The sequence below is a fragment of the Streptomyces sp. NPDC091377 genome (assembly GCF_044757045.1).
In the GTDB taxonomy this organism is placed as follows: Bacteria; Actinomycetota; Actinomycetes; order Streptomycetales; family Streptomycetaceae; genus Streptomyces.
In genome coordinates this window covers 56,608-105,978 of sequence record NZ_JBIVUE010000021.1, presented here as the reverse complement: position 1 = coordinate 105,978, position 49,371 = coordinate 56,608, and the positions used below count along the sequence as shown (strand labels likewise).

The 49,371-nt window shown below is 72.8% G+C and carries 40 protein-coding genes and 2 pseudogenes (1 of these 42 only partly in view); 17 read left to right on the top strand and 25 right to left on the bottom strand.

Annotation, left to right across the window (positions count from 1 at the left end):
• Positions 1-521 precede the first annotated feature (521 nt).
• Positions 522-1,466: a Ppx/GppA family phosphatase gene (locus ACIQNG_RS33180; protein WP_401433574.1), complete on the bottom strand. Its 945-nt coding sequence runs from the start codon at positions 1,464-1,466 to the stop codon at positions 522-524.
• A 184-nt stretch (positions 1,467-1,650) separates the two neighbouring features.
• Here ACIQNG_RS33180 and ACIQNG_RS33175 point away from each other — a divergent pair, with 184 nt between their 5' ends.
• The gene (locus tag ACIQNG_RS33175; RefSeq protein ID WP_401490209.1) at positions 1,651-2,520 is read left to right on the top strand and encodes a hypothetical protein; all 870 of its coding nucleotides are present in this window, start codon (positions 1,651-1,653) and stop codon (positions 2,518-2,520) included.
• Positions 2,521-2,773: 253 nt separating this feature from the next.
• On the opposite strand, the gene ACIQNG_RS33170 is transcribed toward ACIQNG_RS33175, so the two are convergent.
• Positions 2,774-4,498, bottom strand: coding sequence for a hypothetical protein (locus ACIQNG_RS33170; RefSeq protein ID WP_401490163.1), 1,725 nt, complete (start codon positions 4,496-4,498; stop codon positions 2,774-2,776).
• A gap of 215 nt (positions 4,499-4,713) precedes the next feature.
• On the opposite strand from ACIQNG_RS33170, the gene radA reads away from it, so the two are divergent.
• Positions 4,714-6,123: a DNA repair protein RadA gene (gene radA / locus ACIQNG_RS33165; RefSeq protein ID WP_401433580.1), complete on the top strand. Its 1,410-nt coding sequence runs from the start codon at positions 4,714-4,716 to the stop codon at positions 6,121-6,123.
• A gap of 80 nt (positions 6,124-6,203) precedes the next feature.
• Entirely contained in the window at positions 6,204-7,328 is a 1,125-nt protein-coding gene (disA, locus tag ACIQNG_RS33160; protein WP_401433583.1) for a DNA integrity scanning diadenylate cyclase DisA, read from the top strand.
• Between the two features lie 288 nt (positions 7,329-7,616).
• Here the strand turns inward: disA and ACIQNG_RS33155 are convergent, their stop codons facing one another.
• The 3 genes from ACIQNG_RS33155 to ACIQNG_RS33145 all read right to left on the bottom strand — a co-directional run bounded on the left by ACIQNG_RS33155 (position 7,617) and on the right by ACIQNG_RS33145 (position 11,285).
• Positions 7,617-8,480, bottom strand: a complete 864-nt coding sequence (locus ACIQNG_RS33155) for a hypothetical protein (protein ID WP_401490161.1) — start codon at positions 8,478-8,480, stop codon at positions 7,617-7,619.
• 241 nt (positions 8,481-8,721) lie between these two features.
• Positions 8,722-9,456: a response regulator gene (locus ACIQNG_RS33150; RefSeq protein ID WP_401490158.1), complete on the bottom strand. Its 735-nt coding sequence runs from the start codon at positions 9,454-9,456 to the stop codon at positions 8,722-8,724.
• The gene (locus ACIQNG_RS33145) at positions 9,453-11,285 is read right to left on the bottom strand and encodes a sensor histidine kinase (protein WP_401490156.1); all 1,833 of its coding nucleotides are present in this window, start codon (positions 11,283-11,285) and stop codon (positions 9,453-9,455) included. Before ACIQNG_RS33145 ends, ACIQNG_RS33150 begins: the two co-directional genes overlap by 4 nt.
• Positions 11,286-11,447: 162 nt before the next feature.
• On the opposite strand from ACIQNG_RS33145, the gene ACIQNG_RS33140 reads away from it, so the two are divergent.
• The 5 genes from ACIQNG_RS33140 (at position 11,448) to cseC (ending at position 16,379) form a co-directional block, all read left to right on the top strand.
• Complete coding sequence (locus tag ACIQNG_RS33140) at positions 11,448-12,440, top strand: A/G-specific adenine glycosylase (RefSeq protein ID WP_401433595.1); 993 nt, start codon at positions 11,448-11,450, stop codon at positions 12,438-12,440.
• A gap of 453 nt (positions 12,441-12,893) precedes the next feature.
• The gene (locus tag ACIQNG_RS33135) at positions 12,894-13,433 is read left to right on the top strand and encodes a SigE family RNA polymerase sigma factor (RefSeq protein WP_401433598.1); all 540 of its coding nucleotides are present in this window, start codon (positions 12,894-12,896) and stop codon (positions 13,431-13,433) included.
• Positions 13,434-13,543: 110 nt separating this feature from the next.
• Complete coding sequence (locus tag ACIQNG_RS33130) at positions 13,544-14,143, top strand: hypothetical protein (RefSeq protein WP_401490154.1); 600 nt, start codon at positions 13,544-13,546, stop codon at positions 14,141-14,143.
• 164 nt (positions 14,144-14,307) lie between these two features.
• Positions 14,308-15,015, top strand: coding sequence for a two-component system response regulator CseB (gene cseB, locus ACIQNG_RS33125; RefSeq protein ID WP_401433604.1), 708 nt, complete (start codon positions 14,308-14,310; stop codon positions 15,013-15,015).
• Between the two features lie 17 nt (positions 15,016-15,032).
• Positions 15,033-16,379 (top strand): two-component system sensor histidine kinase CseC, encoded by a 1,347-nt coding sequence (gene cseC, locus ACIQNG_RS33120; RefSeq protein ID WP_401433607.1) that lies wholly within the window; start codon positions 15,033-15,035, stop codon positions 16,377-16,379.
• Positions 16,380-16,497: 118 nt separating this feature from the next.
• Here cseC and ACIQNG_RS33115 read toward each other — a convergent pair whose 3' ends face one another.
• The 3 genes from ACIQNG_RS33115 to ACIQNG_RS33105 form a co-directional block, all read right to left on the bottom strand.
• Positions 16,498-16,941 carry a VOC family protein gene (locus tag ACIQNG_RS33115; RefSeq protein WP_401490152.1) on the bottom strand — a complete coding sequence of 148 codons (444 nt, stop codon included), beginning with the start codon at positions 16,939-16,941 and terminating at the stop codon, positions 16,498-16,500.
• Between the two features lie 246 nt (positions 16,942-17,187).
• Positions 17,188-17,601: a helix-turn-helix transcriptional regulator gene (locus tag ACIQNG_RS33110; RefSeq protein WP_401490150.1), complete on the bottom strand. Its 414-nt coding sequence runs from the start codon at positions 17,599-17,601 to the stop codon at positions 17,188-17,190.
• Between the two features lie 152 nt (positions 17,602-17,753).
• Positions 17,754-18,362: a M23 family metallopeptidase gene (locus ACIQNG_RS33105; RefSeq protein ID WP_401433615.1), complete on the bottom strand. Its 609-nt coding sequence runs from the start codon at positions 18,360-18,362 to the stop codon at positions 17,754-17,756.
• A gap of 594 nt (positions 18,363-18,956) precedes the next feature.
• On the opposite strand from ACIQNG_RS33105, the pseudogene ACIQNG_RS33100 reads away from it, so the two are divergent.
• Together ACIQNG_RS33100 and ACIQNG_RS33095 are read left to right on the top strand one after the other, a co-directional pair.
• A pseudogene (locus ACIQNG_RS33100) lies at positions 18,957-19,061 on the top strand (hydrolase); the annotation flags it as partial.
• Positions 19,062-19,180: 119 nt separating this feature from the next.
• Positions 19,181-22,324 carry an NACHT domain-containing protein gene (locus tag ACIQNG_RS33095; RefSeq protein WP_401490146.1) on the top strand — a complete coding sequence of 1,048 codons (3,144 nt, stop codon included), beginning with the start codon at positions 19,181-19,183 and terminating at the stop codon, positions 22,322-22,324.
• A 64-nt stretch (positions 22,325-22,388) separates the two neighbouring features.
• Here ACIQNG_RS33095 and ACIQNG_RS33090 read toward each other — a convergent pair whose 3' ends face one another.
• The 11 genes from ACIQNG_RS33090 to ACIQNG_RS33040 form a co-directional block, all read right to left on the bottom strand.
• The gene (locus ACIQNG_RS33090; RefSeq protein WP_401433620.1) at positions 22,389-24,914 is read right to left on the bottom strand and encodes an ATP-dependent Clp protease ATP-binding subunit; all 2,526 of its coding nucleotides are present in this window, start codon (positions 24,912-24,914) and stop codon (positions 22,389-22,391) included.
• Positions 24,915-25,785: 871 nt separating this feature from the next.
• The gene (locus ACIQNG_RS33085) at positions 25,786-26,121 is read right to left on the bottom strand and encodes an Lsr2 family protein (RefSeq protein ID WP_401433623.1); all 336 of its coding nucleotides are present in this window, start codon (positions 26,119-26,121) and stop codon (positions 25,786-25,788) included.
• A 223-nt stretch (positions 26,122-26,344) separates the two neighbouring features.
• A complete protein-coding gene (locus ACIQNG_RS33080; RefSeq protein ID WP_401433626.1) occupies positions 26,345-26,887 on the bottom strand; it encodes an amino-acid N-acetyltransferase in 543 nt (180 codons plus the stop codon).
• Positions 26,888-26,896: 9 nt separating this feature from the next.
• A complete protein-coding gene (locus ACIQNG_RS33075; RefSeq protein WP_401490206.1) occupies positions 26,897-27,403 on the bottom strand; it encodes a BlaI/MecI/CopY family transcriptional regulator in 507 nt (168 codons plus the stop codon).
• A gap of 209 nt (positions 27,404-27,612) precedes the next feature.
• Complete coding sequence (locus tag ACIQNG_RS33070) at positions 27,613-27,807, bottom strand: hypothetical protein (RefSeq protein ID WP_401490144.1); 195 nt, start codon at positions 27,805-27,807, stop codon at positions 27,613-27,615.
• Positions 27,808-27,853: 46 nt separating this feature from the next.
• Entirely contained in the window at positions 27,854-28,504 is a 651-nt protein-coding gene (locus tag ACIQNG_RS33065) for a hypothetical protein (RefSeq protein ID WP_401490204.1), read from the bottom strand.
• A gap of 342 nt (positions 28,505-28,846) precedes the next feature.
• Positions 28,847-29,644 (bottom strand): type III pantothenate kinase, encoded by a 798-nt coding sequence (locus ACIQNG_RS33060; RefSeq protein WP_401433634.1) that lies wholly within the window; start codon positions 29,642-29,644, stop codon positions 28,847-28,849.
• A gap of 14 nt (positions 29,645-29,658) precedes the next feature.
• On the bottom strand, positions 29,659-30,630 hold the full coding sequence (gene nadC / locus ACIQNG_RS33055; protein WP_401490202.1) for a carboxylating nicotinate-nucleotide diphosphorylase: 972 nt from the start codon (positions 30,628-30,630) through the stop codon (positions 29,659-29,661).
• A gap of 5 nt (positions 30,631-30,635) precedes the next feature.
• Positions 30,636-32,381 carry an L-aspartate oxidase gene (locus ACIQNG_RS33050; protein ID WP_401490200.1) on the bottom strand — a complete coding sequence of 582 codons (1,746 nt, stop codon included), beginning with the start codon at positions 32,379-32,381 and terminating at the stop codon, positions 30,636-30,638.
• Between the two features lie 98 nt (positions 32,382-32,479).
• On the bottom strand, positions 32,480-33,490 hold the full coding sequence (gene panC / locus ACIQNG_RS33045) for a pantoate--beta-alanine ligase (RefSeq protein ID WP_401433636.1): 1,011 nt from the start codon (positions 33,488-33,490) through the stop codon (positions 32,480-32,482).
• Positions 33,487-34,416 carry a Rossmann-like and DUF2520 domain-containing protein gene (locus ACIQNG_RS33040; RefSeq protein WP_401433638.1) on the bottom strand — a complete coding sequence of 310 codons (930 nt, stop codon included), beginning with the start codon at positions 34,414-34,416 and terminating at the stop codon, positions 33,487-33,489. The genes panC and ACIQNG_RS33040 overlap by 4 nt, the downstream gene beginning before the upstream one ends.
• 207 nt (positions 34,417-34,623) lie before the next feature.
• Here ACIQNG_RS33040 and ACIQNG_RS33035 point away from each other — a divergent pair, with 207 nt between their 5' ends.
• Positions 34,624-36,024 carry a threonine aldolase family protein gene (locus ACIQNG_RS33035; RefSeq protein WP_401490141.1) on the top strand — a complete coding sequence of 467 codons (1,401 nt, stop codon included), beginning with the start codon at positions 34,624-34,626 and terminating at the stop codon, positions 36,022-36,024.
• Positions 36,025-36,096: 72 nt separating this feature from the next.
• Here the strand turns inward: ACIQNG_RS33035 and ACIQNG_RS33030 are convergent, their stop codons facing one another.
• The gene (locus tag ACIQNG_RS33030; protein ID WP_401433643.1) at positions 36,097-36,369 is read right to left on the bottom strand and encodes a hypothetical protein; all 273 of its coding nucleotides are present in this window, start codon (positions 36,367-36,369) and stop codon (positions 36,097-36,099) included.
• A gap of 234 nt (positions 36,370-36,603) precedes the next feature.
• Between ACIQNG_RS33030 and ACIQNG_RS33025 the strand changes: the two genes are divergently transcribed.
• A complete protein-coding gene (locus ACIQNG_RS33025) occupies positions 36,604-37,704 on the top strand; it encodes a DUF5937 family protein (RefSeq protein ID WP_401490138.1) in 1,101 nt (366 codons plus the stop codon).
• A 160-nt stretch (positions 37,705-37,864) separates the two neighbouring features.
• On the opposite strand, the gene ACIQNG_RS33020 is transcribed toward ACIQNG_RS33025, so the two are convergent.
• The 3 genes from ACIQNG_RS33020 to ACIQNG_RS33010 all read right to left on the bottom strand — a co-directional run bounded on the left by ACIQNG_RS33020 (position 37,865) and on the right by ACIQNG_RS33010 (position 40,692).
• Positions 37,865-38,497 (bottom strand): AAA family ATPase, encoded by a 633-nt coding sequence (locus tag ACIQNG_RS33020; RefSeq protein WP_401433648.1) that lies wholly within the window; start codon positions 38,495-38,497, stop codon positions 37,865-37,867.
• Positions 38,498-38,679: 182 nt separating this feature from the next.
• The gene (locus tag ACIQNG_RS33015) at positions 38,680-39,351 is read right to left on the bottom strand and encodes a response regulator (protein WP_401433650.1); all 672 of its coding nucleotides are present in this window, start codon (positions 39,349-39,351) and stop codon (positions 38,680-38,682) included.
• Between the two features lie 138 nt (positions 39,352-39,489).
• On the bottom strand, positions 39,490-40,692 hold the full coding sequence (locus ACIQNG_RS33010) for a sensor histidine kinase (protein WP_401490135.1): 1,203 nt from the start codon (positions 40,690-40,692) through the stop codon (positions 39,490-39,492).
• A gap of 301 nt (positions 40,693-40,993) precedes the next feature.
• On the opposite strand from ACIQNG_RS33010, the gene ACIQNG_RS33005 reads away from it, so the two are divergent.
• Positions 40,994-42,061, top strand: a complete 1,068-nt coding sequence (locus tag ACIQNG_RS33005; protein ID WP_401490197.1) for an SAM-dependent methyltransferase — start codon at positions 40,994-40,996, stop codon at positions 42,059-42,061.
• Positions 42,062-42,128: 67 nt separating this feature from the next.
• Here the strand turns inward: ACIQNG_RS33005 and ACIQNG_RS33000 are convergent, their stop codons facing one another.
• Entirely contained in the window at positions 42,129-43,280 is a 1,152-nt protein-coding gene (locus tag ACIQNG_RS33000; RefSeq protein WP_401433656.1) for an NADH-quinone oxidoreductase subunit D, read from the bottom strand.
• A 31-nt stretch (positions 43,281-43,311) separates the two neighbouring features.
• Between ACIQNG_RS33000 and ACIQNG_RS32995 the strand changes: the two genes are divergently transcribed.
• On the top strand, positions 43,312-43,818 hold the full coding sequence (locus tag ACIQNG_RS32995) for a PH domain-containing protein (RefSeq protein ID WP_401490133.1): 507 nt from the start codon (positions 43,312-43,314) through the stop codon (positions 43,816-43,818).
• Between the two features lie 260 nt (positions 43,819-44,078).
• Complete coding sequence (locus tag ACIQNG_RS32990; RefSeq protein ID WP_401490195.1) at positions 44,079-45,368, top strand: PH domain-containing protein; 1,290 nt, start codon at positions 44,079-44,081, stop codon at positions 45,366-45,368.
• 74 nt (positions 45,369-45,442) lie between these two features.
• Here ACIQNG_RS32990 and ACIQNG_RS32985 read toward each other — a convergent pair whose 3' ends face one another.
• Positions 45,443-46,888 carry a hypothetical protein gene (locus tag ACIQNG_RS32985; protein WP_401490130.1) on the bottom strand — a complete coding sequence of 482 codons (1,446 nt, stop codon included), beginning with the start codon at positions 46,886-46,888 and terminating at the stop codon, positions 45,443-45,445.
• 607 nt (positions 46,889-47,495) lie between these two features.
• On the opposite strand from ACIQNG_RS32985, the pseudogene ACIQNG_RS32980 reads away from it, so the two are divergent.
• Both ACIQNG_RS32980 and folP read left to right on the top strand, forming a co-directional pair.
• A pseudogene (locus tag ACIQNG_RS32980) lies at positions 47,496-48,650 on the top strand (phosphatidylglycerol lysyltransferase domain-containing protein); the annotation flags it as partial.
• Positions 48,651-49,031: 381 nt separating this feature from the next.
• Positions 49,032-49,371, top strand: partial view of a dihydropteroate synthase gene (gene folP, locus ACIQNG_RS32975; protein WP_401433665.1) — the 5' portion only. 569 nt of this gene lie beyond the right edge of the window; 340 of the gene's 909 nt are visible here — the first part of the coding sequence; the start codon lies at positions 49,032-49,034; the stop codon falls past the right edge of the window.

Genomic DNA, 49,371 nt, shown 5'->3' with positions numbered 1-49,371 from the left:
TCGTGGAGGGCTGGTCGCGCAGTTCCCCGCGCCCCTAACGGCGACGCCATGGCCGTCGGCCGGATCGGGCGGGCGTACGCGGGGGGTGCGGGGGCGAGTGCGCGTCGTGGAGGGCTGGTCGCGCAGTTCCCCGCGCCCCTAACGGCGACGCCATGGCCGTCGGCCGGATCGGGCGGGCGTACGCGGAGGGTGCGGGGGCGGGTGCGGGTCGTGGAGGGCTGGTCGCGCAGTTCCCCGCGCCCCTAACGGCGACGCCATGGCCGTCGGCCGGATCGGGCGGGTGGACGTGTCGGCGGGCGTCCGCGCCTCGCCGAGAAGGGGCGCGGGGAACTGCGCGAAGAGCGACCACGACCCGCAGCCTGCCCACCACGCCTCCCCACGCCCGCCACCAAGGGGCGCGGGGAACTGCGCGACAAGCGACCACGACCCGCAGCCTGCCCACCACGCCCGCCCGGGAGGGGCGCGGGGAACTGCGCGACAAGCGACCACAACCCGCAGCCTGCCCGCCGTGCCCCGGGGCTTCAGTCCGTGCCCACCGTCGTTCCCATGTGGTCCAGTTCACGCAGGATGATGCCCTCACGCAGGGCCCACGGGCAGACCTCCACCGTTTCCACGCCGAAGAGGTCCATCGCCCCCTCGGCGACCAGCGCGCCCGCGAGGAGCTGGGCGGCGCGGCCCTCGGAGACGCCGGGGAGTTCGGCGCGCTCGGCGGTGGTCATACCGGCGAGGCGGGGGACCCACGCCTCCAGGGACTGGCGCTTGAGGTCGCGCTGGACGTACAGCCCCTCCCCGGTGCGGGCGGCGCCGCCGATCCGGGCGAGCTGCTTGAACGTCTTGGACGTGGCGACCACATGGTCGGGGGCGCCGAACCGGCTGAACTCCCCCACCGTACGGGCGATCTGGGCCCGCACATGCCGCCGCAGAGCCCTTATCGCCTCCGGCTCGGGCGGGTCGCCCGGCAGCCACGCGGCGGTGAGCCGCCCCGCGCCGAGCGGCAGGGAGACCGCGGCGTCGGGTTCCTCGTCGATACCGAAGGCGATCTCCAGGGAGCCCCCGCCGATGTCCAGGACCAGCAGCTTCCCGGCCGACCAGCCGAACCAGCGGCGTACGGCGAGAAACGTCAGCCGGGCCTCCTCCTCGCCCGACAGGACACTCAGCTCGACCCCCGTCTCCTCCCGTACGCGCGCGAGGACCGCATCGGCGTTGGTGGCCTCGCGCACGGCGGAGGTGGCGAACGGCAGGATCTCCTCGACCCCCTTGTCCTCCGCGGCCTGGAGGGCCGCGTGGACGATGCCGATCAGCTGGTCGACGCCGTCGGGGCCGATGGATCCGTCCTCGGCGAGAAGTTGAGCGAGGCGGAGATCAGCCTTGTGCGAATGTGCGGGGAGAGGGCGTGCGCCGGGGTGCGCGTCCACCACCAGCAGATGCACCGTATTGCTTCCCACGTCGAGGACACCGAGTCTCATACACGGCACGCTACTGCCCGCCGCGCCGTGCTCCGCCCCCGAGGCGGGGACGGTCCGGATCCGGACAGCGCGCAGACGGTGCCGCGAAGGGGCCTCCGCGTCTTACCCTGGACCCGTGCCAAAGACGAACAAGGCGAAGAACATCAAGAACGGCAAGAGCCTCAAGAACGGCAAGGCCGACAAGATGGACAAGACCGATAGGGTCGACAAGGTCCGCAAGGTCGGCAAGAAGGACAGCGCCGTCACGGGTTCTTCGCCGGCGACAGCACCGAGGGCACCCAAGGGCGGCGCCCCGGCCCCGGCGGACGACGAGAAGGGGCTGGACTTCGCGCGCGCGTGGGTCGAGTTCCCGGACCCCGCCGACGACGAGCAGGTCTTCCGCTGCGATCTGACCTGGCTGACCTCCCGCTGGAACTGTGTCTTCGGCAGCGGCTGCCAGGGCATCCAGGAGGGCCGCGCGGACGACGGCTGCTGCACGCTGGGCGCGCACTTCTCCGACGAGGACGACGAGAAGCGGGTCGCCGGGTACGTGGCCCGGCTCACGCCGGAGATCTGGCAGCACCACGACGAGGGCGCCCGGCACGGCTGGGTCTCCGAGGACGAGGACGGCGACCGGCAGACCCGCCCCTTCCAGGGCTCGTGCATCTTCCAGAACCGGCCCGGTTTCGCCGGGGGCGCGGGCTGCTCGCTGCACATCCTGGCAGTGCGGGAGGGCCGCGAGCCGCTGGAGACCAAGCCGGACGTGTGCTGGCAGCTGCCGATCCGGCGCACCTTCGACTGGATCGACCGGCCCGACGACACACGGGTGCTCCAGGTGTCGATCGGTGAGTACGACCGCCGGGGCTGGGGTCCGGGCGGCCATGATCTGCACTGGTGGTGCACCTCGGCCACGTCGGCGCACGGCGCGGGTGATCCGGTCTACGTCTCCTACCGTGCCGAGCTGACCGAGCTGATGGGCAAGGCGGGGTACGACCGGCTGGTCGAGCTGTGCGAGGAGCGGCTGGCCTCACGGCTGCCGCTGCTGGCCCCGCATCCGGCGGACCCCGCGCGCTGACAGACCCCCTACGAGGAGTCCCCGGCTACCAGAAGTCCCCGGCTACGAGGAGTCCCCCGCTACCAGGAGCCCCCGGCTACCAGGAGTCCCCCGCTACCAGGAGCCCCTGGCTACGAGGCGTCCCCGGCTACGAGGCGTCCCGGTACCCCCGGCACAGCACCAGGGCCCGCCCTACGACACCCCCGGCCCCCGGCACAGCACCAGGGCCCGCCCTACGACACCCCCGGCCCCCGGCACAACACCAGGGCCCGCCCTACGGAGTCCCCGGTCCCCCGCTGCCACCCGGTGGCGGGGTGGATCCCGGGTCCGTCGGGGACGGCTCGGTCGGGGTGGGCTCCGGGTCGGTCGGGGAGGGCGGCGGGCTGCTGGGCGGCTCGGTCGGGGCGGGGGTCGTCGGGGTCGGCTCGGGGTCGGAGGGGCCCGGGTCGGTCGGGGGCGGCCCGGCGGGCCGGGTGGGGCGTGGCCGGTCGGGGCCGGGCGCGGTGCCGTAGCCCGCGATGGTGACGACCGCGCCGGCGGGAGCGATCGCCACCCGCGCGGTCCAGTGCCCGGAGGGCTCCCGCAGCGGGTCGACGTACACCTTGACCGTCAACGACTCGCCGGGCCGCAGCGTTCCCGAGGAGCGGCTGAGGTAGAGCCAGGGGGCGCCGGTGGACGCGGACCAGCGCACCGGGGTCTCGCCGGTCGCGGTGAGGGTGACGAGCGTGGTGTCGCCGCTGATGGCGGCCGTCACGTCCAGCTGTCCGGCGCTCCGGCCGCCCGCGCCGGCGACACTGACGACCTCGACGGACACATCGGTGCGCTCGCCCGGTCCGGGGCCGGGCCGGTCGTCGGCGTTGCCCGCGTTCTGGTAGCCCGCGTCCTTGCCGCCCAGGCCGCCCTCGCCGTCCTCGCGGGTGGCGGTCGCGCCGGGGCCGCCCTCGCCGTCGACCGAGGGGGCGCCCCGGTAGGCCGACCACAGGGCGATCACCGGTGCGGCGACGACCGTGGCGACGACGGTGGTGGTGACGGCACGCGCGCGCAGCCGGTCCCTGCGGGCCGCGCGGTCCTTGGGATCCATGGGGAAGCCACGCCGGTCGTAGCGCGGTACGGCGGCGCCCCGCGCGCGTACGTGGTGGGCGAGCGCCATGTGCAGGGCCGCGCGCGGCGCCTCCAGGACCGGCAGTTCGGCGGGGGTGACGGTGGCGCCGGGCCAGCGGCCGGGCACCGCGCGCTGGGCGGTGCGACGGCAGCGCGGGCAGTCGTCCACATGGCGGATCAGCTCGCGGCGCAGGGTGCTGCTGAGCACCAGCTGGTGGTCCCCGGTGAGCCGGGCGACACCGGGGCAGCCGCCCGCCTCGACCACGGCGAGCGCGGCGCGGGTGCGTTCCACCTCGCAGGCGGCGGAGGCGAGCAGGTCGCGCGCGCCCGCGAGGTCCAGGCCGAGCACGGCGGCGACCTCGTGGGCGGCCAGGTGGTGGCGGACGGCGAGTTCGAGCGCCTCGCGCTGCTCCGGGCTGGTCCCGGCGGCCTCGGGCCAGGCGAGCAGGGCCAGTTCGCGCCGCCGCAGCCGCTGGACGTCCTCGGCGACGGGCGGCTCGGAGGCCGTCGGCCCGGAGGCGGGCCGCGCGGGAGCGGGCCGGGCGGGGGCGTGGCGGCCCGCCGCGTGGGTGCCCTGACGTTTCTGCTTGGCCTCGGCCAGGGTGCGCAGACAGGTCCAGCGGGTCAGCGCGTACAGCCAGGCGCGTCGGTCGCCCGTGGCCTCGGGGGCGCGTGCGCCCCGGCGCTCGGCCAGGGCGAGTGCATCACCCAGGGCGGCGGTGGCGGTGTCGTGGTCGCAGAGCACGGACAGGCAGTAGGTGAACAGGCCGTCCAGATAGGGCTCGTAGCGCGCGGGCGGGCGCTGCGCCAGCGTGCGCGCCGCAGCACGGTCACGCGCCTCCCTGCGCGCCCGGTGTGCGCCGGTGGTGCGGGTCGGGGTCTGCTGGCTGCTGGTCATCACTCGTGGACCGTAGGGGGCATAAGACGACCGCTTCTCCCACCTTGAGCAGTTTTAATCCGTACGGGTGAAACGATCCCTCAATGGGGGACAGGAACGATTGATTCCGTGGCTGATTCTGGACGGTGTGGCCGATTTCAACGGGTGACGGGCGGCGACACCGCCGGACGTGAGACGAAAACCCCACTGTCAGACCCACCGGTTAGGGTCACCGCATGGCTGCCCGTACCAAATCCGCGAAGGACCGCCCGTCCTACCGTTGCACCGAATGCGGCTGGCAGACGGCCAAGTGGCTCGGCCGCTGCCCCGAGTGCCAGGCATGGGGCACCATCGAGGAGTACGGCGCCCCCGCGGTCCGTACGACGGCACCGGGCCGCGTCACCACCTCCGCGGTCCCCATCGGCCAGGTCGACGGCCGCCAGGCCACCGCCCGACCCACGGGCGTGCCCGAGCTGGACCGGGTGCTCGGCGGCGGCCTCGTGCCCGGCGCGGTCGTGCTGCTGGCGGGCGAGCCCGGCGTCGGCAAGTCGACGCTGCTGCTCGATGTCGCGGCCAAGTCGGCCAGTGACGAGCACCGCACGCTCTATGTCACCGGCGAGGAGTCCGCGAGCCAGGTCCGGCTGCGCGCCGACCGCATCAAGGCCATCGACGACCACCTCTACCTCGCCGCGGAGACCGACCTGGCGGCGGTGCTCGGCCACTTGGACGCGGTCAAGCCCTCCCTGCTGATCGTGGACTCGGTGCAGACGATCGCGTCCCCGGAGATCGACGGGGCGCCGGGCGGCATGGCCCAGGTCCGCGAGGTGGCGGGCGCCCTGATCCGCGCCTCCAAGGAACGCGGCATGTCCACCCTCCTTGTCGGCCATGTCACCAAGGACGGCGCCATCGCGGGCCCGCGTCTGCTGGAGCACCTGGTGGACGTCGTCCTGTCCTTCGAGGGCGACCGCCACGCGCGCCTGCGCCTCGTGCGGGGCGTCAAGAACCGCTACGGCACCACCGACGAGGTCGGCTGCTTCGAACTGCACGACGAGGGCATCACGGGCCTGGCCGACCCGAGCGGTCTGTTCCTGACCCGCCGCGCCGAACCGGTGCCGGGCACCTGTCTGACCGTCACGCTGGAGGGCCGCCGCCCGCTGGTCGCCGAGGTGCAGGCGCTCACGGTCGACTCGCAGATCCCCTCCCCGCGCCGGACCACGTCCGGCCTGGAGACCTCGCGGGTGTCGATGATGCTGGCGGTGCTGGAGCAGCGCGGCCGGATCAGCGCGCTGGGCAAGCGGGACATCTACTCCGCGACGGTCGGCGGGGTGCGGCTCTCCGAGCCCGCCGCGGACCTCGCCGTGGCCCTCGCGCTGGCCAGCGCCGCCAGCGACACCCCGCTGCCGAAGAACCTGGTCGCGATCGGCGAGGTCGGCCTCGCGGGCGAGGTCAGACGGGTCACGGGGGTGCAGCGCAGACTCGCCGAGGCCCACCGGCTGGGCTTCACCCACGCACTCGTACCGAGCGATCCCGGCAGGGTCCCGGCGGGCATGAAGGTCCTGGAAGTCGCGGACATAGGGGCCGCGCTCGGGGTCCTCCCACGCTCCCGTCGCCGAGAGGCCCCTCGGGACGAGGAGGAGCGCCGGTAGACTTTGCCCTGGTCTCGCCCGTCCGTACGAACAGAGTGCGCGATACGGGACGCCAGAGAACCTGCGACCGGAGGAGTGCAGTGGCAGCCAACGACCGGGCATCGGCTCCCGGAAAGACCGGTGGGAGCGCCGGTTCCGATGGCATGATGCGCGCCTCGCTGAGCGCCGTGGCTCCGGGCACGGCGCTGCGTGACGGCCTGGAGCGCGTGCTCCGCGGCAACACCGGCGGCCTCATCGTGCTGGGTTCGGACAAGACCGTGGAGACGATGTGCACGGGCGGTTTCGTGCTCGATGTCGAGTTCACGGCCACGCGCCTGCGTGAGCTGTGCAAGCTGGACGGCGGCATCGTGATCTCCTCCGACCTGTCGAAGATCCTGCGCGCGGGCGTCCAGCTCGTGCCCGACCCGACCATCCCGACGGAGGAGACCGGCACCCGGCACCGCACGGCGGACCGGGTCTCCAAGCAGGTCGGCTTCCCGGTGGTCTCCGTCTCCCAGTCCATGCGGCTGATCGCCCTCTACGTCGACGGCCAGCGCCGGGTCCTGGAGGACTCGGCGGCGATCCTGTCCCGCGCCAACCAGGCCCTCGCCACCCTGGAGCGCTACAAACTCCGCCTGGACGAGGTGGCGGGCACGCTCTCCGCGCTGGAGATCGAGGACCTGGTGACGGTCCGGGACGTGTCCGCGGTCGCGCAGCGGCTGGAGATGGTCCGCCGGATCGCCACCGAGATCGCGGAGTACGTGGTCGAACTGGGCACGGACGGCCGACTGCTGGCCCTCCAGCTCGACGAGCTGATCGCGGGTGTCGAGCCCGAGCGCGAGCTGGTCGTCCGGGACTACGTCCCCGAGCCCACCGCCAAGCGCTCCCGCACCGTCGACGAGGCGCTCGCCGAACTCGACGCGCTCACCCACGCCGAGCTGCTCGAACTGCCCACCGTCGCCCGCGCGCTGGGGTACGGGGGCTCGCCCGAGACCATCGACTCGGCGGTCTCCCCGCGCGGCTTCCGGCTGCTCGCCAAGGTGCCCCGGCTGCCCGGCGCCATCATCGACCGCCTGGTGGAGCACTTCGGCGGGCTCCAGAAGCTCCTCGCCGCCAGCGTGGACGACCTCCAGACGGTCGACGGCGTCGGCGAGGCACGGGCGCGCAGCGTCCGGGAGGGACTGTCGCGACTGGCGGAGTCGTCCATCCTGGAGCGCTACGTCTGATCTGGCGGGCCACGAGGGTACGACGGTCCGACCTGGCGGGGCGTGGCGGGGCGCTACGTCTGCCCTGACAGGGGGCATTACGTCTGCACCCGGCGGGGCGCCTGACGTCTGACCCTACGGGGCGCCTGACCCCGTAGGGCGACGGCTCCCTGACGGCGACCGGCTCGACGGCCCCGGGCCGGTCACCGCCGGTGAGCTGTCGCGGTCGGTGAGCCGTCACCGCCGGTGAGCTGGGGCGGTCGGTGAGCTGTCGCGGTCGGTGAGCCGGGGCGGTCGGTAAGCCGGGGCTCAGTCGGCCGTGAGCACGAACGACGCCTGCACCTTGGCGAACGCCGCGGCCTTGGCCTCCAGCAGATAGGTCCCGGCCGCGGCCGACCCCGGCGGCGGTGTCGCACAGCGCGCGGCGCTGCGGTCCCGGTCCCACTGCACGGTGTACGTGATGCTGCTCTCGGCCGGCACCCGGTACAGCAGGTTCCCCGCGCCCTTGGGGCAGTCCGCCGAGGACCAGAAGGTGTCGTCCTCCCCGGCCTGGGTAATCGTCAGCACCGCGCCCTTGGGGCCGAGGTCGACCTTGCAGTCGTTGGCGGAGGAGTTCCGCGCGATGAGCTGGAACGAGGGCTTCTGGTCCGGCGAGTAGGAGTTGCGGACACTGCGCAGGGTCAGACTCACGGACCCGGGCGCGCAGTTGGGCAGCGACGAACCGGCGGGCAACGCGTCCCCGCTGCTCACCCCGCCACCGCCCGAGGCTCCACCGCCCGAACCGGCCCCGGCGGAACCCCCGGTTCCGGCCCCGGACCCGCCCTCGGAACCGCCTGAGCCCCCCGAGCCCTCCGCGCCGTCGCCGTCACCGTCTCCATCACCGGCCCCGGACCCGCCGCCCGAACCGCCGCCGGTCTCCTCGTCGCCCGACTCGTCACGCCCACCGGGCGCTTGACTGATCGCGGGTCCCGAACCGGACGGCCCCGGAGTGATGGACGGGGCGGGGTTCTTGCCGTTGGTCCCGTCGGCGCCGTCCTTACCGTCGCCGCCGCTCGCCACCACGATCCAGGTGATCAGCAACGCCAGCACGGCGAACACGGACAGCAAGATCACCCTCCGTCGCCAGTAGATGGAGGAGGGAAGCGGCCCGATCGGATTGCGCAGAGATCCCACGCCCAAACCTTACGAGAGAACCATGCTCTCGCTCGCCCCACCCGCCGCCTGAAGCGCAACTTTTCCGGATCATCATCCCGGAGCACGCCCGCGGAGCCGACGCGGACGCGAACGGGTCACCGCACCGTCACTCCGCGCGACCGGACATCGGCGTCCGTCACCGATCCCCCTGTCCCGTAAGCCAATTGACGATGAGTCAGCAAGGAGAGGGAGCCGGGAGATCCCCTCCCGCCGGGGTCGCTCACATCCCGACCAACCCCGCCTCGTACGCCACGATCGCCGCCTGCACCCGGTTGCGCACCCCCAGCCGGTCGAGCACCGAGCTGACGTACGCCTTGACCGTGCCCTCGACCAGGTGCAGCCGCTCGGCGATCTCACGGTTGGAGAACCCCTGACCGACCAGTCCCAGCACCTCCCGCTCGCGCGGCGACAACTGCGCGACCCGGGCCCGCGCGGCGGCCTGCCGCCCGAGCCGCCCCCCACCACCACCGCCGGGACCGAAACCGGAAACGCCACCGGAACCGGAAACGCCACCGGCACCAGCGCTGCCGCCTCCGCCTCCGCCAAGGTCGTCGATGACATCACGGGCGACCTTCGGCGACAGGAACGCCGCCCCGTCCGCGACCGCCCGCACCCCGGCGATCAGCTCATAGGGATCCCCGGACTTCAGCAGGAACCCGGTCGCGCCGCCGCCCAGCGCGCGGGCCACATAGTCGCGTTCGCTGAACGTCGTCAGCATCGCCACCGCCGTGTCCGGCAGCGTCCGTACGATCTCCTCGGCGGCGGCCAGCCCGTCCATGCGCGGCATCCTGATGTCGAGGAGTGCCACGTCGGGGCGGTGGGCCTGGGCCAGTTCGACCGCCGCGCGGCCGTCCCCCGCCTCGGCGACCACCTCGGTCCGGCCGCTGCTGTCGAGGATGGCCCGCACCCCCGCCCGGACCATCGCCTCGTCGTCGGCCAGCAGTACCCGGATCATCCGGCGGTCCCTTTCCTCTCCTGCCGTCCGGCGCCCGGAACCACGTCCTTGGCGATCAGTCGGTCCGTGTCGTCGTAGCAGAGCCTGAAGTGGTCGACGGAGACGAGGAGTTCTCCGCTGGAGCGGTAGTAATGGCAGGCGGCGCCCGGCGGCGGGGCGGGCGCGCGGTCGGCGGGCGGGTCGGCCACCGAACGGTCCGGCAGCAGCGGTTCGATGTCGGACGCCGCCGTGCCGAGGCGCAGTTGGGTGTAGGTGTCGGGCCTGAGCACCGAGTGGGTCTCGGTGTACGCGTACCAGCCGAAGGCCCCGCCGACCAGGACGACTCCGGCACAGGCGGCGACCCAGAGCGCGTGCGCGGCCTTGCGACGGGCACGGACGGCGGGTTCGGAGACGGAGAGCCGGTCGGCGGTCGGGGCCGGGGCCCGGTCGGCGGTCGGGGCGGGGGCCCAGTCGGCGGTCGGGCTCGCGGGGTGGTTCACGGGGTGGTTCACGGGGTGACCCGCGGGGTGGATCCCACCGACCCGCTGCCCCGGCCGATGATCCGGCACTCGTCCCGGCACTCGGTCCGGCACTCGGTCCGGCGCCCGGTCCGGCACTCGGTCCGGCGCCCGGTCCGGCATCCACGCCCGCACCCGGAACCCGCCCTCGTACGGCGCCGAATCGCACGGTCCGGCCGTGAAGGAGCCGCCCACGGCGGTGACGGCGGCGCGCAGTCCGAGCAGACCGGAACCTCCCCCGGAGGATCGGGAACTCCGCTGGGTGGCCGGCCCGTTGGACACAATGACGGTCGTACCCGGCACACCACCGGCCGCCCTTGCCCTCTCGGTCACCTCAGCGGCCTCCCCCGTCACCGCCACCACGACCGTCGCGCCCGGCGCATGCCGTGCCGCGTTGGTGAGCGCCTCCCTCACCACCCGGTGCAGCAGCCGGTCGGTGACTCCGCCCGGCTCCGGGGCGGGTCGGCGCCCGGCCCCGGCCCGGTCCGTGTGCTCCCACCGCACGGGGAGCCCGGAATCGGCCGCGCGGGCGACGAGCTGCTCCACGCTCTCGCCCGCCGGGGAGAGCGGCGCGGGTTCGTCGTCGTCCTCACGCAGGACGCCGATGACGCGGTGCAGTCGGTCGGTGGCGTCGGCGGCGGCCACGCGCAGATCGGCCGCGGCGGCCCGATGGTGGGCGGGCAGGTCGGCGGCGACCTGGAGAGCGCCCGCCCGCAGCGCGATCAGGCTGAGTTCATGGCCCAGGGAGTCATGCATGTCCTGGGCGATACGGGCCCGCTCCCGCGTCCGGGCGCGTTCCTCGGCGTAGCGCTGCTCGTCCTCCAGGCGGGCGGCGCGCAGCCAGCCGGCCTCGGCCAGCTCCCGGCCCTGGCGCCGGTGTCCGCCGACGAGCCAGGGAAAGACACAGCAGAAGAGGAGGGTGCACATCAGGACCAGCCATTCCGGCGCCGGGTCGGCCCCGAGGAGGGCGATCCGTACGGTGCCGACGCAGCCGACCGCAGCGAAGCACAGGGCGGCCGGGCGCATCCGGTCGGCCCGCAGACCGAGCAGCAGGGCGAGGACGGCGAGAGCGGGAGCGTAGGAGAGGCTGAACAGGGCGGGGGCGGTGGCCAGGCCCAGTACGGCCGCCAGCGCGAACGCCCCGAGCGGGGTGCGCCGGGCCACGGTGACCGCCGCGGCGAGCACGACGGCGCCGACGCACTGCTGCCACAGGGGGCGGTTCTCGTTCAGCCCGAGCAGATCCGCGCCTAGCGCCGGTGCCGCGAGCCCGGCCCACAGCAGCAGGTCCCGGCAGCGCCGCCCCGCCGAGCCGGGTTTCCGCAGGGCCGCCATCCCGAGCACCCCCTCCTGATGAATCGATTCCTCCCTTGTCCTGCCTGAGCACGCTACAAGTCGGCCCGGTCCCTCCCCAGCTGTCGATCGTCAGGTGCTCTCCTCCTCCGGGGTGGCGGTTCCCCGGTGTGGCGGGCTTGGCATGGCAGGATCGGAATCGCCATGACTGCTCCCACGAAGTTCCCGCACAGCACCCTCGACGACACGGCCGCCGAAAACACCCTGCGCGGCGGCGCCCCCTCACCGCGGACCGGGGCCCCTCTGGAAGAGCACGGCTCACGGGGACGGGACCTGCACGCCCCCGTCATCGACTGGTTCGACGAGCACGCGCGTGACCTGCCCTGGCGGCGCCCCGAGGCGGGGCCGTGGGGGGTGATGGTCAGCGAGTTCATGCTTCAGCAGACGCCGGTCAACCGCGTCCTGCCTGTCTACGAACAGTGGCTGGCCCGCTGGCCGCGCCCCGCCGACCTGGCCGCCGAGGCGCCCGGCGAGGCGGTGCGCGCCTGGGGCCGGCTCGGCTATCCGCGGCGCGCGCTGCGGCTGCACGGCGCGGCCGTCGCCATAACGGAACGGCACGGAGGGGACGTACCCACGGATCACGGTCAGCTGCTCGCGCTGCCCGGGATCGGGGAGTACACGGCGGCGGCCGTGGCGTCCTTCGCCTACGGGCAGCGGCACGCGGTGCTGGACACCAATGTGCGCCGGGTGTTCGCGCGGGCCGTGGCCGGAGTGCAGTACCCGCCGAACGCGACCACCGCCGCCGAGCGGAAGCTGGCCCGTGCGCTGCTGCCGGACGAGGAGGGCACGGCCGCGCGCTGGGCCGCCGCGTCGATGGAACTGGGCGCGCTGGTGTGCACGGCCAAGGGCGAGCAGTGCCAGCGCTGTCCGATCGCCGGGCAGTGCGCGTGGCGGCTCGCGGGCAAGCCGGAGCACAGCGGTCCGCCGCGGCGGGGGCAGACGTACGCCGGTACGGACCGTCAGGTGCGCGGGAAGCTGCTCGCCGTGCTGCGCGAGGCGCACGCTCCGGTGCCGCAGACGGTGCTGGACCGGGTGTGGCACGAGCCGGTGCAGCGGGCGCGGGCGCTGGACGGTCTGGTGTCGGACGGCCTGGTGGAGCCGCTGCCGGGCGGCCTGTACCGCCTGCCCCAGACGTGAGCCGCGCCCGTCCCCTTACCTGTGCTTGAGTCCCTTGCCTGTACCTGCGCTTGAGACCCGTGCCTGTACCTGCGCTTGAGTCCCTTTCCCGCACCTGCGCTGGAGACCCGTGCCCGTGCCCGTACCCCCGGCTGGGTCCGCCCCCAAGCATGGCCGTGCGTAACAGTCGTCCCGTCGGCCCCAGCGCCGCAACCCGGCGAAACGCCCCATAGACACCCCAAGACACCCCATCCGACCAGGCTCTCTGCCCGTTTCCTCCCTTCGTTACACAACCGACGGACAGCCGAGCGCTGTCCGCCGTCTGCCCCGCACAGTGCCGTGACAACGCCTCCGTAGCTTTCTTGCCATGCCCCGCAGGACGGGGCGACTACGGATCACAGGTGACTGGGATCACACACAGGGGGCCGGCCGTCGGGGCGGGCCGGTGCACGGGGACGGGAAGGCGGTCTGGTCATGGCGCAGGGCGAGGTGTTGGAGTTCGAGGAGTACGTCCGTACTCGGCAGGACGCGCTGTTGCGCAGCGCCCGTCGGCTGGTCCCGGACCCGGTCGACGCCCAGGACCTGCTCCAGACCGCGCTGGCCCGGACGTACGGCCGCTGGGACGGCATAGCGGACAAGCGACTGGCCGACGCCTATCTGCGCCGGGTGATGATCAATACGCGGACCGAGTGGTGGCGGGCCCGCAAACTGGAGGAAGTGCCGACCGAGCAGCTTCCCGACGCCTGTGTGGACGACACCACCGAGCAGCACGCGGACCGCGCCCTTCTGATGGACGCCATGAAGGTTCTCGCCCCGAAGCAGCGCAGCGTGGTAGTGCTGCGACACTGGGAGCAGATGTCCACGGAGGAGACCGCCGCCGCCCTCGGTATGTCGGCCGGTACGGTCAAGAGCACGCTGCACCGGGCGCTCGCCCGGCTCCGCGAGGAGCTGGAGGCGCGTGACCTGGACGCGCGCGCGCTGGAGCGTGAGGAGCGGGAGCGTTGCGCGGCCTGACCGGCGAGGGGTCCCCCCGGACCCCCGGCCTGACCGGCGAAGGGTCCCCCCGACCCCCCGGCCCGGCCGGCGAAGGGTCCCCCCGGACCCGGCACCCCCTGCGGGCGGCGATGACGGCGACGGCCGTGCTCGCCGCCCTCGGTCTGCTGGTCTCGGCCTGCGCCACCGGTGGCACCGGCACCCGGGACGAGGGCCCGGCCCACGCGGACGCGGTCGCGGACGCCACCGCCACGCCCAGCGCCCCCGCCTCCACGACGCCGACCCCCGAGGACGCCGTCCTGCTGGTGAAGGGGGATCCCGATGTCTCCCCCGCCGTCAAGCGCGGCCTCCAGCCCTGTGTGGCGGACGAGTACCCGGTCGACGTCTCCTACGGCGACCTCACCGGCGGTACCGTCGACGATGTCCTGGTCAACGTGCTGACCTGCGGTGACGCCGTGGGCGTCGGCTCGTATGTGTACCGGGACGAGGGCGGGACGTACGAGAATGTGTTCCAGACCGAGGAACCGCCCGTCTACGCCGAGATAGACCGGGGCGATCTGATCGTCACCAAGCAGGTGTACGAGGGGGGTGACCCGGTCTCCAACCCGTCCGGGGAGAACGTGATCACCTATCGCTGGACGGCCGGCAAGTTCGCCGAGAAGTACCGCACCCACAACGACTACGGCGACACCACCGTCAACGAGCCCGCCCCCGCCCCCGAGGTGGACTGACCCACCGGCCCCCGCTCCGGCCCCGCCGCCTCGCCACCGGCGGGCCGCACCCACCCGACCACCCGCCACACCCACCCGACGACACCCACCCGCCAGACCCACCCGACGGCACCGACCCAACGGCACTCACCCGACCGCCCCCGAAACCAGACAGAGAGCACCGGATGGCAGAACAGACCCACGTCCTGTTCGTGGAGGACGACGATGTCATCCGCGAGGCCACCCAGCTCGCCCTGGAGCGGGACGGCTTCGCGGTCACCGCGATGCCCGACGGGCTGGCGGGCCTGGAGGCGTTCCGCGGCGACCGGCCGGACATCGCGCTGCTCGATGTGATGCTGCCGGGGCTGGACGGGGTGAGCCTGTGCCGCCGGATCCGCGACGAGTCCACCGTCCCGGTCATCATGCTCTCGGCGCGGGCCGACTCCATCGACGTGGTGCTGGGCCTGGAGGCGGGCGCGGACGACTATGTGACCAAGCCGTTCGACGGGGCGGTGCTGGTCGCGCGGATCCGGGCGGTGCTGCGCCGCTTCGGCCACGCGAGCGGGGCCGCCGGGCAGTCGGACGAGTCCGGCGGCGCCGCCGACGGCGGGGTGCTGACCTTCGGTGAGCTGGTGATCGACACCGAGGGCATGGAGGTGCTCCGGGCGGGCCGGACGGTGGCGCTGACGCCGACCGAGATGCGGCTGCTGCTGGAGTTCTCCTCCGCGCCGGGCACCGTGCTCTCGCGGGACAAGCTCCTTGAGCGGGTGTGGGAGTACGGCTGGGGTGGCGACACCCGGGTCGTCGATGTCCATGTGCAGCGGCTGCGGGCGAAGATCGGTCAGGACCGTATCGAGACGGTCCGCGGCTTCGGCTACAAGCTGCGGGCCTAGGCGGGGCGGGACGGATCATGCGGGGGAGGCTCCGCCGTATCGCGCTGCTGCGGAAGGATCGCAGCGCGCTCCGTACGGGACTCAGATGGAAGCTCAGTGCCGCGATCGCGCTGGTCGGCGCGCTGGTGGCGGTGGCGCTCAGCCTGGTGGTGCACAACGCCGCCCGGGTGTCGATGCTGGACAACGCGCGCGATCTGGCCGATGAGCGGGTGCAGATCGCCCAGCGCAACTACGAGCTGTCCGGGCGGCCCAACTTCCCGGGCATCAAGATCGACGACCCGGGTCTGCCGGCCGAGCTGCGCGAGAAGGTGGAGCGGGGGCGGCGGGCCACGTTCGTGGCCGAGGGGATGAGCGGGGCGCCGGACATCTGGGCGGCGGTCCCGCTCAAGGACGGGCATGTGATGTCCCTGCACACCGGGTTCACCGACCGGAGCACGGACATCCTCAACGATCTCGACCAGGCACTGATCATCGGCTCGATCGCCGTGGTGCTCGGGGGCAGTGCGATCGGGGTGCTGATCGGGGCGCAGTTGTCGCGGCGGCTGCGCAAGGCCGCGTCGGCGGCGAACCGGGTCGCCAAGGGCGAGACCGAGGTACAGGTCCGTGAGGCGATCGGCGGGGTGGTGCGGGACGAGACCGACGATCTGGCGCGGGCCGTGGACGCCATGGCGGACGCGCTGCGCCAGCGGCTGGAGGCCGAGCGCCGGGTGACCGCGGACATCGCGCATGAGCTGCGTACTCCGGTGACCGGGCTGCTCACGGCCGCCGAGTTGCTGCCGCCGGGGCGGCCGACCGAGCTGGTGCTGGACCGGGCCAAGGCGATGCGGACGCTGGTGGAGGACGTGCTGGAGGTGGCCCGGCTCGACGGGGCGTCGGAGCGGGCCGAGTTGCAGGACATCATGCTCGGTGAGTTCGTCGCCCGCCGGGTCGCGGCGAAGGACCCCGGGATCGGGGTGTCCGTGGTGCACGAGTCGGAGGTCACGACCGATCCGCGGCGCCTTGAGCGGGTGCTGTTCAATCTGCTCGCCAATGCCGCGCGGCACGGGCGCCCGCCGATAGAGGTCACCGTCGAGGGCCGGGTCATACGCGTCCGCGACCACGGTCCCGGCTTCCCGGAGGAACTGCTGGCGGAGGGGCCGAGCCGGTTCCGCACCGGGAGCCAGGACCGGGCCGGCGTCGGCCACGGTCTGGGCCTGACCATCGCCGCCGGTCAGGCCCGGGTCCTCGGCGCCCGGCTCACCTTCCGCAATGTCCGCCCCCCGGGCGCCCCCGACCACATACCCGCCGAGGGCGCGGTCGCGGTCCTGTGGCTCCCCGAACACGCCCCGACCAGCACGGGGAGCCATCCGATGCTGCCGGACTAGAGGGAGCGGCGAGGGTAGGCGGCGGGGGCAGGGGGCAGGGGCGGCGCGGGGCGGCGGACACGGCTGGCGGACACCGGTCGGCGGGCGCCAGAGGCTGGGCGCCGGAGGGTGGGGTCGTTCAGGACTGGGTCGGGAAGTCCTTGGAGAAGTCCAGCTCGGTGCTCCGCTCGGTCAGCGAGTACCAGTTGCCGTCGTCGTCGCGGAAGATCGCCTCGATGCCGTACGGCCGCTCCTGCGGGGCCTGGAGGAACTCGACCCCGCGTGCCTTGAAGGTCTCGTAGTCCCCGCGGCAGTCGTCCGTACGGAATGCGCCCGCGCCGATGACACCCTTGCTGACCAGCTTCTTCAGGGCTTCCGCCGACTCGGCGTCCAGGCCGGGGCCGTCCAGGCTCATCAGGGCCAGCTCCACCTCCGGCTGGGCCTTGGCGCCGACGGTGATCCAGCGGGCGTCGCCCATGGTGAGGTCGTGGCGCGGTTCCATGCCGAGCTTGTCGGTGAAGAAGGCCAGGGTCCGCTCCTGGTCGAAGGTCCATACGGTGCTGATGCCGAGGCCGGTGATCATGATGTCTCGCTCCTGATCGGTCGCTGGTGGGTGCGTGGTGGTGGGTGCGGTGATCGGGGTTCCGGCGCTGCGGTGCCGTACGGGCGCTGTGTCCCGCTGTACGGGAGCTGAGTCCCGCCGTACGGGCGCTGAGTCCCGCCGTACGGGCGCTGTGTCCCGCGTACCGGCTGGCGTACCGCCGTACCGCCGTGTCGCCGTGTCGTTCACCTACGTCACCGTAGGCAGCGCGGGGATCCGGGCGCTTCTTCAGAATTGCGGAGGTTCGGCGCGGCGGGGGAAGCCGCCGGCCCAGAGCATGGCGTAGCAGCCGGGGATCAGGGAGGCGCCCCGGCCCACGTGCTTGGCCCGGTACTCGCTGGGGGTGAGTCCGGTCCGGGTCTTGAAGCGGGTCGAGAAGGTGCCGAGGCTGCTGAAGCCGACCAGATGGCAGATCTCGGTGACGCTGAGGTCGGCTCCGCGCAGCAGTTCCTCGGCGCGCTCGATCCGGCGGTGGGTGAGGTACTGGCCGGGGGTCTCGCCGTAGGACTCCTTGAAGGCGCGGACGAAGTGAAAGCGCGAGTACCCGGCGTGGGCCGCCACCGCGTCCAGGTCCAGCTCCGGATCCGTCCAGTCGCGGTCCATGGCGTCCTTCGCCAGCCGCAGCTGCCGCGTCTTGTCCATGAGCCGATCGTGACACGGGCCACTGACAACACGACGACCCCGAGGCAGGCACGCAGCCGTCCTCGGGGTCGTCGTGGAGTTGTTCACCCGGGCCCGCGCGCAGGACAGGCGCGGGACCGGGGAGATCTAGAGGATCCCTACCGCCCTGGACCTCAGAGGGAGAGGCCCTTGGCCCGCAGGAAGGAGACCGGGTCGATCGCGGAACCGTAGTTCGCGGTCTTGCGGATCTCGAAGTGCAGGTGCGGACCGCTGGAGTTGCCGGTGTTGCCGGACAGGGCGATCTTCTGGCCGGTCTTGACGACCTGGCCGGGCTTGACGTTGACCTTCGACAGGTGCGCGTACTGGCTGAAGGTGCCGTTGCCGTGCTTGATCACGACGGCGTTGCCGTACGCGGGACCGTCGCCGCCGCCGTTGCCGCCGGCCTTGACGACGGTGCCACCGTGGGCGGCGTAGACCTGGGTGCCGGTCGGCACCGCGAAGTCCTGGCCACTGTGGGTGGAGGCCCAGCGGCCACCGTTCTGGGCGTAGCTGGCGGTCTTGGTGTACTTCTTCACCGGCTTGACCCACGACGGGGTCGAGGCGGCCTTCGCGTCGACCACCGACGCGGCGGCGGGCACCTTGGCGGGCGCGCTCTTGGCGTCGGCGGCGACAGCGACCCCGGCACCCAGTACGGCCGTGGCCCCCAGGCCGGCGGCCATGACGGTGGCGCGGGTGCGGAGCTGGGTCGTACGGGCGGAGGGGAACGTGACGCGCTTGAACATTTCAACCTCATGGGGACGGGGACATGAATCCGTCCGGCGCACAGACAGCCGCCGAACGGGTCATCCCTTGGTACCCCCTCCCCCCGAAACCCCCCAAATGTGTGACCTACGACGAAATCTAGTACAGAGGCAGCAAAAGGAATGGACCTTGACAGAGGCTTCATCCGTGATGAATCCACCCATCCCGGCCTGTGCCGGTCCAGGAATCGGAGTCATATATCCCTTTTGCCCGATTCATGATCGTCACTATTCCGGCTAGTAAGTGACGTGGGCCCTGTGCGGCACGTCACCGCTCCGCGCGATCGAGCGCCTCCGTGATGTGACCGGCGCTACTTCGCCACCTGCCCTTCGGTAACCCAATGGCCCTCCCACGCCATCCTGGCGGTCGAGCATGCCCACGACATTTCGCAGGGCACGCCCGAGGTGAGAGGACCCCCCATGACCAGCGGAAACACCTGGCCCCGCCGCACGGCCCCGACCGCCGTCGCCGCAGCCGCCCTGATGGCCGTGGCGACACCGGCCCAGGCCACCGCCTCCACGACCACCTTCACGGCCACCCCCACGACCACCCCCGTGACCCGCGCCGTCCCCGTCGGCCACACGATCATCGCCGACATCGGCAACAGCGCCACCGACCTCCCCGGAGGCCACGCCGAGCAGACGTACAAGCTCCCCGACCACGGCGGACAGCTCTCCTGATCCGGTCGCCCGACCCGGCCGACCCGCCCGACCCGGCCGCCGGGCTCGCCACGCGCGGGCACGGCCGGTCAACTCCCGGTAATCTCACACTCGTTCACGCGCACACGGGGGTGGGACGGATGGAACCGGCGACACTCGGCGGCAAACTCGCCTCCAGCCTGATCGCCCCGCTGATACGCAAGCTCTTCGCGCCGGACGGCCCGGGCGCGGGCCTGGTCGACCGCCCCGTACGCATCAAGGATCTGGTCTCCTTCCGTGGCGAGCGGCGCACCCTCGGTCGGAAACAGGTCCGCAGACTCGCCGAGCGCCTGGTCACGGGCGCCCTGGACACCCCGGGTGAGCCGCCCTTCCCGGACGGTGAGCGCCTCGCCGTCACCGACGCGCTCACCGCCCGGCTGCTCGCCCTCGGCTCCCTGGACATGGACGACGTCCAGGCCGTGCGCCTCGGCCACACGGAACTGGCCCGCACCCTGCGCGCGGAGGCCGAGCGGACCCGCGCCCTCGGCCGTGCCACCCCGTCCGGCCCCGCCCCGGACACCCTCTCCGCCGACGCGGGTCACTTCCTCGACAGCGTGACGGAGTGGGCCTGCCTCCAGATCCTGGAGTACTTCACCCGCCGTTCCACCTTTGTCCCCCGCACCCTCCTGGAGCAGACCCGCGCACAGGCCGAGCTGATCGCCAAGGTCGACGCCCTGCTCACGCGCGTCCCCGCCCCGGCGGCCCAGGACGCCGCATTCGAACGTACATACCTTTCCTACGTCGCCACCAAGCACGGCAAGCTCACCATCTACGGCATCGACCTCAGCAATTCCCCCGACCGCTGGCCGCTCGACGCCGCCTATCTCAGCCTGGAGGCGACCGAACGCCTCGAAACGGCCGTACGCACCGGCGACCCGCTGGCCCCGCCCTTCGGGCTGCCCTCGGCCGCGCCCACCTCGGCCCCCGCCGACCAGGCACTCGACGGACATGAGCGGGTGCTGCTGCGCGGGGTCGCCGGCTCCGGCAAGACCACCCTCGTCCAGTGGCTCGCGGTGGCCGCCGCGACCGGCCCCAGCGACCGGATGGCCTACCTCGCCGGCCGCGTCCCCTTCGTCCTCCCGCTGCGCACCCTCACCCGCCACGGCGAGCGCCTCCCCTCCCCCGCCGCGTTCCTCACCGCCGTCGGCTGCCCGCTGTCGGGCGCCCGGCCCGACGGCTGGGAGACCCGGGTCCTGACCGCCGGACGGGGGCTCGTCCTGGTCGACGGCATCGACGAGGTCCCCGAGGACGAACGCGACCGGGCCCGCGGCTGGCTGCGCGATCTGGTCGAGGCGTTCCCCGGCAACCGCTGGCTGGTCACCTCCCGCCCGTCCGCCGTCCGCGAGGACTGGCTGAGCGGCGACGGCTTCTCCGAGTTCACCCTCTCCGCGATGAGCCCGGCGGACGTGGCGTCGTTCGTACGACGCTGGCACGACGCCGCGTCCACCGGCGCCGACGACGAGGACGCCGCCCTCAGCGCCTACGAGGCCCAGCTCCTCGCAGCGCTGCGCACCAAGCCCGACCTGGGCCGGCTGGCCACCAACCCGCTGATGTGCGGTCTGATCTGCGCGCTGCACCGGGACCGGCGCGGCTATCTGCCGCACGGCCGCAGGGAGCTGTACGACTCCGCGCTCTCGATGCTGCTGGTCCGCCGCGACCGGGAGCGGGACATGGCGGTCCCCGGGCTGAGTGAGGAGCCCCAGCTCCAGCTCCTCCAGAGGCTCGCCCACTGGCTGATCCGCAACGGCCGTACGGAACTGGACCGCGACCGGGCGGAGCGGATCATCGCGGACGCCCTTCCCGCCGTACCGGCCGCCGCCGCCCTGGGCGACGCGGAGGCGGTACTGAACCACTTCCTGGTCCGCACCGGCCTGCTCCTGGCCCCCGGCCCGGACACCCTCCATTTCGTGCACCGCACCTTCCAGGACTTCCTGGGCGCGCGGGCGGCGGTGGAGGAGGGCGATTTCGGGCTCCTCGCGCGGCACGCCGGGGACGACCAGTGGTCGGACGTGATCCGCATGGCGGTGGCCCAGGCCCGGCCACGGGAGCGGGCCGAGCTACTGGGCCTGCTGACGGACCTGCCGGACAAGCGCGCCCATCTGCTGGCGATGGCCTGCCTGGAACATGCGACGGAGCTGGATCCGGGGGTGCGGGCACGGGTGGAGGAACGGGCCGCGGCACTGCTACCGCCCCGGACGGTGGAGGAGGCCGGGGAGCTGGCCGCGGTGGGGCCGCTGGTGCTGGAGCTGCTGCCGGGGCCGGAGGGGCTCTCGGACACGGAGGCCGAGATGGTGACGGCCACGGCGGCGCAAGTGGGGACGGAGGGGGCGATTCCCGTGCTGAAGCAGTTCGTGGACCATCCCTCCCCCTGGGTCAAGGACAATCTCGTGCGGGCCTGGGACCGCTTCGAGGCCCACACCTACGCGGAGGAGATTCTGGCCCACGTCGTGAACATAAGGGCCTACATCACCGCCACATCCGAGGATCAGTTGCGCGCCCTGCCGCTGCTCGGCCAACGGCGAGCGCTCAACATCGAAGGGGATCACGCGCTCTCCGATGTTCTCGGGGTCCTCCCCAGGGCCATCGAGTATCTCGGTCTGCTGAACAACACCACGCTTCGGGAGCTGGACCCGCTCACCTCGTTGCACTCGCTCACCGAGCTGCAACTGCTGAACTGCCCGCTCGTGCGTGACCTCTCCCCGCTGGCCGAGATCGGGCTGGGAGAGCTGCACCTCTACAGCCCGACCGGGCTGTCAGGACTCGACGCCCTGGATACCCTGCACTCCCTCGCCATCGACGGCGAACTGCGGGGCGGGCTGCGGGCCCTTCCCCGGAACGCCCCGCTGAACTGGCTCAGCATGGACCGCCGTGCCCTCTCGGACGGGGGCCTCTCCGGGTTGAGCCACTGGGACACACTGACCCATCTGCTGCTCCACGACCACACGCCGAGCCCCGAGGACTGGTCCGAGGTGGCGCGGCTTCCCGCACTCACCAACCTGTCGGTCCACTGGGAGTTGGCGGCGACCGTCGAGGGGGCGCCCACGCTGCCGGACGTCGAGTATCTCGTCGTGCGGGGAATGACACACCAGGAGGACATCTCAGCGCTGTCCCGGCTGTGTCCCAGGGCGGAGCAGGTGATTCTGTACCCCGGAATCCTGGACCATGACCTGCGCGGTGATCTGTACGCCCCGGTGTTCCCGAACGCCAGGGTCAGTGTTGCCGAGCGCCGCGTCCTCGCCTTCTGACACCCACGCGAAAGGGCCGGTACCCGAAGGTACCGGCCCTTTCCTCTGACTCACGGGGTGAGCGTCACGCGTCCTTGCTCAGGTTCGGGCCCGCTCCGCCGGCCGCCTGCTCGATCGGCGGGGCGTCGGGGAGGGCCGACTTCTCCTCGCCGCGGAAGGTGAAGGTCTTGGTCTCGCCCTCGCCCTCCGTGTCCACGACCACGATGTGGCCGGGGCGCAGCTCGCCGAAGAGGATCTTCTCGGACAGGGAGTCCTCGATCTCGCGCTGGATGGTCCGGCGCAGCGGCCGGGCGCCCAGCACGGGGTCGTAGCCCTTCTGCGACAGCAGTTCCTTCGCGGACGAGGACAGCTCGATGCCCATGTCCCGGTCCTTCAGGCGCTCGTCCACCTTGGTGATCATCAGGTCGACGATCTGGAGGATGTCCGCCTGGGTGAGCTGCGGGAAGACCACCACGTCATCGACGCGGTTGAGGAACTCGGGCCGGAAGTGCTGCTTCAGCTCGTCCTGGACCTTGTTCTTCATGCGCTCGTAGTTGGTCTTCGTGTCGCCCGCGGCGGCGAAGCCGAGGTTGAAGCCCTTGGAGATGTCCCGGGTGCCGAGGTTGGTCGTCATGATGATGACCGTGTTCTTGAAGTCCACGACCCGGCCCTGGGAGTCGGTCAGCCGACCGTCCTCCAGGATCTGCAGCAGCGAGTTGAAGATGTCCGGGTGGGCCTTCTCGACCTCGTCGAAGAGGACCACGGAGAACGGCTTGCGCCGCACCTTCTCGGTCAGCTGGCCGCCCTCTTCGTAGCCCACGTAGCCGGGGGGCGAACCGAAGAGCCGCGAGACCGTGTGCTTCTCGCTGAACTCCGACATGTCGAGGGAGATCAGCGCGTCCTCGTCGCCGAAGAGGAACTCGGCGAGCGCCTTGGACAGCTCGGTCTTACCGACACCGGAGGGACCGGCGAAGATGAACGAGCCGCCCGGACGCTTCGGGTCCTTCAGACCGGCACGGGTACGGCGGATCGCCTTCGACAGCGCCTTGACGGCGTCCTTCTGGCCGATGACCCGCTTGTGCAGCTCGTCCTCCATGCGGAGCAGACGGCTGGACTCCTCCTCGGTCAGCTCGAAGACCGGGATGCCGGTGGCCGTGGAGAGGACCTCGGCGATCAGCTCACCGTCGACCTCGGCCACGACGTCCATGTCGCCGGCCTTCCACTCCTTCTCCCGCTTGGTCTTGGCGGCGAGGAGCTGCTTCTCCTTGTCGCGCAGGGAGGCGGCCTTCTCGAAGTCCTGCGAGTCGATCGCGGACTCCTTGTCCCGGCGGACACCGGCGATCTTCTCGTCGAACTCGCGCAGGTCCGGCGGCGCGGTCATCCGGCGGATCCGCATCCGGGAACCGGCCTCGTCGATCAGGTCGATCGCCTTGTCCGGCAGGAAGCGGTCCGAGATGTACCGGTCGGCCAGGGTGGCGGCCTGGACCAGCGCCTCGTCGGTGATGGAGACCCGGTGGTGGGCCTCGTACCGGTCGCGCAGGCCCTTGAGGATCTCGATGGTGTGGGACAGGGACGGCTCGGCGACCTGGATGGGCTGGAAACGGCGCTCAAGGGCCGCGTCCTTCTCCAGGTGCTTGCGGTACTCGTCCAGGGTGGTGGCACCGATGGTCTGCAGCTCACCGCGGGCCAGCATCGGCTTGAGGATGCTCGCCGCGTCGATGGCGCCCTCGGCGGCGCCCGCGCCGACCAGGGTGTGCAGCTCATCGATGAACAGGATGATGTCGCCGCGCGTGCGGATCTCCTTGAGCACCTTCTTCAGGCGCTCCTCGAAGTCACCGCGGTAGCGGGATCCGGCGACCAGGGCACCCAGGTCGAGGGTGTAGAGGTGCTTGTCCTTGAGGGTCTCGGGCACCTCGCCCTTGACGATGGCCTGGGCGAGTCCCTCCACGACGGCGGTCTTGCCGACGCCGGGCTCACCGATCAGGACCGGGTTGTTCTTGGTACGGCGGGACAGCACCTGCATGACCCGCTCGATCTCCTTCTCGCGCCCGATGACCGGGTCGAGCTTGGATTCGCGGGCGGCCTGGGTGAGATTCCGGCCGAACTGGTCGAGGACCAGGGACGTCGAGGGCGTGCCCTCGGCAGGGCCGCCCGCGGTGGCGGTCTCCTTGCCCTGGTAGCCCGACAGCAGCTGGATGACCTGCTGGCGGACACGGTTGAGATCGGCACCCAGCTTGACCAGGACCTGGGCGGCGACGCCCTCGCCCTCGCGGATCAGGCCGAGCAGGATGTGCTCCGTGCCGATGTAGTTGTGGCCCAGCTGAAGGGCCTCGCGGAGCGACAGCTCCAGGACCTTCTTGGCACGGGGGGTGAAGGGGATGTGCCCGGACGGGGCCTGCTGGCCCTGGCCGATGATCTCCTCCACCTGCTGGCGGACCGCCTCGAGCGAAATCCCGAGGCTCTCAAGGGCCTTGGCGGCGACACCCTCACCCTCGTGGATCAGGCCCAGGAGGATGTGCTCGGTGCCGATGTAGTTGTGGTTGAGCATCCGGGCTTCTTCCTGAGCCAGGACGACAACCCGCCGCGCGCGGTCGGTGAACCTCTCGAACATCGTTAATCGCTCCTCAGAGCGGTCAGGCAGTGGGGGGAACTTCCCCTCCCTGTCCTTCCGCAGCTTAGTCCCGCAAGCGGGGACCGCTCATTCCAACTGCCGACACCGGACCGAGAACCACCACTGCCTCCTGACCCCGAACGCCGACAACTGCTCCAACCCGATGGTGCGAGACGATGTTCCCGCAGGCCAGGCAGTTACCCCCGCCATCTGTACGCCGATGGCGAACGCGAGACGGCCTTTCCTGCGTGTCGCCCCCTCCCACTAGGGATGTCTTACCCGCGGGGACTGACAGTCCATGCCGCGCGCCCCGGTCAGCTCCGCTACGGGCGAACAACGTTGCGCCGACCCGTACCGCCACCCGCCCCCATTTCCGGCACTCTGCGCACTCGGTCCGCGACCCAGCGTAACTCCAGGGTCGGTCCGGGCGGCGGCTACGGGTGGGGGTGCCAGTGGCCGGTGGGGGCCGGTGGGGGCCGGTGGGGGCCGATGGGGCCCAGTGGGGCGCTCAGTGGGTCCGGCTGCGGCTGTGGCTGTGGCCGCTTGGTGGCCGCGGGCTCCGTGGAGGGGCTGCCGAGGGATCGGGAGGGCGCTGGTGCCGGGTCTCGTCCGGTGGTGGTCGGCGCCGGGCGGGTCGATGACCGCTCCGGGGGCGCCGAGGCGGGCTCGGGGGTTCCGTGCCGGGGGCCGCTGTGTGGCTGCGGCCCCCCGAGCCGGGTGCGGGGTCGAGCCCTCGCCGCCGACGCTGCCGACCGCTGTCGGCCGTGGGGGGCGGTGGGGGGCGCCCCCGGTCTCGTACGGCTGGTGGACACGGTGGCCGTTCACCGCCACCGCGTCCGGCTGCGACGCGGATGCGCCGCGCGTGCGTCTGTCAGGCGTTCGCCTTCTCGTACGCCTCGCGAATGGTCGCGGGAACCCGGCCGCGGTCGTTGACCTCGTAGCCGTTCTCCTTGGCCCAGGCGCGGATGGCCGCGGTGTCCTGGCTGCTGCCGGAAGCCGCACGCGCCTTTCCGCGTCCGCCCGAGGCACGGCCACCGGTACGCCGGCCGCCCTTCACATAGGGCTCAAGAAGGCCGCGCAGCTTGTCCGCATTGGCCGTCGTGAGATCGATCTCGTAGGTCTTGCCGTCCAGTGCGAACGTCACGGTCTCGTCCGCCTCGCCGCCGTCGAGGTCGTCGACAAGAAGGACCTGAACCTTCTGTGCCACCGGGATTTCCTTTCATCGATAACGTGAGGGCCGGGGGCCCCGGCGTCCGCCGTTTCGCCGTACCCCTGTTATATGCACTACTGCAGTACGTCGGAAAGCAAACCGCTTTTGCTGGAAAAACACAAACCCTCGGCAGAGACTCACCGACCTCGGACGGCCGGGAAAGATGCGCGTTTCGGACATAGGGAACGTGGGCAGGGGTCCGGCGGAATATCCGTCACGATCACAGATGCAGCAGCATCCGGCTGTTGCCCAAGGTGTTCGGTTTCACTCGTTCGAGACCGAGGAACTCGGCAACACCCTCGTCGTAAGAACGCAACAGCTCAGCGTAGACATCGGTGTCAACGGGTGTCTCCCCGATCTCCACGAAGCCGTGGGCGCTGAAGAACTCCACTTCGAAGGTGAGACAGAAAACGCGTCGAACGCCGAGCCAGCGCGCGGTGTGCAGCAACTTCTGCAGCAACTGATGGCCGACGCCGGTGCCCTTGAGGCCCGGCTTCACCGCGAGAGTGCGCACTTCGGCGAGATCTTCCCACATCACGTGCAGCGCGCCGCAGCCCACCACCTCGGCGTTGTCGTCGCGTTCCGCGACCCAGAACTCCTGGATGTCCTCGTAAAGCGTCACCGTCGCTTTGTCGAGCAGGATACGGTCACTGGCGTACGCGTCGAGGAGTGCGCGTACGACGGGTACATCGCTGGTCCGGGCCCTCCGGACGGTGATGGCTTTAGCGGCGACTTCGGGGCTCTGCTCGCTCTGTGCGGACATGAACGGACGCTATCGCCCGTCGTCCTCCGGCGCCGCGCCGGGGTTCTCACCAGCGTTCTCACCGGGCTTGTCGTCCTGGTCGTCCTGCTTGTCGTCCTGCTTGTCGTCCGGCTTCTCGGCGGGGTTGTCGTCCGGCTTGTCCGCGGGCTTGTCGGTGGTGGCCGGTCCGGGTTCCGGTACTTGTGGTGTTTCCGGCCCCTGGACCATGCGTACGGCGTCGGCGAGGGCGTGGCGCTGTTCCTCGCTCATCATGCCGAAGAACGCGACGAGTGCCGCCGCCGGGTTGTCGCTCTGCGCCCAGGCGTCGTTCATCAGGGCGGCGGCGTAGGCGGCCCTGGTGGAGACCGCCTCATATCGATAGGCCCGGCCTTCCGCCTCGCGGCGGACCCAGCCCTTCTGATGGAGATTGTCCAAAACGGTCATCACCGTGGTGTACGCGATGGTCCGTTCCTGCTGAAGGTCTTCCAGGACTTCTCGAACGGTCACCGGGCGGTTCCACTTCCACACCCGCGTCATGACCGAGTCTTCGAGTTCTCCCAATGGGCGAGGCACAGCTCGCACAGTAGTGGGACATCGCGGAAATGACCCGCTGGACGTGCACTTTCAATGACAAATAGAACAAAACGGGCGTACGCCGATCGGTCGGCGCACCCCGTTCCTGTCTGTCGCGCCCGGTCAGGCGCTGTCAGGCACCGCCTGGCGCTGTCAGGCACCGCCTGGCGCTGTCAGGCGTTGTCGGTACCGGCGGGGCTGGCGGTGGAGGGCTGGCGGGCGCCCTCCACGCGCGCGAGGGCCGCGTCGACGAACGCGTCCTCCTTGGTCTTCTGGGTTCCGCCCTGGGTCTTCACGATCACGCGGATCACACCGAGGAAGAACACGGCCATGACGGCCGGGGGCAGAAGCGCGGAGACGTAGTCCATGGGGCAAGGGTAGACGCGGGCCGTCGGGCGCCCGGGAGGCGGGGGGTCAGCCGGCGGCGAGCTGCTGGGGAGGGCTGGCCGGGGGCTGGGGCGGCTTGCGGCGCGGGAAGACCTCACCGGGGGTGGGGATGGGCCGCCGCGCGGGCTGCGGGGCGGCGGGCCGGCCCGGCCGCTTCTCGGCGGGCGGCGGCGGCTTCTCGGCGGGCTTCTCCTCCTCCTCGGCCAGCCGCGCCCCGGTGTCCGCCAGACCGCCGGGAAGGGCCGTCAGACGGATCCGGGAGGGCGGGACGGCCGGGGTGGCCGGGTGGCCGGTCCGCAGCGCCGTACGGCGGGCCAGACGGGCGCGTACGTCGCGTTCGGCGAGGACCTGGCAGCGCTCCAGGAGCGCCGCGGCGGCGGGATTGCCGCGCAGGGCGCGCAGGGCGGCGAGGTCGTCGGCGACCGGCCGGTACCCGGCGCCCAGCACCTCCTCCAGAAGGGTCAGATAGCCGCCGGCGGTGGCGGGGAGCGCGGTGCGGTAGCGGGCGAGGTCCGCCACCAGGAAGGCCCGCAGCCGCGCGCCCTCACGCATCGCCTCGTCGAGCGACTCGGCGAGCCGGAGGCAGTCCTGGACGTCCTCGTCCGAAGCGCGGCCGGGGTGCAGGGCGAGGGCGAGCGCGCGCCGGATCACACGCAACTCCTCCCCGCCGAACGCCATGCCGCCACGTGATCCGTAAGGCGTGGGCATAGGGCGACGATACGCGCTAATCAGACAAACCGGGCACATGGGGAGGGTGTGGCGCGAGCGAGATACCCGCGTGGAGCCACGGGAGGGGGCGGGTGACGGGGGGTGGGTGGGGCGCGCGGGCCCGGCTGGTCACGTCGGCCGTCCGGGGCACGCCGCGTGGTGTCGCAGGTGTCGTCCGTCCCCGGGTGGAAGGCAGGTCCGTCCGGTCGGGTCAGGTGACGGGCGAGGTCCGTGGCCGACCGGCACGGGTCGCTCCCGGAGGTCTCCCCGCCCCCATGGCCGTACGCGCCGTTGCCGTCGGCCACAGGGGGCTCACATGCGGGAGACGTTGCGTTCGTAGACCAGGCGCAGGCCCATCAGGGTCAGCCAGGGCTCGTGTTCGTCGATCACGGAGGACTCGCCGAGGACCATGGGGGCGAGGCCGCCGGTGGCGATGACGGTGACGTCCTCGGGGTCGGTGGCGAGTTCGCGGGCCATGCGGGTGACCACGCCGTCGATCTGGCCGGCGAAGCCGTAGATGATGCCCGCCTGCATCGCCTCGACGGTGTTCTTGCCGATCACACTGCGTGGCCGGGCCACCTCGATCTTGCGGAGCTGCGCGCCGCGTACGCCGAGCGCCTCGACGGAGATCTCGATGCCGGGCGCGATGACCCCGCCGACGTACTCCCCGCGCGCGCTGACCGCGTCGAACGTCGTCGCCGTACCGAAGTCCACGACGATCGCCGGACCCCCGTACAGCTCGACCGCCGCGACCGCGTTGATGATGCGGTCCGCGCCGACCTCCTTGGGGTTGTCGGTGAGGATCGGCACGCCGGTCTTGACGCCGGGTTCGACGAGGACGGCCGGTACGTCGCCGTAGTACCGCCGGGTCACCTCGCGCAGTTCGTGCAGCACCGACGGCACGGTCGCGCAGATGGCGATGCCGTCGATGCCGTCGCCCAGTTCCTCGCCGAGCAGCGGATGCATGCCCATGAGGCCCTGGAGCAGCACCGCCAGCTCGTCCGCCGTGCGCCGCGCGTCCGTGGAGATGCGCCAGTGCTCGACGATGTCCTCGCCGTCGAACAGGCCGAGCACCGTGTGCGTGTTGCCTACGTCGATCGTCAGCAGCATGGCCGTCGCGCTCCCTACTCCGCCGCGCGCAGGTCGAGGCCGATGTCGAGGATCGGGGAGGAGTGCGTGAGCGCCCCCACGGCGAGGTAGTCGACACCGGTGGCGGCGTAGGCGCCGGCGTTGTCCAGGGTGAGCCGCCCGGACGCTTCGAGCGCGGCGCGGCCGTCCACGACGGCGACGGCCTCCTCGCACTCGCCCGGGGTGAAGTTGTCCAGCAGGATCAGGTCCGCGCCCGCGTCCACGACCTCGCGGAGCTGGTGCAGGGTGTCGACCTCGACCTCGATCGGCACATCGGGGAACGTCTCGCGCACGGCCTTGAACGCCTGGGCGACCCCGCCCGCCGCGACCACGTGGTTGTCCTTGACGAGGGCCGCGTCCGACAGCGACATACGGTGGTTGACGCCGCTGCCGCAGCGCACCGCGAACTTCTCCAGCGAGCGCAGCCCCGGCGTGGTCTTGCGGGTGTCGCGGACGCGGGCCTTGGTGCCGTCCAGGGCGTCCGCCCACGCGCGCGTGGCGGTCGCGATGCCCGACATGCGGCACAGCAGGTTGAGCGCGCTGCGCTCGGCGGTCAGCAGGTCGCGGGTGCGGGTCGTCACCGACAGCAGCTTCTGCCCGGCGGCCACCCGGTCACCGTCCTCGACATGCCGCTCGACCTCGAACTCGTCCGTGCACACCACCGACAGCACGGCCTCGGCGACCCGCAGCCCGGCCACGACGCCCGCCTCGCGCGCGACGAAGTCGGCGGTGGCCACGGCGTCCTCGGGGATGGTCGCGACGGTCGTGACGTCCACGCCGCCCGCGAGGTCCTCCATGATCGCGACGTTCGCGATGTCCTCGACCTCCAGGGGGTCGAGTCCGGCCTCGGCCAGCAGTTCGGCGAGCGCGGGGTCCAGCCCGCTCTCGGGGTGGTCCGCGTCGGCGCCGCAGGCGCATCCGTCGCCGCAGCCGCCTCCTTGCGCGAGGGGAAGATCGGGGGTGCTCACTGCGCTCACTGCTCCTGGGCTGGCGGGTACGGCCGGGTCGGGGGGAAGTCTGCGGTATCGGTGGGGCGTACGGCGAGCGTGCGGTCCGGATTCAGCCGTACGACGATGTGGCGGCGCCAGTTCGGATCGTCGCGCTCGGGGCGGTCCTCGCGCCAGTGGCAGCCGCGGGTCTCCTCGCGCAGCCGGGCGGCGGCGACCAGGACGCGGGCGACGCACAGCAGGTTGGTGGTCTCCCAGGTGTCGACGCCGGGCTCGGCGGTCTTGCCGTTCTCGGCGAGTGCCTCGCGCGCGTCGGCGTGCAGGGCGCTCAGCCGTTCCGCGGCCCGGTCGAGGGAGGCGGCGGAGCGCAGGACGCCCGCACCCCGGGTCATGATCCGCTGGATGGCGAACCGGTCCTCGGGGGCGAGCAGCGGGTGCTCGGGCGTCTCCGGGTGCGGCAGTGGACGCGGTACGCGCGCGGGGAGGCCGTTCCCGGCGCTGCGGGCGGTGATGTCGGCGGCGATGCGTTCGGCGTAGACCAGTCCCTCCAGGAGCGAGTTGGAGGCGAGCCGGTTGGCGCCGTGGACGCCCGTGCAGGCGACCTCACCGCACGCGTAGAGGCCGGGGACGGTGGTGCGGCCGTGGGCGTCGGTGCGGACGCCGCCGGAGGCGTAGTGGGCGGCCGGGGCGACGGGGATGGGCTCGTGCACGGGGTCGATGCCGTGGGCCCGGCAGGCGGCCAGGATGGTCGGGAAGCGGTGCTCCCACATGGCGGCGCCGAAGTGCCGGGCGTCGAGGTACATGTGCTCGGCGTCCCGCTCCTGCATGCGCCGGGTGATGCCCTTGGCGACGATGTCGCGCGGGGCGAGTTCGGCCAGTTCGTGCTGGCCGGTCATGAAGCGCACGCCGTCGGCGTCCACCAGGTGCGCGCCCTCACCGCGTACGGCCTCGGAGACCAGCGGCTGCTGGCCCTCGGCATCCGCGCCGAGGAACAGCACGGTGGGGTGGAACTGCACGAACTCCAGATCGCTGACCTCGGCCCCCGCGCGCAGGGCGAGCGCCACGCCGTCGCCGGTGGAGACGGACGGGTTGGTGGTCGCCGAGAAGACCTGGCCCATGCCGCCGGTCGCGAGCACCACGGCGGGCGCGTGCACGGCCCCCACGCCGTCGTGCTGGCCCTCCCCCATGACGTGCAGGGTCACCCCGGCCGTACGGCCGTCGGCGTCTGTCAGCAGGTCGAGGACGAGCGCGTTCTCGATGGTGCGCAGGCCCCCGCCGCCCGCCGGGGAGGCCCCGGGCTCGTCCCGGCCGCTCGCGCGGACCGCCTCGACCAGCGCGCGGGAGATCTCCGCGCCGGTGGCGTCGCCGCCCGCGTGGGCGATCCGGCGGCGGTGGTGGCCGCCCTCGCGGGTGAGTTCCAGACGGCCCTCGGCCGACTCGTCGAAGTGGGCGCCGGTCGCGATCAGCCGTCGTACGGCGTCGGGTCCCTCGGTGACCAGCAGGCGTACGGCCTCCTCGTCGCACAGGTCCGCGCCCGCCACCAGGGTGTCGACGAGGTGCTGCTCGGGCGTGTCCCCGTCGCCGAGGGCCGCGGCGATACCGCCCTGCGCCCAGCGGGTGGAGCCGTCGTCCAGGCGGGCCTTGGTGACCACGACCGTGCGCAGTCCGGCGGCCTCGCAGCGCAGGGCCGCGGTCAGCCCGGCCACGCCCGAGCCGACGACCACGACGTCCGCGGCGATGGACCAGCCGGGGGCGGGCGCGTGCAGCCGTATGCCGGTGCCGGTGGCCTTGCCCTCGCTACCGGTGCCGGTGGCCTTGCCCTCGCTACCGGTGCCGGTGCTGCCCGTGCTGCCCGTGCTGTCGTTGCCGGTCACGAGGCGGCTCCGGGGGTTCCGAAGGTTCCGAAGGTCAGGGGCAGATTGTCGATCAGCCGGGTCTCGCCGACCCGCGCGGCGACGGCGAGGACGGCCTCGCCGGTGAAGTCGTTGCCGACCTCGGTGAAGTCGGCGGGGTCGACCAGGGCGAGGTAGTCCAGGCGCAGCGGCGGGCTGAGCCGGGCGGCCTCGTCCAGGACCAGCCGGGCCGCCGCGCGGACCGCGCTCGGGCCGCCGGGCACCGCCTTGGCGACGGCGTGGGTGTCGGCCGCCGCGCGGGACTCGCCGAGCGCGCTGAGCGCCTCCGCCCGCGCGCGCGTGGCGGGCACTTCGCGGGCACGCGCGCGAAGCGCCTCCTGCGCCGCGTGCCGGTCGCCGCCCGCGAACAGGGCCTGGGACAGCGCGAGCGCGGTCGCCCGCTCCTTCGGCGAGAGGAATCGGTTGCGGCTGGAGAGCGCGAGCCCGTCGTCCTCCCGGACGGTGGGTACGGCGACGATCTCCACGCCGAAGTTCAGGTCCCGCACCATGCGGCGGATCAGCGCGAGCTGCTGGGCGTCCTTCTGCCCGAAGAGCGCGGCGTCGGGGCGGGTGAGGTGGAGCAGCTTGGCGACGACGGTGAGCATGCCGTCGAAGTGCCCGGGGCGCGAGGCGCCCTCCAGGCGCTCCCCCATCGGCCCGGCGGTGATCCGCACCTGGGGTGCGCCGCCCGGGTAGACCTCGTCCACGGAGGGCGCGAGGACGACGTCGGCGCCGGCCTGCTCGGCGACCTTGAGATCGGCCTCCAGGGTGCGGGGATAGCGGTCGAGGTCCGCGGCCTCACCGAACTGGAGCGGGTTGACGAAGACCGTCACGACGACCTCGCCGTCCGGCCCGGCCACCTCGCGCGCGGAGCGGATCAGGCTGGCGTGGCCCTCGTGCAGGGCGCCCATGGTCATCGCGACGGCCCGGCGTCCCGCGCGCGGGCGGGCGCGCAGTTCCTCGGCGGTGCGCAGCAGGGCGGTGGTCATCGGGCGTCTCCTTCGGAGCCGGGAGTGCCCTCGGCGAGCACCCCGAGGAGGTCCTCGGCGAGTTCCGGCTTGAGCAGCCCGTGGGCCAGCGCGCGGTCGGCGGTGGCGCGGGCCATCGCCAGATAGCCGGCGACCATCGGCGGCGCGTTCCTGCGCAGCTCGGCGATGTGCGCGGCCACGGTGCCCGCGTCGCCGCGCGCGACGGGCCCGGTCAGCGCCGCGTCACCGGAGCGCAGGGCGTTGTCCAGGGCGGCGCCGAGGAGCGGGCCGAGCATCCGGTCGGGTGCGGAGACCCCGGCCGTGCGCAGCAGTTCCATGGACTGCGCGACCAGGGTGACCAGGTGGTTGGCGCCCAGCGCGAGGGCCGCGTGGTAGAGCGGGCGGCTCTCCTCGGTGATCCACTCCGGCTCGCCGCCCATCTCGATGACGAGCGCCTCGGCGGCCATCCGCAGTTCGTCGGGGGCGGTGACCCCGAAGGAGCAGCCGGCCAGCCGCTGTACGTCGACCTGGGTGCCGGTGAAGGTCATCGCGGGGTGCAGGGCCATCGGCAGGGCCCCCGCGCGCAGGGCGGGGTCCAGGACGCGGGCGCCGTACCGGCCCGAGGTGTGCGCGATCAGCTGGCCCGGGCGTACGGACCCGGTCTCGGCGAGGCCCGTGACCAGGCCGGGCAGGGCGTCGTCGGGCACCGTCAGAAGCACCAGGTCGGCGCGGTCGAGCACCTGCGCGGGGGTCACGAGCGGGACATCGGGCAGCAGCTCGGCGGCCCGCCGCCGGGAGGGGTCGGAGACCCCGGAGACGGCGACCGGGCGATGTCCCGCCCGTTGCAGCGCCAGGGCGAGCGCGGGGCCCACCCGACCGGCGCCGACCACGCCGACGGTGAGCCGCGCGGGGCGGTCCTTGGGGTCTGGCTGTGGGACTGTGCTCACGCGACTACGGCCTTCCCGTTCCAGTCCGCTCCGGGTACCGGACGATTTCTCGTCATGTTAACGCGATCGGTTCCCGAGGCGTCCCGTCGTCCACCCGTCGTCCACAGGGCATCGGCGGCCGTCGTCCACAGGCTGTGGGTGGCCGTCGGCCAAGTACAGGTAAAAAGCGGGTGCCCGCGCGCTGGGAGGCGGGGGATGATCCGGCCCATGACTGATGGGGCAGAGCAGAGCGGGTCGGGAGCGGGGCCGGGGCGGGCGCCGGCGCCGGGGGCGGCCTCGGGGGCGGCCCCGGAGGCCGGGGCGGAGGCGGGGGCGGCTTCGGCGGGGACCGTCGAGGAACGGCGCGCACGTCGCTTCAAGCGGCGCAGAGAGGTCCACCGCACGGCCCGGCGCCTGGCACGCTTCAGCGTCCTCGCCTCGCTCAGGGAGCGCCTTGAGATCCTGGAGGACCCCGACGACCTCTACGACCTGTACGACCTCGACCAGCCCGTCGACCTGTACGGCGGCGGCATCGTCACCGCCCTGGAGGAGAAGGTCGCCGGTCTGCTGGGCAAGGAGGCCGCCGCGTTCTTCCCGACCGGCACCATGGCCCAGCAGGTGGCCCTGCGCTGCTGGGCGGGCCGCACCGGGAACCCGACGGTCGCGCTGCACGCGCTCGCCCATCCCGAGGTCCATGAGCGCAACGCGTTCACCGAGGTGAGCGAGTTGCGTCCGGTGCGTCTGACACGCGAGCCCCGGCAGCCGACGGCCGCCGAGGTACGTGGCTTCGAGGAGCCTTTCGGCGCGCTGATGCTGGAACTCCCGCTGCGGGACGCCGGATTTCTCCTGCCCACCTTCGAGGAACTCTCGGAGATCGTGGCCGCCGCGCGCGAGCGCGACGCCGTGGTCCACTTCGACGGCGCCCGTCTGTGGGACACCACCGAGCACTTCGGCCGCCCCCTGTCCGAGATCGCGAGCCTCGCGGACAGCGTGTACGTGTCGTTCTACAAGTCCCTGGGCGGCTTCTCCGGCGCCGCCCTCGCGGGCCCGGCGACCTTCGTGGACGAGGCCAAGGCGTGGCGGCACCGGTACGGCGGTCTGCTCTTCCAGCAGTTCCCGACCGTGCTGGCGGCGCTGAGCGGACTGGAGCGCGAGCTGCCCCGGCTGCCCGAGTACGTCCGGCACGCGCGGGTGGTCGCCGCCGCCCTGCGCGAGGGCCTCGCCGCGGCCGGGGTGCCGTGGTCGCGCGTCCACCCCGAGGTCCCGCACACCAGCGAGTTCCAGGTCTGGCTGCCGCACGACGTCGATGTGGTCGCCGAGGCCGCGGTCCGGCACGCCGAGGAGACCGGCATCCTGCTCTTCGCCCGCTCGTGGGACGCGCCCGGACCGGGGCTGGCCTTCACGGAGGTCGACGTACGGGCGGACGGGCTGGAGTGGACGGCGGAGGACGTCAGGACGGCGGTGGCGGGGTTCGTGGCGGTGCTGATGGAGGAGGCCGCGGAGCCGGGGAAGGCCGGGGAGGCGGAGAGAGCCGGAGAGGCGGGGAAGGCCGGAGAGCCGGGGAAGGCCGGAGAGCCGGGGAAGGCCGGAGGGGCAGGGAAGGCTGGGGAGGCGGGGGCCGGCGGCTGAGACGCCGGTACGGGGGCGGCGCGGCGACTGCCGGGTATGGCCCGGGGTCTCCCCCTCCCCTCCCGCCGTCCGTCAGCAGGTCGGGCAGGAGTCGTCCCGCCGGGAGGCGCGCGGGGGCCTCGGGAGGAGCGCGGGGAGCAGTCCCGCGCGGGCCGTGCGCAGGCGGGCGGCGGCCGGTCCGAGGCGGCCGTGGGCCGGGCGGCCGGCCAGGACGGCGCGGAAGCGGCGCCGGTCGCGGAGCCCGCGCAGGACGCGCAGATCATGCGTGCCGGGCGCGGGCGGCGCGGGCTCGCCCAGACGGGCGGCGCGGTAGGTGTCGAGAAGGTACTGCTGCGTGATGCTCATGGCGGTTCGCCTCTGTGGGACTCCTGGACCGGCGGTCCGGCGGTGGTCCCGGGTCGGTCGGGCCGCCCGTCGTCGGCGACGGGCGGGGTCGGCTGTCCGGGGCTCCGCGGCTGCCCCGGGGGCCTTCCAGCCTGCTCCCGGCCCGTCCGGACGTCGCCCCGATTGACGAGCGTCGTCAATCGGGGCGGGCCGCCGGTCGACGGCGTTGTCAGTGGTCAGGTGCACCATGGGGGCATGAGTGTGCGGATCGACATCGCGGGGCTGCGGCCGGAGGGGGTCTCCGTCGTGCCCTCCCCCCTGGCCGAGCTGTGCATGGCGCTGCACGCGCTGGGGGAGCCGGGCCACCACCCCGGGCTGCGGGGGTGGGCCACCGAGGTGACCGACGGGCTGGACCCGTATGTGGCCGACCGGATGTGCGAGGCCGACTTCCTGTGGCGGTCGACGTACTCGGACGTGTTCCTCCCGTTCGCCGCTCTGCCCGGCGGGCTGCCGGGTGCCACCCTCGCCGAGGATCTAGACCTGCTGGACAAGCTGACGGACGAACAGTTCGTGGACGCGGCCCTGGAGTTCACCTGTCTGCTCCGGTACGCCTTCCAGGCGCCGAATCACCTGTCGAGCCAGGAGGGCCGTGCCAGAGCCCTGGAGGTGGCCGCCTCGCGCGGACAGCGGCAGCTCCGCTTCACCCAGCGGCTGCTGGAGGACCCGCCGAGCGTCCGGGCCTGGCTGCGGCGGTTCCTGGAGGACTGCGACGCGGCGTTCTTCTCCGATGTGTGGGCCCGGCTGCGGCCCCAGCTCGCGGCCGACGCCCGGCACAAGACCGAGTTGCTGCGCCGCAAGGGCCTGGCCGAGGCGCTGGCGGCGGTCTCCCCGGCGGTCCGGTTCGAGGCGGGCAGCGGGCGGATCGTCGTGGACAAGCTGATCGAGGGCCACGCGACGGTGACGGACGGGCGGCTGGTGCTCGTGCCGACCAGCCTGGGCCGCCCCCATCTCAATGTGCTGCACCGCCCCGGCTGGCAGCCGCTGCTGCATTACCCGGTCAGCGTCCCGGAGCCGGTCCGTCCGGCCTCCGTCGAGCAGCTCACCCTGCGGATGACGGCGCTGTCCCACCCCGTCCGGATGCGGATCTGCCGTCATCTGGCCCGCAGCGCCTACACGACGACCGAGCTGGCCCAGGTCCACGGCATGACCGCACCCGAGATATCCCGCCACCTCGGCGTGCTGAAGAAGGCCGGGCTGGTCACGACGCGGCGGCGCGGACGGTATGTGCTGCACCAGCTCGACGTGGCGGTGGTGGCCCGGCTGGGGAGCGACTTCCTGGAAGGCGTCCTGAGATGACCGCCGGGCGGGGGGTCCGGGTAGAACTGCGGCGGGGAGCCCCGGTGGAGCCGCTGTCGGCGGAGCCGCCGCCCTCGGTCGAGCCTCAGGTTCGGTCCTCAGCGCCCTCAGCCACCTCAGCGCCTTCAGCGGCCTCAGCGCCTCAGTGCATTCAGCGGCCTCAGTCGAACCGGATGTGCCGTACGCCCACCCGCACCTGCCGCAGCCTGGTCCTGACCCGGCCCTCGTGGTTGGGGCGCAGCTTCAGTCCGGCCAGTACGGCGATGCGGTCGGCGGTCTTGGGCACGGTGGAGTCGTCGGTCCACAGATGCTCGGCGAACTCCGGCTCGCCCAGCCGTTCCAGACAGCGGTCGAGCTGCCGCACAGCCCAGGTCTCGCGCCCCTTCGTGGCCTTCTTCCCGGCGAAGAGCCGCACCACCTGTCCGAGGCCGCGCTCGCGCAGCCGCTTCACCACCGTCTCGCGCCGGGCGAGCAGGGTGAAGTGCTGCACGTCGTGGCCGAGTTCACGGAGCCGTCCGACGGTCTCGGCGAAGTAGCCGGAGTCGGTGACCGTCATCGGGACGATCACCACCCCCTCGTGCTGGGACAGGGCCAGGTCGAGCACCTCGACCACACCCTGCCGCCAGGCCGCGAGATCCTGGAAGTCGCCGCGCAGTTCGGGCGGCAGCATGCGGCGCAGGCCGAAGCCGGGGAACTCGGGGTCGCAGATGACGCTGCCGGGCAGACGGCGCTGTATCTCGTGTGCGGTCTGTGTCTTGCCGCCCCCGAAGGGGCCGTTGATCCACAGGAGCATGCGCAGACCTTACCGGCGCCCGCGAGCGACGGTCAGCCGGGTCGGCACACCCCCAGCGCACCCCGCACCCAAGCACCTCGCACCCAAGCACCCCGCACCCCGCAGCACAGCGCACCCGGCACAAGGCCCCCAGCCCCAGCCCCACCCCGGCCCCCGGCCCCCGGCCCCCGGCAGGCTCCCGCTCAGCCCTGACCGCCGGCCCGTACCAGCCCCGTCTCGTACGCGAGGACGACCACCTGCACCCGGTCCCGCAGCCCCAGCTTGGTCAGGATGCGGCCGACGTGGGTCTTCACGGTCGCCTCGGAGAGGACGAGCCGCGCGGCGATCTCCCTGTTGGACAGGCCCTGCGCGACCAGCACCATCACCTCGCGCTCGCGGTCGGTCAGCCGCCCCAGTTCCTTGTGCTCGGGCTGCTTCCCGGCGCTGGGCAGCATCGGTGCGAACCGGTCAAGGAGCCGCCGGGTGGTGGAGGGCGCCACCACGGCGTCCCCGCTGTGCACGGAGCGGATCGCGGTGAGCAGTTCGCCGGGCGGCACGTCCTTGAGCATGAAGCCGGAGGCACCCGCCTTCAGCCCGGAGAAGGCGTACTCGTCCAGGTCGAAGGTGGTCAGGATGAGCACCTTGGGCGGGTTGGGGCCGGAGCAGATGCGCCGGGTGGTCTCCACACCGTCCAGCTTCGGCATACGGACGTCCATCAGCACCACGTCCACGGCGGTCGCGCCGAGCACCTGGAGCGCCTCGACACCGTCGCCCGCCTCCGCGACGACCTCCATGTCCGGCTGTGCGGCGAGCACCATCCGGAATCCGGTGCGCAGCAGCACCTGGTCATCGACGAGCATCACACGGATCGTCATCGGGCTCTTCCGTTTCCTTATGCCTGGGCGGCGGGATGACCGCTCTCGCGGCGGGTTCCCCCGAGCTTGCCGGACCGGTGGACGGCGCCGACGGCCCGGGGGCCCTTTACAGGTGTCAATACAGGGCGTGCGTCGACGTCAAGGTGTTGGTTTGAGCGGGAGCAGGGCGCTGATGCGGAATCCTCCGCCGGGGCGCGGGCCCGCGTCCAGGGTGCCGCCGACCATGCCGACCCGCTCGCGCATGCCGATCAGGCCGTGGCCCTGGCCGTCCGCGCCGCCCTCCTCGTACAGCTCGTGCGGGGCGCCCTTGCCGTCGTCCTCCACGAGGAGCCCGAGGCCGTCGTCGAAGTAGACCAGCCGGACGCTCGCGCCCGTGTTCGGCCCGCCGTGCTTGCGGGTGTTGGTGAGGGCCTCCTGGACGATGCGGTACGCCGTCAGCTCGACGCCGCTGGGCATCGGGCGGGCCGTGCCCTCGACCTTGAAGTCGACGGGCAGCCCGGCGCTGCGGCACTGCTCCACGAGGTCCTCGATCTGCTGGACGTCGGGCTGCGGCACATACTCACCGCTCTCCTGGTGCTCGCCGGTGCGCAGCACCCCGAGCAGGCGGCGCATCTCGGCGAGGGCCTGGCGGCCGGTGGAGGAGATCGTCTCCAGGGCCTTCTTGGCCTGGTCGGGCGCGGCGTCGAGGACGTAGGCGGCGCCGTCGGCCTGGACCACCATCACGGACACGTTGTGCGCGACCACGTCGTGCAGTTCCCGGGCGATGCGGGCGCGCTCGGCGGCGACCGCGACCTTGGCCTGCGCCTCGCGCTCCTTCTCCAGGCGGGTGGCGCGCTCCTCCAGCTGCGCGAAGTAGGCGCGGCGGGTGCGGAGGGAGTCGCCGAGGACCCAGGCCAGGGCGAACGGCACCGTCTGGAGGACGGCCACCGCCACGTTGCCCGCCGCGCTGGTCTCCTCCATCGGCCATCGGGCCTGTGCGAGGGGGGCCGCCACGAGTCCGCCGACCAGGGCGAAGCGGGAGGCCCAGCGGGCGCCGTTCGCCGCGACCGTGTAGACGATCACCAGCAGGGCGAAGTCGGCGACGGACGTCGCCACGTCCAGGGTGAGCTGGAGGACGCCGATGAGCGCCCCAAGGATCAGCATCTGCTCCGGCCTGCGGCGGCGCAGCGTGACCACCAGGCCGAGAAGCAGGGCGACGGGGACGACCAGCCAGGGCGCGTCGGTCCCCTCGTTGACCTGACCGACCGTCGCGGTCATCACAGTCAGCCCGACGAGGACGAGGGCCCAGAAGCCGTCGACCCACGTCGGGTGTCTGCGGATGAAGTCGTAGAGGCGCTGCACGTGACCCAGCGTAGGGAAGCGTGATAGGTGCCCGGGTCAACCGGAGGGTCGATCCGTACCCCGCCCGCCTACTCCCCAAGGTGGAGGCCACCTGGTCCGCGCCGCTTAGCCTTGCGTGGTGACGAACGACACGCCTCGGGGGCCGAGGCCGCCGACCGGGGCGCGCGGAACCGGTCCGCGGACGCCCCGGCGCCCCCGGTCCGGCCTGATTCAGCCCCAGATCCAACCCCAGATCCATCCACTGATCCATCCACTGATCCATCCACTGATCCAGCCCCAGATTCACCCCCTGATCCAGCCCCTGGCTTTCGGCACGTCGGGCGCGTCCGGCGGCGTACCGGAACCCGGGCCGCGCGGCGAGGACGGCGGGCCGCGCGGCTGGCGGGCGGCCACGCGGGAGGCGCTGTACGGCCCGCACGGGTTCTACCGGCGCCCCGAAGGCCCGGCCGGGCACTTCCGTACGTCGGTCCACGCGTCCCCGTTGTTCGCCGGGGCGGTGGCCCGGCTGCTGGAGCGGGTGGACGCGGCGCTGGGCCGCCCCGGGCGGCTGGATCTCGTGGACATGGGCGCGGGGCGCGGTGAGCTGATCGCCGGGGTGCTGGACGCGCTGCCCGCGTCGGTGGCGGCCCGGACGCGGGCGTACGGCGTGGAGATCGCCGGGCGGCCACAGGGGCTGGACCCCCTGATCGAGTGGCGGGCGACGCCACCCCAAGGGGTGACGGGGCTGCTGTTCGCCAACGAGTGGCTGGACAACGTACCGGTGGAGGTCGCCGAAGTGGACGGTGCGGGCGTACCCCGGCTGGTCCTCGTCGGCGCGGACGGCACCGAGCGGCTCGGGGGGCCGGTGACCGGCGCGGACGCGGACTGGCTCGCCCGCTGGTGGCCGCTGCCGGCCGAGCCGGGACTGCGGGCGGAGATCGGGCTGCCCCGGGACACGGCCTGGGCGGCGGCCGTGGCGAGCGTCTCGCGCGGTCTGGCCGTGGCCGTCGACTACGCGCACACCGCCGACACCCGCCCGCCCTTCGGCACCCTCACCGCCTTCCGCGCCGGCCACGAGACCCGGCCGGTCCCCGACGGCTCCTGCGACATCACCGCCCATGTGGCCCTGGACGCGTGCGCCGCAGCGGGTACGCGGGACGGCCGCGTGCCCGCTGAGGGCGGACGGGTCCTGCGGCAGCGGGAGGTGCTGCGGGGGCTCGGCGTCACCGGTGGCAGGCCGCCGCTGTCCCTCGCGACCAGCGATCCCACCGCCTACGTCCGTGCCCTCGCGAACGCGGGCGAGGCGGCCGAGCTGACCGCGGAGTCCGGGCTGGGCGACTTCGGCTGGCTGATCCAGCCCCTGGGCATCACGGACCCGCTCCCCGGCTGACGGCAGATCCGCGGCACACGGCACGCGGCACACGGCAGGCGCCCGCCCCTCCCCCGCCCGGTGACGCCTACTTGTCGATGTCCCCCACCACGAAGAACATCGACCCCAGGATCGCCACCATGTCCGCCACCAGCGTGCCCGGCAGCAGTTCGGTGAGCACCTGGATGTTGTTGTAGGACGCCGAGCGCAGTTTGAGGCGGTACGGGGTCTTCTCGCCCTTGCTGACGAGGTAGTAGCCGTTGATGCCGAGGGGGTTCTCGGTCCAGGCGTACGTATGGCCCTCGGGCGCCTTCAGGACCTTGGGGAGGCGCTGGTTGATCGGGCCGGGCGGGAGGTCCCCCAGCCGATCGAGGCAGGCGTCGGCGAGGTCGAGGGCGTTGTGCGTCTGCTCCAGGAGGCACTCGAAGCGCGCGAGGCAGTCGCCCTCCTCCCGGGTCACCACCTTCAGTACGTCGCCCAGCTCGCCGTACGCGAGATACGGCTCGTCGCGCCGCAGGTCGAGGTCGACGCCCGAGGCGCGGGCGACGGGCCCGCTGGCGCCGTACGCCTGGGCGGTCGCGGCCGTGAGCGTGCCCACCCCGCGGGTACGGCCCCGGAAGATCTCGTTGCCGAGCACCAGGTCGTCGAAGCGGTCCATGCGCGAGCGCACCCCGGACACGGCCGCACGCGCGCGGGAGGCCCAGCCGGCGGGCAGATCCTCCTTGAGGCCACCGACCCGGTTGAACATGTAGTGCATCCGGCCGCCGGAGACCTCCTCCATCACGTTCTGGAGCACCTCGCGCTCCCGGAACGCGTAGAAGACCGGTGTGATGCCGCCCAGCTCCAGGGGGTAGGAGCCGAGGAACATCAGATGGTTCAGCACCCGGTTCAGCTCGGCGAGCAGGGTGCGGGTCCACACCGCGCGGACCGGTACCTCCATGCCGAGCATCCGCTCGACGGCGAGGACCACGCCCAGCTCGTTCGAGAACGCCGACAGCCAGTCGTGGCGGTTGGCGAGCATGATGATCTGGCGGTAGTCGCGCGCCTCGAAGAGCTTCTCCGCGCCCCGGTGCATATAGCCGATCACGGGCTCCGCGTGGAGGATCCGCTCGCCGTCGAGCACCAGCCTCAGCCGCAGCACACCGTGCGTGGACGGGTGCTGCGGTCCGATGTTGAGCACCATGTCGGTGCTCTCCGCGGCGCCGCCGATGCCGACCATGGTCTCCGTCGTGGGCGTCATGGGCCCAGTCTGGCCTACGTAGGCTGGCGGCATGGAGACGGGGAGCCCGCCGAGCGCGGGAGCTGAGCGCGCGGCCGAGCCGCTGTGGACCGGGCTGCCGTCCGGCCTGCTGCGGATGCGGCGGCTGCTGCTGGTGATCTGGCTGGGGCTGCTGACCCTGGCCGCCGGGCTGCTGCCGGGGCTGCTGGCGGGCCCGGCGTGGGCCGCCTTCGCGCTGGCGCCGCTGGCCCTGGCGGTCTGGGGCTGGGTGATGCTGGAGCGCAACTGGCGCTCCTGGCGGTACGCCGAGCGGGCCGACGACCTGCTGATCAGCCGGGGTGTGCTGTGGCGCCAGGTGACGGTGGTGCCGTACGGGCGGATGCAGCTCGTGGAGGTGACCTCCGGTCCGGTCGAACGGCGCTTCGGGCTGGCCAGCGTCCAGTTGCACACCGCCGCCGCGGCCTCCGACGCCACCATCCCCGGCCTCGACCCGGCCGAGGCGGAACGGCTGCGCGACCGGCTCACCCAGCTCGGCCAGGCCCGATCGGCGGGGCTGTGACGACGCCGGCGGCCGACGACAGCGTAAGAACGGCCGACGGGGACAACGCGGGGACGACCGCTGACGGCAGCGCGGGGACGACCGCTGACGGCAGCGCGGGGACGACCGCAGACGGCAGCGCGGGGACGACCGCAGACGGCAGCGCGGGGACGACCACTGGCGGTAGCCCAGAGACCGCAGACGACGGCAGCGCAGGGACGGCCACTGTCGGCAGCCCAGAGACCGCCGAGGACGGCAGCGCAGGGACCGCCGCCAAGGAACTGACCGAGCGGCGACTGCACCCCGTGACGCCCTTCCGGAGGGCGTGGGCGCCCATCGCCGTCGTCATCGGGTGGGCCCTGCACGACCCGGACCAGGCGCAGCGGCAGCTGACCCGGCTGACGACGACCACGCTGGTGATCATCGTGGCCGTGGCGATACCGGCCGCCGCCCTGTACGGCTTCCTCACCTGGTGGTTCACCCACTTCGCGGTGACGGACAGCGAGCTGCGCATCCGTACCGGCCTGTTGTTCCGGCGTACCGCCCACATCCGGCTGGAGCGCATCCAGGCGATCGACATCACTCAGCCGCTCCTCGCGCGCGTAGCGGGTGTCTCCAAGCTGAAACTCGACGTCATAGGCACCGACAAGAAGGACGAACTCGCCTTCCTCGGCGAGGGCGAGGCGCGCACGCTGCGGGCCGAACTCCTCGCGCGCGCGGCCGGTCTCGCCCCCGAGACCGCGCACGAGGTCGGCGAGGCCCCCGCGCGGCAACTGCTGCGGGTGCCCGCGCGCGGACTGGCCGTCTCGCTGCTGCTGGCCGGCTCGACCTGGGGCACGCTGGCCGCCGCTGCCGTCGTACCGCCCGTGCTGTGGTTCTTCACCCACAGCCTGTGGACGGTCATCGTGACCGGGCTGCCGCTGATCGGCGCGGCGGGCGCGAACAGCGTGGGACGGTTCGTCAGCGAGTACGACTGGACGCTCGCCGAGTCCCCGGACGGGCTGCGCATCGACCACGGGCTGCTCGACCGCGCCCACGAGACCGTGCCGCCGGGGCGGGTGCAGACGGTGCGGATCGTCGAGCCCCTGTTGTGGCGGCGGCGCGGCTGGGTGCGGGTCGAGCTGAACGTGGCGGGCTCGTCCAACTCGCTGCTGCTGCCGGTCGCCCCGCGCGAGGTCGCCGAATCGATCATCGCGCGCGTCCTGCCGGGCGTGACGGTTCCGCCGATGCCCGCCCTGTCCCGGCCGCCGCGCCGCGCGCGTTGGTGCATGCCGGTGTGGTGGCGCGGCTACGGGCTCACCGTCACCGACGCGGTGTTCGCGACCCGGCGTGGGCTGGTGAGCCGCAGCCTGGCCCTCGTGCCGCACGCCAAGGTGCAGAGCGTACGGCTCACCCAAGGGCCCTGGAAGCGTCTGTGGGGCGTCGCGGACGTCCATGTGGACACGGGGGCCAACCGGACCGAGACGGCGCGGCTGAGGGACGCCGAGGAGGCCGCGGAGTTGCTGCGCGCACAGGCGGAACGGTCCCGGACCGGCCGCCGGGACGCCCTCCCGGACCGCTGGATGGCGTGAGCCACCGGGCCGGGCGGTGACCCGGTGGCCCGGTGGCCCGGTGGCTCGATGACCCGTTGATCGGGAGCCCCGCGTCAGGAGACCGCGCTGCGCAGTCCCTGTACGTCGATCTGCTCGGTCTCGTCGTGCGCGGTCAGGTCGATCACCTGACCGTCGCCGTCGCCGTCGCCGGACGCGGTGCCGGTCCGCTCCCCGGCGGTCGGGGCCGTGTTCTCGCGGCCCGCGTCCTCGCGCTCGCCGTGCTCCACGCGCTCGACGCTCTCCGCCCTGTGCAGGTCGAGCGCCTCATGGCCGACGACATCGGCGAGGTCCTCGTCCTGCACGGCCCCAAGTGCTGTCGGCTCCTGCGGTCCGTCGAACTTCGTGCCGAAGAAATCGAAGCCGCCCTCGACCGACGGACGCCGCACCGGCGCGGGCGGTACGACGGCCACGGCGGTCGGCACGGTGAAGTGCCCGGCCGGCTGCCGCGCGGGCCCGGTGGCCCGGGGCTCGGCAGCCCCGTCGTTCCGGCCCCGCTCCCGGTCCTGGTCCTGGTCCCGGTCCTGGTCCTGCGCGTGGACCGCGGGCGTCCCGTCGCCGGGCGCCTCCGCGGAGTCCTGGGTGTCCTGGCCGCCGTGCGTGTCCTGGCTGTTCGGCGCGTCCGTGCCCGGCACCGTGACGGAGTCCGCGCCGTCGCCGGGACCCTGGGCGTCCTGAGCCTCCTGCGGGGCCTCGTCGGGCACCCCGGGACCGCCGGGACCGCCCGGCCCCTTGCCGCCCGGGTCCGGGTCGGGGTCGGTGGGGTGCTCGCGATCGACCTCCGGGGCCTCGGAGGCGTCCGCGCCCGCTGCCGTCCGGTCCGCCTCGGCCTCGGCCGTGTCGGCCGCCTCGGCCGTGTCGGCCTCGGCCATATCGGCCGCCGCCTCGTCCATCAGCGTCTCCAGACGCGCGAGCGCCTCGCCCGCGTGCAGGAAGAGGCGCGAGCCCTCGGGCGAGAAGAGCGCGGGCCTCTCGGCGTCGACGGCCCCGTCCGCGTCGTCCCCAGCCGCGTCCCCGGCCGCGTCCCCGGCCGTGCTGCCGGTGCCGCCCGTCGAGTCCGCGCCGCCCGTCGCGTCGGTACGCCCCTCCCGCTCCGTCCCCTTCGCCGCAGCCGACGTGTCGTCAGCGTCCGACGCCCCCGGCGGCAGCGCGTTCGACGGGGACGTGGTCTCTATCTCCAGCAGCCGCCGCCCTTCCAGGGCGCTGGCCCGCTCGGTCTCCGCGGTGGCGTACCGCCGTAGCAGGGCCGCGTGTTCGTTGCGCAGGCCGGTGAGTTCGGCGCGCTTCGCGCGCAGCCGGTGCTCCAGTTTGCCGCGCAGGGCGCGCGACTCCTCCAGATCGGCTTCGAGTTCGGCGACGCGCTCCTCGTGGCGCCACTCGTCGCTCGCGCGCCCGCGCGCGAGGTCGGCCACCCGCTTCCCGGCCTGGGCGTCCCAGCGGCGCAGCACGATCGCGCCGACGACGGCCGTCACCGCCGCGGTCGCGGCCAGCCCGCGGAGCACGACGGTTTCCGTGAACACCCAAGGGCCGACCGCGCAGACGACAGCGACGCCTGCGATCGCCGAGGGGGGCAGCAGCCTGTGCAGGGGCGGGGAATGGCGATGACGTCCACGTGGCATGGCCAGAAACTTACCGCGCGTAGGCGAATCGTGGTGCCCCGGGCCGTAAAAACGCGGCGCCCGCGAAGCGTTCACCAAGGACCGGCATCGGAGTTCCGCAAGATCGACGTGTGCCCCTCGGGGGATTCGCCGTCACGAGGTTTACGAATCCCCTTGAACTGCCCGGCATTTGACTCCCGCGACAGGTTCGGGGCGGCGTCCAATTCACCGTCCGCCCGCCTCTCGCACCTCCCGCACGCGCCCCTTTACGACCCCCCGCGGAAGCTCCCCACCAGGATCCCGCAAGCACCCCGCACGCCCCTCACAAGCCTCCCGGAATCCCCTCCGGCAGGGGAGTGCGTCCCGGAGTGAACCTCAGCGCCCGAGTCATCGTCCTAGAGGGCGCAATGTGACTGGATGCCCGAATCGGTACCGGTCCACCGGTCTCTCGTGGAACTACGGGTTTGCGATGGCGGTCAGGGAACAAAGGGCGGAAGGGGGAGAAGGGGGCATGTCGGTCAGCAATGCGGCGCGGGCCGGCCGGGTGCGGCGTCTGCTGCGCGGCCCGCGCCCCGGATCGGTCCCCCTCCTCGCGGCCAGGGCCTGCGCGCTCGTCGGCCTGCTGGACATCGCGGCGGGAGTGTCCCCGCGCTTCTGGCACGGTCACCCGCACGCACTGGCGCAGGTGCTGCCCAGCGCGCCCGGACCGTTCACGGCGGCGCTCTCCCTCGGCGTGGGCGTGCTGTTGCTGCGCCTCGCGCACGGGCTCGGGCGGGGCAAGCGGCGGGCCTGGCGGGCGGCGGTGGCCCTGCTGCCGCTCGGCGCGCTGGCCCAGTTCACGTACCGGCACGCGCTGGTCGGTGCGGTGGTCTCGCTGGTGCTGCTGTGGGCGCTGCTGCGGCACCGGGAGCGGTTCATGGCCCCGCCCGACCCGCGCAGCCGCTGGCGCGCGCTGACCAATCTCGTCCTCATGGGCGCGAGTTCGGTCGTCCTCGGGCTGATCGTCGTCAGCACCCACTACGGCCGTATGATCGGCGATCCCAGCCTGGCCGACCGTCTCACGCATGTGCTGTACGGCCTGTTCGGCGTCGAGGGTCCGGTCGGCTACCAGGGCGGCGCCTCCTGGGCGGTCGCCGTCTCCCTGGCCACCCTGGGCCTGCTCACGGCCGTCACCACGGCCTGTCTCGCCCTGCGCCCCGAACGCCCGGTCGCACGGCTCATCGGGGACGACGAGACCCGGCTGCGCACCCTGCTGGAGCGGCACGGCGGCCGGGACCCCCTCGGCCAGTTCGCGCTCCGCCGCGACCAGGGGGTGGTCTTCTCCCCCAGCGGCAAGGCGGCCGTCGCCTACCGGGTGGTCTCCGGTGTGATGCGCGCCGACGGCGACCCCATCGGCGACGTGGAGGCGTGGCCCGGCGCCATCGAGCGCTTCATGGACGTCGCCCGCGCCCACTCCTGGACCCCCGCCGTGACGGGCTGCTCCGAGACCGGCCGCGAGGTGTGGACCCGCGAGACCGGCCTGGACGCCCCACCGGGCGACAGGGCGGTGGTGGACGTCCGGGATTTCCCCCGCGCCGGCCGCACGATGCACAAGGCCCGCCGGACGGCCGCACGCATCGGGCGCGCCGGTTACGAGACCCGGGTACGACGCGTACGTGACCTGGGACCTGTTGTTTAGACCTGTGACCGGTAACCCGCTAGACGGGTAGACGGGTAGACCTGTGACCGGTAGACCTGTGACCGGAAGACCGGTGGAACCGGTAGACCTACCGCCGATAGACCAGATCCGGGTCATCGATCTCGAAGCGGTCCCGCAATTCGTGCGTGGCACTCAATTCCGCGGTGTTCCGCCGTATTGATTCGGCGTACGACTTCCCCGTGGAACCCGTGGAACCCATGGAACCCGTGGAACCCGTGGAACTCCCGCCTTCGCCACGCTCCGGGCGGAAGCATGCGGGGCCGGCGCGGTCGCCACCGGCGCCGCCCTCCCCCGTCCACCCCGCGGAGCCCCCGAGATCGGTGGCGACCATGGGCCTACGCTGAACGTATGAGCAAGCAGAGCGGACGCCGGAGCGTCGCGGGACTCCCGTCATGGGACCGCTGCGCGGTCATGGGGGTCGTGAACGTGACCCCCGATTCCTTCTCCGACGGGGGCCGCTGGTTCGACACGACGGCCGCCGTCAAGCACGGCCTCGACCTGGTCTCCGAGGGCGCCGACCTGATCGACGTGGGGGGCGAGTCCACCCGGCCGGGAGCCACCCGCGTGGACGAGGCCGAGGAACTGCGCCGGGTCGTCCCCGTCGTCCGCGGTCTCGCCGCCGAGGGCGCGGTGATCTCCGTCGACACCATGCGCGCCTCGGTGGCCGAGCAGGCCCTCGCCGCGGGCG

Excerpts from the sequence above, each read along its gene's own strand:
- ACIQNG_RS33175 (WP_401490209.1), top strand. The coding sequence starts at position 1,651 with ATGGACAAGACCGATAGGGTCGACAAGGTCCGCAAGGTCGGCAAGAAG.
- ACIQNG_RS33095 (WP_401490146.1), top strand. The coding sequence starts at position 19,181 with ATGGAACCGGCGACACTCGGCGGCAAACTCGCCTCCAGCCTGATCGCC.
- ACIQNG_RS33070 (WP_401490144.1), bottom strand. The coding sequence starts at position 27,807 with ATGGACTACGTCTCCGCGCTTCTGCCCCCGGCCGTCATGGCCGTGTTC.
- ACIQNG_RS33080 (WP_401433626.1), bottom strand. The coding sequence starts at position 26,887 with ATGTCCGCACAGAGCGAGCAGAGCCCCGAAGTCGCCGCTAAAGCCATC.
- radA (WP_401433580.1), top strand. The coding sequence starts at position 4,714 with ATGGCTGCCCGTACCAAATCCGCGAAGGACCGCCCGTCCTACCGTTGC.
- ACIQNG_RS33065 (WP_401490204.1), bottom strand. The coding sequence starts at position 28,504 with ATGGCGTTCGGCGGGGAGGAGTTGCGTGTGATCCGGCGCGCGCTCGCC.
- ACIQNG_RS33035 (WP_401490141.1), top strand. The coding sequence starts at position 34,624 with ATGACTGATGGGGCAGAGCAGAGCGGGTCGGGAGCGGGGCCGGGGCGG.
- cseB (WP_401433604.1), top strand. The coding sequence starts at position 14,308 with ATGGCAGAACAGACCCACGTCCTGTTCGTGGAGGACGACGATGTCATC.
- ACIQNG_RS33140 (WP_401433595.1), top strand. The coding sequence starts at position 11,448 with ATGACTGCTCCCACGAAGTTCCCGCACAGCACCCTCGACGACACGGCC.
- panC (WP_401433636.1), bottom strand. The coding sequence starts at position 33,490 with ATGACCACCGCCCTGCTGCGCACCGCCGAGGAACTGCGCGCCCGCCCG.
- ACIQNG_RS33180 (WP_401433574.1), bottom strand. The coding sequence starts at position 1,466 with ATGAGACTCGGTGTCCTCGACGTGGGAAGCAATACGGTGCATCTGCTG.
- ACIQNG_RS33075 (WP_401490206.1), bottom strand. The coding sequence starts at position 27,403 with ATGACGCGGGTGTGGAAGTGGAACCGCCCGGTGACCGTTCGAGAAGTC.
- ACIQNG_RS33110 (WP_401490150.1), bottom strand. The coding sequence starts at position 17,601 with ATGGACAAGACGCGGCAGCTGCGGCTGGCGAAGGACGCCATGGACCGC.
- ACIQNG_RS33130 (WP_401490154.1), top strand. The coding sequence starts at position 13,544 with ATGACGGCGACGGCCGTGCTCGCCGCCCTCGGTCTGCTGGTCTCGGCC.
- ACIQNG_RS33135 (WP_401433598.1), top strand. The coding sequence starts at position 12,894 with ATGGCGCAGGGCGAGGTGTTGGAGTTCGAGGAGTACGTCCGTACTCGG.
- ACIQNG_RS33145 (WP_401490156.1), bottom strand. The coding sequence starts at position 11,285 with ATGGCGGCCCTGCGGAAACCCGGCTCGGCGGGGCGGCGCTGCCGGGAC.
- ACIQNG_RS33090 (WP_401433620.1), bottom strand. The coding sequence starts at position 24,914 with ATGTTCGAGAGGTTCACCGACCGCGCGCGGCGGGTTGTCGTCCTGGCT.
- ACIQNG_RS33030 (WP_401433643.1), bottom strand. The coding sequence starts at position 36,369 with ATGAGCATCACGCAGCAGTACCTTCTCGACACCTACCGCGCCGCCCGT.
- ACIQNG_RS33015 (WP_401433650.1), bottom strand. The coding sequence starts at position 39,351 with ATGACGATCCGTGTGATGCTCGTCGATGACCAGGTGCTGCTGCGCACC.
- ACIQNG_RS33060 (WP_401433634.1), bottom strand. The coding sequence starts at position 29,644 with ATGCTGCTGACGATCGACGTAGGCAACACGCACACGGTGCTCGGCCTG.
- ACIQNG_RS32995 (WP_401490133.1), top strand. The coding sequence starts at position 43,312 with ATGGAGACGGGGAGCCCGCCGAGCGCGGGAGCTGAGCGCGCGGCCGAG.
- ACIQNG_RS33115 (WP_401490152.1), bottom strand. The coding sequence starts at position 16,941 with ATGATCACCGGCCTCGGCATCAGCACCGTATGGACCTTCGACCAGGAG.
- ACIQNG_RS33025 (WP_401490138.1), top strand. The coding sequence starts at position 36,604 with ATGAGTGTGCGGATCGACATCGCGGGGCTGCGGCCGGAGGGGGTCTCC.
- ACIQNG_RS33105 (WP_401433615.1), bottom strand. The coding sequence starts at position 18,362 with ATGTTCAAGCGCGTCACGTTCCCCTCCGCCCGTACGACCCAGCTCCGC.
- ACIQNG_RS33170 (WP_401490163.1), bottom strand. The coding sequence starts at position 4,498 with ATGACCAGCAGCCAGCAGACCCCGACCCGCACCACCGGCGCACACCGG.
- ACIQNG_RS33150 (WP_401490158.1), bottom strand. The coding sequence starts at position 9,456 with ATGATCCGGGTACTGCTGGCCGACGACGAGGCGATGGTCCGGGCGGGG.
- ACIQNG_RS33000 (WP_401433656.1), bottom strand. The coding sequence starts at position 43,280 with ATGACGCCCACGACGGAGACCATGGTCGGCATCGGCGGCGCCGCGGAG.
- cseC (WP_401433607.1), top strand. The coding sequence starts at position 15,033 with ATGCGGGGGAGGCTCCGCCGTATCGCGCTGCTGCGGAAGGATCGCAGC.
- ACIQNG_RS33020 (WP_401433648.1), bottom strand. The coding sequence starts at position 38,497 with ATGCTCCTGTGGATCAACGGCCCCTTCGGGGGCGGCAAGACACAGACC.